Origin of the sequence: Enterobacter cloacae complex sp. IR5403 (assembly GCF_049238705.1) — a bacterium.
GTDB lineage: Bacteria > Pseudomonadota > Gammaproteobacteria > Enterobacterales > Enterobacteriaceae > Enterobacter > Enterobacter hormaechei_C.
In genome coordinates this window covers 1-55868 of the sequence record NZ_JBMKHP010000016.1, presented here as the reverse complement: position 1 = coordinate 55868, position 55868 = coordinate 1, and the positions used below count along the sequence as shown (strand labels likewise).

Genomic DNA, 55868 nt, shown 5'->3' with positions numbered 1-55868 from the left:
CGTGCGTATTCCGGTAACGGAGATGATCCAGGAGACCATCAGCCGTCTGATTTTCATGCTCGACGGCGGCGAGTTTAAGCCTCAGCAAACCTTCTCCGGCGAGCTTATCCTGCGCGACTCCGTCATTGACGGCCCGCATCGCTGACGTCGACATCTGTCATCGTCACTAATGACGATGACAGATCCACTTCTTTTTATTTCTCTTTAAAATCAATTCATTAAATATTGGCACGGTTTATGAATAGCTTCGCGCATAACAGTTATGCCGGAGAAGCAGATGAACCGTTTTATTATGGCCGATGCCAGCAAATGCATTGGTTGCCGTACCTGTGAAGTGGCGTGCGTGGTGTCCCATCAGGCAGAGCAGGATTGCGCCTCTCTCACCCCTGATATCTTCCTGCCGCGCATCCACGTCATTAAAGGCGTGAATATTTCTACCGCCGCTATCTGTCGCCAGTGCGAAGACGCGCCGTGCGCCAACGTCTGTCCGAACGGGGCGATTAAGCGCGAGAAAGGCTTCGTGCACGTGATGCAGGAGCGCTGCATCGGGTGCAAAACCTGTGTGGTGGCGTGCCCGTATGGCGCGATGGAGGTGGTGGTTCGCCCGGTGGTGCGCAACAGCGGTATCGGGCTGAGCGTACGCGCGGAGAAAGCCGAAGCCAATAAATGTGACCTCTGCTACCACCGCGACGCCGGTCCGGCGTGTATGGAAGCCTGTCCGACACATGCGCTGGTCTGCGTCGATCGCGACAAGCTCGAACAGATGAGCGCCGAAAAACGCCGCCGCGCGGCGTTCGACACCTCGTCATCGCTGCTGTTTTAAGCTGCAATGCGCGTTAACGGCGTACAGCTTCGGGTGCGCGGCAAGGTGCAGGGGGTAGGATTTCGTCCTTTCGTCTGGCAGCTTGCGCACCAGCTGGGGCTGGCAGGCGACGTCTGCAACGACGGAGAGGGTGTCCTGGTGCGTCTCGCGGGCAGTGGGGGTGACTTTACCGCGAGACTGCGCCAGGACTGCCCACCGCTGGCGCGTATCGATCGCATTGAAACACAGCCGTTCAGCTGGACGACGCTGCCGGACGAGTTTGTCATCCGCCACAGCGAGAGTGGGGCGATGGACACGCAAATCGTCCCGGATGCCGCCACCTGTCCCGCATGCCTGGCGGAGATGCGCGATCCCCGCGAACGTCGCTACCGCTACCCGTTTATCAACTGCACCCACTGTGGGCCGCGGTTTACCATTATCCGCGCCATGCCCTATGACCGCCCGGCGACGTCAATGGCGCCATTCCCGCTCTGTGTGCCCTGTGAAACGGAGTATCGCAACCCGGCTGACCGGCGTTTTCACGCCCAGCCGGTGGCCTGCCCGGACTGTGGACCGCAGCTGGAGTGGCGAGCCGGAGACACTATTGCCACCCGAGAATCGGCGTTAAGCGCGGCGGTGGCGATGCTGAAAGGCGGCGGGATTGTGGCGGTGAAAGGGCTGGGCGGTTTTCACCTGGTCTGCGACGCGCTTAACCCGCAGGCGATTCGGAAATTACGGGCACGCAAGCAGCGCCCGACCAGGCCGCTGGCGGTGATGATCCCGCATGCGGACGATCTGCCGGAGGCCATCCAGACGCTGTTACGTTCACCCGCTGCGCCGATTGTGCTGACGCCAAAAGCCTGCCTTCCTGCGTTTCCTGAGGAGATTACGCCGGGGCTGGATACGGTCGGCGTGATGCTGCCTGCGAACCCGCTCCAGCATTTGCTGATGCTGGACTGCCAGCGTCCGCTGGTGATGACCTCCGGCAACCTCAGCGGCCATCCACCCGCCATAAGTAACCAGCAGGCGCTGGAAGAACTCAGTGACATCGCTGACGGCTTCCTGCTGCACAACCGCGACATCCTGCAACGGATGGATGATTCAGTGATGGACCTGGAGGGCACGATGCTGCGTCGCGCACGTGGTTTTGTACCGGATGCCATCACATTGCCCGCCGGATTCCGCGACATCCCGCCCATGTTATGCACCGGCGCGGAGATGAAAAACACCTTCTGCCTGGTGCGTGGCAACCAGGCGGTACTGAGCCAGCATTTTGGCGATCTGAGCGACGAGGGGGTAGAGGCGCAGTGGCGCAGCGCGCTCTCGACGATGCAGGACATCTACGCCTTTCAGCCTGAGCGCGTGGTGTGCGATGCCCATCCGGGATATCACGCCCGACAGTGGGCCCGGGCGCAGGCGCTGCCCGTTGCGACCGTGCTGCATCATCATGCGCATGCGGCAGCGTGTCTGGCGGAGAATGGCTGGCCGCTCGACGGCGGGGATGTTATTGCCCTGACGCTGGACGGGATCGGCATGGGCGAGAACGGCGCGCTGTGGGGCGGCGAGTGCCTGCGGGTGAACTATCGCGACTGTGAACGGCTGGGCGGTCTGCCAGCCGTTGCGCTGCCGGGGGGCGATCTGGCGGCAAAACAGCCGTGGCGCAATTTGCTCGCCCACTGTCTGGCGTTCGTACCTGACTGGCAGCAGTACCCGGAAACGGAGGCGGTACAGCGTCAAAACTGGCCGCTGCTGGCAACGGCGGTGTCGCGCGGTATCAATGCGCCGCGGGCCTCCTCCTGTGGTCGTCTGTTCGACGCCGTGGCCTGTGCGCTGGGCATTGAAACGCAACGCTATGAGGGCGAAGCCGCGTGCCGGCTGGAGGCGCTGGCCGAACGCTGCGCAGGGGTTGATCATCCGGTGACGCTCCAGACGGATAGCCTTGCGCTGTTCTGGCAACAGTGGCTTACCTGGCGGGCGGAACCCGGCGAGCGTGCCTGGGCTTTTCACGATGCGCTGGCAAAAGGGCTGAGCGAACTGGCGGCAACGCATGCCCGCCGACGGTCGCTCTCTACGGTGTGCTTCAGCGGCGGCGTCCTTCACAACCGCCTGCTGCGCGCGCGCCTTCGTCACTACCTTTCTGATTTCACGCTTCTTTTTCCTTCGCGCCTGCCCTCAGGCGACGGAGCGATCTCCTTCGGGCAGGCGGTGGTTGCTGCCGCCCGATCATGTTCACAAGGGATTTAAAATGTTACGACTTTTACGCAATGAACCTCGTGCAGCGTGCCTGCTGCTGGCTCTCGGGATGGCTAACCTGCTGGTCTGGGGGCTGGCGTGGCACACCTTTAGCGGCAGTACGGCGCTGATGGCGGCCAGCCTGCTGGCCTGGTGTTACGGACTGCGTCATGCGGTGGATGCCGACCATATCGCCGCGATTGATACCGTGACGCGTAAAATGATGCAGCAGGGCAAGCGCCCGTCCGGCGTGGGCGCATGGTTCTCCCTCGGACACTCCACCATCGTGGTGCTGGCCTCCATTGCTATTGCCGCTACCGCCACGGCGTTTCAGAAAAACATGGCATGGTTCCACGAAACCGGCAGCCTGATTGGCACCGCCGTCTCCGCCACCTTCCTGCTGGCGATGGCGCTGGTGAATATGGTGATCCTGCGCGGCGTCTGGCGCAGTTTTCAGGCGCTGAAACATGGCAGGCCCGTGCAGGGCGACATCACGCTGCCTGCACAGGGCGGCGTCATGAACTGGCTGTTCGGCAAAACCTTCCGCCTCGTCAATAAAAGCTGGCAGATGTACCTGGTCGGTTTCCTGTTCGGCCTGGGGTTCGACACCGCCACCGAAATCGGCGTGCTGGGGATCTCCGCCGCCAGCGCCTCCAGCGGGATGTCGGTGTGGTCGATCATGATCTTCCCGGCGCTCTTCGCCAGCGGCATGGCGCTGGTGGATACGCTCGATAACCTGCTGATGGTGGGTGCCTACGGCTGGGCGTTCAACAAGCCGCAGCGCAAGCTCTACTACAACATGACCATCACCGGCACTTCGGTGGTGGTGGCGCTGTTTATCGGCGGCCTGGAAGCGCTGGGTCTGCTGATGGACAAGTTCTCCCTCAGCGGCGGCGTGTGGGATCTGATTGGCGCGGTGAACGACAACCTGGGCGATGCCGGATTTGTGGTGGTCGGGCTGTTTGTCGCCTGCTGGCTGATCTCGATGGCGAATTACCGCTGGCGCGGATATGACGCGCTGGTGGTGCGCTCCTGACGCTGAAAGTGTAGCCATAAAAAAAGCCCCGGGACATCGGGGCGGTGGACAACAGAATCCAAAGGTTAAGTAAGCGTGGCAGTACTGTAGGCCGGGTAAGCGGAGCGCCACCCGGCATGACGAGGGTTAAGCTGGTAGCGATTTCAGCAGCGCGAAGGCCTCCTTCATTCTGTCTTCGCTGACGACAAAGGCGCGCATCTGACCGTCGGTATCGGTGCCGCGCGCCACCATGCCCTGAGGCGAAAGGGCAATCTGCCAGTCCAGATCCTGACGTTGCGTTTCACCTGCGAGATGCAGCGGTAGTTCCGGCGTTTTTACCTTCACCAGCATGGCGGGTAATTTCACCGGGGCGTTGCCGCCGAGCAGGTTTTTCGCCAGGAACATGGCGCTTAACTGAATCGGTTGCAGGAACGGCAGCACCTGGCCGTTAATTTCCGCGCAGTCGCCCAGGGCATAAATGTCCGGCTGGGTGGTTTGCAGGTAGCTGTCCACCTTCACGCCGCGATTGATCTCTGCGCCTGCGCGGTGCGCCAGCGCGGTTTCCGGGCGCAACCCCGTCGCCGCAATAACCACATCCACTTCAACGCTGCGGTTGCGGTCGAGCGTCGCACAAATGCCGGTTTCGGTTTTGCTCAGGCTCTGCAACTGCGATTTCAGCAGCAGATGCACGCCCATGTCGGTCAGACGATGCTGTAAGCGACTGCTTACTTCTGCTGGCATCAGCGCTGACAGAATGCTGGCCGCGTGGTCAACCAGGGTGACGGATTTTCCCGCCCGGCAGAAGTCCATCGCCAGCTCGGTGCCAATCAGCCCGCCGCCGACAATCATCACCCGCGTGGCGTCGCGTAACAGGGTCTCGCTGGCCTGATACTCCTGCTGGCTGTTGAGCGTGACCATCAGCTCGCGGCCCTCAACCGGCGGCACAAACGCCGATGCCCCCGTCGCCAGCACCAGCTTGTCGTACTGCCAGGTTTTATCTTTCGCGTTCACCACGTGGGCGTCGGCGTCGATATCGGTGACCCAGGTGTACGGAAACAGACGCAGGTTAAACTGTTCGGCAAACTCCCCCGCCGTCTGGCGGGTGAGATCGTCGGCGCGCTGATTCTGGCTAATGACGTGGCTTAAATCAGGCTTGTTGTACTCATCCATGCTGTCGGCGGCGATCACCGTCAACGGCACGTTAGCATCCTGTTTGCGGATATTTTTCACCAGCTGGCGGGCGGCAAAGCCCGAGCCGATAATGACGATGCCGTGGCTCATTTTGCCTCCGTTGCCAGTTCATCAAAGACGTCTTTCCCGAGGGAACATTCCGGGCAGAGGAAGTTGTCCGGCACCTCGCTCCACGGCGTACCCGGCGCGACATCCTGCAACGGCTCGCCCAGCTCAGGATCGTAAATCCACTGGCAGACGCTGCACTGCATGCAAGGGCCGAGGTCGGCAGCGGCAGGAGCGGCTTCTGCTACGGCTTCCGGCGTAACCGCTGCGGCGGGTGCGGTTTCCGGCAGCGGCGCAAGCGCCCACTGGCGGGCAATGTCGCGACCGTGCTGGCGACAGATTTCCAGCGCGTCGAGATCCGGACGCCATTTCGCCTTCAGGCTCAGGGACATCTCAAAACCGGCATCCTGTAAACGGGTGGAGAGACGGTCTACCGCGCCGCCGCTCCAGCCGTGTGAACCAAAGGCGCTGGCGCGTTTGTTACGAAAGCGCAGGCCGGTCATCTCTTCCACCAGTCCGGCAATTTTCGGCATCATCACGTTATTCATGGTGGAGGTACCCACCAGCACGCCTTTGGAGCGGAAGACGTTGGTCAGTACCTCATTCTTATCGCTGCGCGCCACGTTGAAGATTTTCACCGCCACGTTCGGGTCCACTTCGTTGATGCCCTGGGCAATGGCGTCCGCCATCATGCGGGTGTTGTTGGACATGGTGTCGTAGAAGATGGTGATGCGATCTTCCTGATAGTCCGCCGCCCACTTCAGGTACAGTTCGACAATCTGGGTTGGATTTTCACGCCATACCACGCCGTGGGAGGTGGCAATCATATCCACCGGCAGGTTGAAGCCGAGGATCTCGGTGATTTTTGGCGTGACCAGACGGCTGAACGGGGTCAGGATGTTGGCGTAGTAGCGCTGGCACTGTTCGAACAGCTCGGTCTGATCCACTTCGTCGTTGAACAGACGTTCGTCGCAGTAGTGCTGGCCGAAGGCGTCGTTACTGAACAGCACCGCGTCACCGGTCATGTAGGTCATCATGCTGTCCGGCCAGTGCAGCATTGGGGTTTCCACGAAGATCAGCTGTTTGCCATTGCCGATATCCAGCGTGTCGCCGGTTTTCACGGTGTGGAAGTTCCACTCCGGATGGTGGTGGTGACCGTTGATGGAGTCAATGGCGTTGGTGGTGCAGTAGATTGGGGTATCCGGAATGTGGGACATCAGCTCGGTCAGCGCCCCGGCATGATCCTCTTCCGCGTGGTTGATGATGATGTAGTCGATCTCATTCAGATCGATTTCGCTGCGCAGGTTCTGCACGAACTCGCGGCTGAATTTGTGATCGACGGTATCGATCAGGACGTTTTTACCTTCACGAATGAGATAGCTGTTGTAGCTGCTGCCGCGCAGCGTTTTGTATTCCGTCCCGTGAAAATCACGTACTTCCCAGTCACGTTGACCCACCCAATGAATGTTATTTTTAACCAGAATAGACATAGCAACCTCAACTTAATACGGCGTTTTCAAATAAGATGACTGTCATATATCAAGTTGCGTGCCAACTTTTTAACTCATTGAAAATAATGTATTTATATTTTGATGCTCCCTAATGGGTAGTCATTTTGACTATCTTAAAAATTGTCAATATGACACTATGCATTGTCAAAATGACAGTGAGGCAGAGATGAGCTTTTCCGTAGATGTGCTGGCGAAGATCGCCATAGAACTGCAAACCGGTATTGGTCATCAGGACCGCTTTCAGCGGCTGATCTCCACGTTGCGCCACGTGCTGGATTGCGATGCCTCGGCGCTGCTGCGTTACGAAGGGCGGCAGTTTATTCCGCTGGCTATCGACGGTCTGGCGAAGGACGTACTCGGGCGGCGCTTTACCCTGGAGGGCCACCCGCGTCTGGAAACTATCGCCCGTGCGGGTGACGTGGTGCGTTTTCCGGCAGACAGCGATCTGCCCGACCCGTACGACGGCCTGATCCCCGGACAGGAGAGCCTGAAGGTGCACGCCTGTATCGGCCTGCCGCTGTTTGCCGGGCAGAACCTGATTGGCGCGTTAACCCTCGACGGCATGTCGCCTGATCAGTTCGATACCTTCAGCGACGAAGAGCTACGGCTGATTGCCGCGCTGGCGGCCGGGGCGCTGAACAACGCCCTGCTGATAGAACAGCTGGAGAGCCAGAATATTCTTCCGGGTAGCCCGACGGCGTTTGAGCAGGTGGCGCACACCGAAATGATCGGCCTTTCGCCGGGCATGGCGCAGCTCAAAAAAGAGATTGAGATTGTCGCCGCGTCTGATTTGAACGTGCTGATCTTCGGGGAGACCGGCACCGGTAAAGAGCTGGTGGCAAAAGCGATCCACGAAGCCTCGCCCCGTGCGGTGAATCCGCTGGTCTATCTCAACTGCGCGGCGTTGCCGGAAAGCGTGGCGGAAAGCGAGCTGTTCGGACACGTCAAAGGGGCCTTTACCGGGGCGATCAGCAACCGCAGCGGCAAGTTCGAAATGGCTGATAACGGCACGCTGTTCCTCGATGAAATTGGCGAACTCTCCCTTTCGCTCCAGGCCAAACTGCTGCGGGTGTTGCAGTATGGCGATATTCAACGCGTGGGTGACGATCGCAGCTTACGCGTGGATGTGCGCGTGCTGGCGGCGACGAACCGCGATCTGCGCGAAGAGGTGCTGGCGGGGAATTTCCGCGCCGATCTGTTCCACCGTCTGAGCGTGTTCCCGATTACGGTGCCGCCGCTGCGCGAGCGGGGCGAGGATGTGGTGCTGCTGGCGGGCTTTTTCTGCGAACAGTGTCGGCTCAAAATGGGGCTTTCCCGCGTGGTGCTAAGCCCCGGCGCGAGGACGCACCTGCTGAGCTACGGCTGGCCGGGTAACGTGCGTGAGCTGGAACATGCGATTCACCGCGCGGTGGTGCTGGCGCGGGCTACGCGTTCGGGGGATGAAGTGGTTATTCATGCGCGCCATTTCGCGCTGCATGAGGAAACGACGCCGTCCGTGAAGCCGGTGATACCTGAGAGCGTGAACGAAAATCTGCGCGAGGCGACGGATGCGTTCCAGCGTCAGATGATCACCCGCGCGCTGGAGCATAATAACCGCAGCTGGGCGGCATGCGCGCGGGCGCTGGAGATGGACGTCGCCAACCTTCACAGGCTGGCGAAACGTCTGGGGCTGAAGAGTTAAATAATCCCCGCCTGGTAGAAGTCTTGCAGGTTGATCGCGCCGCACAGCCTGCCGTGCTCGTCCACCACCGGCGCGGCGGTGATTTTGCGCTTCATCAGCACCTCTTTGGCTTCAATGGCGCGGCTGTCGGCATTCAGCGTCAGCCCGCCTTTGGTCATGGCTTCCGACACGTTTGTTTCCAGCCTGCCACCGCCCACCAGCCAGCGGCGCAGGTCGCCGTCGGTGAAGACGCCCTTCACCTGACGGTCGTTGTCGCATACCGCAACCAGCCCCAGCCCGGTGCGGCTCAGCTCCAGCATGGCGTCCATCACGCTGGTGTCGAGTTTAACCTGCGGAATGGCATCGTCGGTGCACATCAGGTGGTGAACCTTGTTGAGCAGGCGTGCGCCGAGCGCACCTGCCGGATGCGAACGGGCGAAATCCTCTTCGTTAAAACCGCGCGCCTGCATCACCGCCATCGCCAGGGCGTCGCCCATCATCAGGGTGTTGACGGTGCTGGAGGTCGGTGCCAGGTGCATCGGGCAGGCTTCGCGCTCAACGGAAATATCCAGCGTTGCTTTCGCGGCCAGCGCCAGCGGCGAACGGGATTTGCCGGTCATCGCTAACAGGGCCACCGATTTTTCTTGCAGGCGAGGGATGATGAGATCCAGCTCTTTGGCTGAACCGGAGTAGGAGATAAACAGCATCACGTCGCGGCTTTCGATCATCCCCAGATCGCCGTGCAGCGCTTCGGCAGGATGCACGAAGAACGACGGGGTGCCGGTGCTGGCAAGCGTCGCGGCAATCTTCTTGCCGATATGACCGGATTTACCGATACCCGCCACGATCACTTTGCCCTCGCAGTGGATAATGGTGTTGGCTGCACGAACAAAATCTTCACCCAGACGCTCCGGCAGGCGGCTGGCTTCCTGTAGCTCCAGCAGCAGGGTCTGACGGCCTGCGTTTAACAGAAAATCACTCATTTTTCTCTCCGGTTACGATCACGTCGATGCCCTTCGCTTCCAGCGCTTTTTTAAATGCCGGATCGATACCTGCGTCGGTAATCAGCTTATCGACGCTTTCAAGGCTACAGACAATGTTGGGGCTTTTACGGCCAAACTTCGACGAGTCCGCCATCAAAATTACTTCCCGCGCGGCGTTGCACATCGCTTTGCTGACGCTGAACACCTCGTTGAAGGTGGTCACGCCCGCGTTGAGGTCGATGCCGTCGGTGCCCATAAACAGCTTATCGAAGCTGAAGTGGTCGAAGGCATTCTCCGCCAGTTGCCCGTGAAACGACGCCGATTTTTTACGGAAGGTGCCACCGGGCATCAGGATGGTCTGCTCGCTGTCGAACTCTGACAGGGCATTGACGATGTGCAGGCTGTTGGTCATCACGGTGATGTTATTAAAGCGGCTGAGCAGCGGGATCATCTGTAGGACGGTACTGCCTGCGTCGAGGATAATGGAATCGCCGTCCTGGATAAATTTGACGGCGGCTTCGGCAATCAGCGCTTTCTGGTGGGTATTGATCAGCGTTTTGTGGTCGATAGGCGGGTCGGCTTCGTCTTTATTGAGCACCACGCCGCCGTAGGTACGAATGACGGCGCCGGAGTTTTCGAGCAACACCAGGTCCTTGCGTATTGTCGTGCCGGTGGTGTCAAAGTAGTGGGCCAGATCCTCTACCGAGCACTTTCCCTGCTTTTGCAGATGCTCAAGTATGGCCGCCTGCCGCTGACGTGGTTTCATAGGCGCTTCGTTCCTTACGTTGCGAAATGATAATTCCGCAAGTTTATAACTTTCACAACGAAATTATCCATGTTTCAGATTAAGCGCTAATGATAGTGCATTCTGACAGAGTGAATCATGGGGGAAGATCACATCAGGTTGTAATTCATGCAGCGAAATGCCGTTGATCGCCTGGATTTTGGTCGGACGGGCAAACACCGTTACGCCGCGCATGATGAGGGAATCGCAGACCTTATTGTTTTCATCCAGCGCAACAGCGACGACAACTCGCGGTTTGAAGCGTCCGCCGGAACGCCCGACGCCCACGCGTCCCTTCTGACACAGGGCATCAAAGGCGCGGTTAAACTGACGGATTTGCCAGCCGCCAAACGCCATCTGGCAAAGCCAGGCGAGGGCGGCGACGGTGATGAGTGCAGTGACCATATCGGCTCCTTGTTTTGTTCCCTCTCCCCGTGGGAGAGGGTTAGGGTGAGGGCATCAGGCCGCTCGATCAGAACATCACCTGCCCACCGGTAACGTTAATCGACTGCCCGGTGCAGTACGAGGCTTTCGGGCTGGCGTAAAACAGCAGCATGTTCAGCACGTCCTGATAATCGCACCCGCGCTTCAGCGGCACTTTGTCGATGTAGTACTGTTCGACGTCCTCCGCTTTGATGCCAAGTTTGGCGGCATACTGCGGCAGCAGGGACTGGAACATCGGGGATTTCAGGAGGTTACCCAGCATCAGCGCGTGCACGGTAATCCCGTATTCGGCCAGATCCAGCGCCAGAGACTGCGTCAGCCCGACGCCGCCAAACTTCGCCGCGCTGTAGCCGGAGTTGTGCTTGCTGCCCACTTTCCCCGATTTTGAGTTGATCTGAATGATGCGACCCTGAATACCGTCGCGGATCATCAGACGGGAAAATTCGCGGGCGCAGAGGAAATAGCCCACCAGATTCACCTGCAACGAGCGATCAAAATCCCCCAGTTCGAAATCGCTGATAAAGGCCGCCTTCGCGATCCCCGCGCTGTAGACCAGCAGATCGGTGCGACCAAAAATCTCATCCACGCCGCGGGCCAGCGCCATCACGCTCTGCTCGCTGGTGGCGTCGGCGCCAAATCCATACGCCATCCCTTCGCCAAACTCAGTGTTGATGGCGTCCGCTACGCGGGCGGCTTTCTCACTCTGAATATCCACGACCGCCACGCGGTAGCCCTCTGCGGCAAGCCCATGGCAGAGGAACTCGCCTAAGGTTTGTCCCCCACCAATGACAACGGCAACCTGACTCATGTGTCTCTCCTTTATTACGAAATAAATTTTAACGTGCAGCCTGGGGTGACAGCCTGCGGAACCGGCCCCTCAACGTGAACCGTGCCGGGATACTCCGCCCGCGGCTGGCCGTCGAAACGCAAGGTGATGTGCCCCAGCTCGCGCAGGTTTTGCTCGGCGACCTCACCGACGGCGGTTACGGCATAGCGCGCCTTGCCCAGCTCCAGCTGGCCACCGGCCTTCAGCTCGCCGTTCAGCTCGCCGTGGCAGTGGATGAAGCAAAACTCTTCGATATCCGCAGGCGCCCCTTCGCGGAAGGTGATCAGCATCTGGTCGCTCAGCGCATCGGCCGCGCTCTGGCCGATGCGGGTAATGGTGGTCTGGTAAATCACGGTCATGGCAGGAACCTCTTATTGATAAATAAAGCCGGAGACAAACCAGGCAATTAGCACCGTTGGCGCGCCCGTCAGGAAGCGGCTCACCAGCACGGAGGGGACGCCCACGCGCACGGTCTCCTGGCGCGCTTCCGCCAGCGACAGCCCGACGGGGATGAAGTCGCACGCCGCCTGAGCGTTAATGGCAAACAGGGCGGGCAGGGCGAGGTGCGGGGGAATATTCCCCAGACCAATCTGCACGCCAATCAGCACGCCGATGACCTGGGCAATCACCGCGCCCGGGCCAAGAAACGGCGACAGCAGCGGGAAGGAGCAGATCAGCGCCAGCGTCACCAGGCCGAGCGGGTGGCTGGCGAGCGGGGCGAGGCCGTGGGCAATCCAGTCGCCGAGGCCGGAGGCCATGATGATGCCGATCAGCGCCGAGACGAACGCCATAAACGGCAGAATGGTTTTCAGCACCGTGTCGATGGTGTCGCGCCCGGACTGGAACAGCACCGCCACGGCGGACCCCATCCCCATCCCGACCTTCGCCAGCAGGCCGTCGCTCTGCTCGGTGATCTTCTTGCTGGTGTCGTAGTCGCGCGGGGCCGCTTTTTGCGGCGCGGATGTGCCATTCACCAGCGTGATGTTGTCCTCCTTCACCCCAGAGACATAAATATCCTCAAGGATGTACTGCGCCAGCGGGCCTGACTTGCCCGTGGAGTGAATATTCACCGTCGGAATGCGGCGCTTCGGATAGATGCCGCAGCGCAGGGTGCCGCCGCAGTCGATGACCGCCACGCCGATTTCCGCTTCCGGCGGCTCGCCCTCTTTGAAGCCGTCGACCGCTTCCCAGCCGGTCAGCTCGCGCAGCGTGTCGACGATCGCCGGGCGCGTGCCTGCGGTGATGTAGACGATCTTTTTGCCTTCGGTGGCGTCGAACTCCAGAGGGCCGCCCCAGCCGCCCGTGCCTTTCTCTATGCGGATCCGGTTCATACTGTGGCTCCCGAAAGCTGAACTTTCTCATCAAGCTGAATGCCCATTTTTTTCTCAAAAATGGCGGTAGTGAGGTCCGTTACCCAGCCGCGGAAGAAGTTGGTCACCAGGCCGACCAGCAGATAGCTCACTGCCAGCGGGCCGAGCGGCAGTCCCAGCGTAGTGAGACCGCTGGCAATCCCGAGGTAAACAAACAGCTCGCCGGGGTTAATGTGCGGGAACAGGCCGTTCATTGAATGGCAGCTGTAGGAGGCGGCGGCGTAATAACTCGGCTTGTACTTCTCTGGCATAAAGCGGCCGAGGCTTAAGGTCATCGGGTTGCAGAACACAAAGGTGCCGATGAAGGGCAGGATCAGGTAGCGGGACAGCGGATTGCCGGCACAGCGCTGGGCGAAGCGTTCAATACGCTGCTGGCCGATAAAGTTAATCAGCGCGTTCATGATCACCAGCAGGCTGATCAGCAGGGGCAGGATCCCGGTCACCATGCCGGTGAAGACCTCGCCGCCTTTCTGAAACAGCCCGATGAACCACTCGGCGCCGTGGGTGATGGTTTCTATCATTCTTCTCTCCTGTAGGGCGTTTGTTTTTGTCTATCTGCGGCTAATAATAATCACTTTGAAAGGTTTTAAAGTGTTAATCAGGTCTCACAATGAAAGAAAAATGTATTATTTTGAAAGTTTATTGGTGAGGTGAATAATTTTTGGTGGAAAAAAGCGCGGATTTGCGCTGAGGAGGTGCGTACCGCTTCCTTGAGGAGTTGGGGATGCTTTACCATACTGGGTTCTTACCGAACTCGTTAAATGGATGCCACATGTTCAAGCGTCGTTATGCAGCGCTGTTGCCTGCGCTTATTCTCCTGTCCGCCTGTAGTAGCAAACCCAAGACCGAAGCCGCTCAGCCAACGGCGGGCGCGCCTTCCGGAGGATTCCTGCTGGAGCCGCAGCACAATATGATGCAGATGGGCGGCGACTTCGCGAATAACCCTGCGGCCGAACAGTTCATCGATAAAATGGTGAGCAAGCACGGTTTTGACCGCCAGCAGCTGCATGCCATTTTGTCTCAGGCGAAGCGTCTGGACTACGTGCTGCGCCTGATGGACAGGCAGGCGCCGACGGCCCAGGTGCCGACCGGGCCAAACGGCGCGTGGCTGCGCTATCGCAAACAGTTTATTACCCCGGACAACGTGCAGAATGGCGTGGTGTTCTGGAATCAGTATGAAGACGCCCTGAACCGCGCGTGGCAGGTCTATGGCGTGCCGCCGGAGATCATCGTCGGTATTATTGGGGTCGAGACCCGCTGGGGACGCATTATGGGTAAAACCCGCATCCTCGATGCGCTGGCGACGCTCTCCTTCAACTACCCGCGCCGCGCCGAGTATTTCTCTTCCGAGCTGGAAACCTTCCTGCTGATGGCGCGAGACGAACAGGACGATCCGCTCGATCTGAAAGGGTCGTTCGCCGGTGCAATGGGCTACGGCCAGTTTATGCCGTCATCCTATAAGCAGTACGCGGTAGATTTTAACGGGGATGGTCACATCAACCTGTGGGATCCCGAAGATGCCATTGGCAGCGTGGCTAACTACTTCAAAGCGCACGGCTGGACGCCGGGCGGCCAGGTGGCGGTGCAGGCGAACGGCGAGGCGTTTGGTCTGGAAAACGGATTTAAAACCAAATACAGCGTGGCGCAGCTGGCAGCGGCAGGCTTAACGCCGTCGCAGCCGCTGGGCAATGTTGACCAGGTGAGCCTGCTGCGCCTGGATGTCGGAACCGGCTATCAGTACTGGTTCGGGCTGCCGAACTTCTACACCATTACCCGCTACAACCACAGCACGCACTATGCGATGGCGGTATGGCAGCTGGGGCTGGCGGTGTCTCAGGCGCGTGTGCCCGCAGCGTCACCGTTTAGCCAGTAAGCTACCCCGACGGGTAGGCCGGGTAAGGCAACGCCGCCACCCGGCATGGCTGCCCGTATCCTGACCCTCTCCCACGGGAGAGGGAAGTTTGCAGAAACATTTCGCCACACTCCCATTTCACTCCCGCCGTTTACATCTTAATCGTCTTTCATTATTGTTATGTTATAACATTCTTTTGAATTGAGATATCCATGTCCCTGTTTTCGCTCTCATCCCCGGTTCGGCTGCTGCTGGCGCTGGTGCTCATTCTGTTTCTCGGCCTGGCCGTGCGCTGGGCGGTGGCGTTGCCATGATCGTGATGAACGACCTGGTGGCGGGTTACGATCGTCAGCCCGTTACGCGCGCGCTGTCCGGCGTGATTGAACGCGGGAGCATGACCGCCATCGTCGGGGCCAACGGCTGCGGCAAATCCACGCTGCTGAAAACGCTCGCTGGCTTTATTCCGCCCGTCAGCGGTACGTTTCGCTGGCAGGGGAGACGTCCGGTGGTGGGCTGGCTGGCGCAGCGTCACGCGCTGGAGGCGCAATTTCCTCTGACCGTGCAGGACGTGGTGAGTATGGGCTGCTGGCCAGCAATATCACTGTTTGCCGGTTTTCGTCGGGATACCCGCATGCGCATTGCCGGCGCGCTGGAGCGCGTGGGGCTGGAGTCCATGGCGCTCTCCACCATTGATGAACTTTCCGGCGGCCAGTTTCAGCGCATGCTGTTTGCCCGCGTTTTGGTGCAGCAGGCGCCGCTGGTGATGCTGGATGAGCCTTTCACCGGCGTCGATGAAGCGACCTGCAACGTGCTGATGGATCTGATGCTGGAGATGTATATGCAGGGGCAGACTCTGCTGGCGGTACTGCACGACAGCGAACGCGTCTCGCGCCACTTCCCACAAACGCTGCGGCTGGATGCTGATACGCCGCACTGGAAAACCGGGCGGGTGAGGGTGGCATGATCTGGCATCTCTTCTTCCAGCCGTTTATTGAGTACGGCTTTATGCGGCGCGCGCTGGTGGTTTGCCTGGCGCTCTCCGTCAGCACCACTGCGCTGGGCGTATTTCTTCAACTGCGTCGGATGAGCCTGATGGGGGACGCCCTTTCTCACGCCATTTTGCCGGGTGTCGCGGTGGGCTATCTGCTCAGCGGGATGTCGCTGCTGGCAATGACTGTCGGCGGGTTTATTGCCGGGATCGCCGTTGCGCTGGTGGCCGGGCTGGTCAGCCGCCGCACGCCGCTTAAAGAGGATGCCAGCTTCGCAGGGTTTTACCTGGGCTCGCTGGCGCTGGGCGTCACGCTGGTGTCGCTGCGCGGTTCAAATGTCGATCTGCTTCATCTTCTGTTTGGCTCCATTCTCGCCGTGGATAGCGCGTCAGCCCTGTTCGTGACGGGCGTTTGCATGTTCACGCTCCTCACGCTGGCGATTTTTTATCGGGGGCTGGTCAGCGAAGCGTTTGATACCGCGTGGTTGCAGGTGAACGCGCGCTGGCTGCCCGGGATGTTACACGGTCTGTTTCTGGCGCTGCTGGTGCTCAACCTGGTAGCCGGTTTTCAGGTGCTCGGCACGCTGATGGCCGTCGGGCTGATGATGTTACCCGCCGTGGCGGCACGCTGCTGGGTGCGCACACTGCCAGGGTTACTTTTGATGGCGGGTATCAGCGGTATTTTTTGCGCGTGGCTGGGCTTAAGCCTTTCCTGGGCAGTGAGTCTGCCCGCCGGGCCCTCCATTGTGCTGACCGCCAGCGCATTGTTCTTTATTTCAGTTTTATTTGGCACGCGCAGCAGGCTGGCGGATAGCCTGCGGGCGCTTTTTTAACGCAAGGGGAAACGATGAAACGTACAGGATTAGCCGTGGCGCTCGCGCTCGGCATGATGACGCACGGCGTAATGGCGAAAACGCTTAATGTGGTGACCAGCTTTTCCATCCTGGGAGACATTACGCAGCAGGTTGGCGGCGATCGTGTGAAGGTGACGACGCTGGTGGGGCCGGACGGTGATCCCCATACTTTCGAACCTTCGCCCAAAGACAGCGCGGCGCTGAGTAAAGCTGACGTGGTGGTGGTCAATGGGCTGGGGCTGGAGGGCTGGCTCGACCGTCTGGTGAAAGCCTCCGGATTCAAAGGCCAGCTGGTGGTTGCTTCGGACGGCGTGAAAACGCACACGCTGGAAGAGGACGGTAAAACCGTGACCGATCCGCACGCGTGGAACAGCGCGGCGAACGGCGCGCTGTATGCGCAAAATATTCTCTCAGGGCTGGTGAAGGCCGATCCTGAAGATACGGCGGCGCTTGAAGCTACCGGTAAACCCTATATTGCGCAGCTCTCTCAGCTGGACGGTTGGGCTAAAAAGCGTTTCAGCGACATCCCACAGGCGAAGCGCAAAGTGCTGACCAGCCACGACGCCTTCGGCTATTTCAGCCGCGCCTACGGCGTGACGTTTATGGCGCCGCAGGGGCTGTCGTCTGAGAGTGAAGCCAGCGCGGCGCAGGTAGCAGAGATCATCAATCAGATTAAAGCTGACGGCGTGAAAACCTGGTTTATGGAAACCCAGCTTGACCCACGCCTGGTGAAGCAGATTGCGACCGCCACGGGCGCCCGGCCGGGTGGTGAACTTTACCCGGAAGCGCTGTCCGCGAAGGGCGGCGTGGCGGACACCTACGTCAAGGCGTTTCGCCACAATGTGGACACCCTCGCTAACAGCATGAAATAAGCGTCTCTCTGGCCGGTGCGCCCGCATCGGCTTTTTTCTGAAGCCCCCTCGTAAAACCCGACGCCCATCCCCATATTTGATGAGAAAGTGCTATCTTGTGCTGCATGTTTTTCTAAGGCCTGGAGCGAGAATGACTGACCATGAATTGATGCAGCTAAGCGAAGTGGTGGGGCTGGCGCTGAAACAACGCGGCGCGACTCTCACGACCGCAGAATCCTGCACCGGCGGCTGGGTGGCGAAAGCGATTACCGATATTGCTGGCAGTTCCGCCTGGTTTGAACGCGGCTTTGTGACCTACAGTAACGAGGCGAAAGCACAGATGATTGGCGTGCGTGAAGCCACGCTTGAGCAGCATGGCGCGGTCAGCGAGCCGGTGGTAATCGAGATGGCGATTGGCGCGCTAAAAGAGGCGCGCGCAGATTACGCTATCTCCATCAGCGGTATCGCGGGGCCGGACGGCGGCAGCGACGTGAAGCCTGTCGGCACCGTCTGGTTTGGCTTTGCCACCTCAAAAGGTGAAGGGATCACCCGCCGGGAATGCTTCAGCGGCGATCGCGAAAGCGTGCGTCGTCAGGCAACGGAATACGCGTTAAAAACGCTCTGGCAACAATTTCTACAAAATACTTGATACTGTATGACTATACAGTATAATTGCCTCAACAGAACAGAAGTCCATGGTGAAGCGCAGTTGCTTCTCCCGGCATGACAGGAGTAATAATGGCTATCGACGAAAACAAACAGAAAGCGTTGGCGGCAGCACTGGGCCAGATCGAAAAGCAATTCGGTAAAGGCTCCATCATGCGCCTGGGTGAAGACCGTTCCATGGATGTGGAAACTATCTCCACTGGTTCGCTTTCTCTTGATATCGCACTGGGCGCTGGCGGTTTGCCGATGGGCCGTATCGTAGAAATCTACGGTCCGGAATCGTCGGGTAAAACTACCCTGACGTTGCAGGTTGTTGCGGCGGCACAGCGCGAAGGTAAAACCTGTGCGTTTATCGATGCCGAGCACGCGCTGGACCCGGTCTATGCCCGTAAACTGGGCGTTGATATCGACAACCTGCTGTGCTCCCAGCCGGACACCGGCGAGCAGGCACTGGAAATCTGTGACGCGCTGGCGCGCTCAGGTGCGGTTGACGTGATCATCGTCGACTCCGTTGCGGCGCTGACACCAAAAGCGGAAATTGAAGGTGAAATCGGTGACTCTCACATGGGCCTCGCGGCACGTATGATGAGCCAGGCGATGCGTAAGCTGGCGGGTAACCTGAAGCAGTCCAATACGCTGCTGATCTTCATCAACCAGATCCGTATGAAAATTGGTGTAATGTTCGGTAACCCGGAAACCACCACCGGCGGTAACGCTCTGAAATTCTACGCTTCTGTCCGTCTGGATATCCGCCGTATCGGCGCGGTGAAAGAGGGGGATAACGTAGTCGGTAGCGAAACCCGCGTGAAGGTTGTGAAGAACAAAATCGCAGCACCGTTCAAACAGGCTGAGTTCCAGATCCTCTACGGCGAAGGTATCAACTTCCTCGGCGAGCTGGTTGACCTGGGCGTGAAAGAGAAGCTGATTGAAAAAGCGGGCGCATGGTACAGCTACAACGGTGACAAGATTGGTCAGGGTAAAGCGAATGCTATCTCCTGGCTGAAAGAGAACCCGGCGGCGGCGAAAGAGATTGAGAAGAAGGTGCGTGAACTCCTGCTGAACAACCAGGACTCTAAACCTGATTTCGTGGTCGACGGCGCGGATGCTGAAGAAACCAACGAAGACTTTTAATCCTCTCGGATAAAAATGAAGGGCTGCTGATGCGGCCCTTTTTGCATTTCTGAATCGACAGGTTTTTTATGAGTGAACCGACATCACGCCGACCAGCCTACTCACGCTTGCTGGATCGGGCCGTGCGTATTCTTGCCGTGCGTGACCATAGCGAACAGGAGCTGCGGCGGAAACTGTCAGCGCCCGTCATGAGCAAAAACGGTCCGGAAGACATTGATGCCACCGCGGAAGATTATGACCGCGTGGTTGCCTGGTGCTACGAGCATCACTATCTGGATGACGGCCGTTTTGCCGCTCGCTTTCTTGCCAGCCGTGGTCGTAAAGGCTATGGGCCAGCGCGTATCCGCCAGGAGCTGAACCAGAAAGGCGTCGCCCGTGAATCGATTGAAAAAGCCCTGCGCGAAAGTGAAATTGACTGGTGCGAACTGGCGCGTGAGCACGCGGTACGAAAGTACGGTGAGCCGCTGCCGCGTGAATTTTCAGAAAAAGTTAAAATCCAGCGCTTTTTGCTCTACCGCGGCTTCCTGATGGAAGATATTCAGGATATCTGGCGTAATTTTACCGATTGAACGCATGCGGGATTTTACTTCCCACTAAAGAAAACTTATCTTATTCCCACTTTTTCCAGTAGCTGGTCCGTCCAACTGTTTACAGATACAGATCTGCTGCGACATTTCGTTAGCTTGATTTCAGGATAATTATGAGCAAGAGCACCGCTGAGATCCGTCAGGCGTTTCTCGATTTTTTCCATAGTAAGGGACACCAGGTTGTTGCCAGCAGCTCCCTGGTACCGAACAATGACCCGACTCTGCTGTTTACCAACGCCGGGATGAACCAGTTCAAGGATGTGTTCCTTGGTCTCGACAAGCGTAATTATTCCCGCGCCACAACCTCACAGCGTTGCGTGCGTGCGGGCGGTAAACACAACGATCTGGAAAACGTCGGTTACACCGCGCGCCACCACACCTTCTTCGAAATGCTGGGTAACTTCAGCTTCGGCGACTATTTCAAACACGACGCCATTCAATACGCGTGGGAACTGCTGACCGGTGAAAACTGGTTCAATCTGCCGAAAGAGCGTCTGTGGGTGACCGTGTATGAGTCCGATGACGAAGCGTTCGACATCTGGGAAAAAGAAGTGGGTATCCCTCGCGAACGTATCATCCGTATCGGTGACAACAAAGGCGCGCCTTACGCGTCTGATAACTTCTGGCAGATGGGCGACACCGGCCCTTGCGGTCCGTGCACCGAGATCTTCTACGATCATGGCGACCACATCTGGGGCGGCCCTCCGGGAAGCGCGGAAGAAGATGGCGATCGCTACATTGAGATCTGGAACATTGTCTTCATGCAGTTCAACCGTCAGGCCGACGGCACCATGGAGCCGCTGCCAAAACCGTCCGTAGATACCGGTATGGGCCTTGAGCGTATCGCGGCCGTTCTGCAACACGTTAACTCCAACTATGAGATTGACCTGTTCAGCACCCTGATCAAAGCCGTTGCTGAGGTAACGGGCGCAACCGATCTGAGCAACAAATCACTGCGCGTTATCGCAGACCATATTCGTTCCTGTGCGTTCCTGATCGCTGACGGCGTTATCCCGTCGAATGAAAACCGTGGCTATGTGCTGCGTCGTATCATTCGTCGTGCGATCCGCCATGGCAACATGTTGGGCGCGAAGGACACCTTCTTCTATAAACTCGTTGGGCCACTGATTGGCGTGATGGGCTCTGCTGGTGATGAGCTGAAACGCCAGCAGGCGCAGGTTGAACAGGTTCTGAAAACCGAAGAAGAGCAGTTTGCCCGTACGCTGGAACGCGGTCTGGCGCTGCTGGACGACGAGCTGGCGAAACTCAAGGGCGACACGCTGGATGGCGAAACCGCTTTCCGCCTGTACGACACCTACGGCTTCCCGGTTGATCTGACCGCGGACGTTTGCCGCGAGCGCAACATCAAAGTTGACGAAGCAGGCTTTGAAGCCGCAATGGAAGAGCAGCGTCGTCGCGCGCGTGAATCCAGCGGTTTTGGCGCGGACTACAACGCGATGATCCGCGTTGATAGCGCGTCTGAATTTAAAGGCTACGAAGAGCTGGCCCTGACCAGCAACGTGACCGCGCTGTTTGTTGACGGTAAAGCCGTAGACAGCATTAGCGCGGGTCAGGACGCGGTTGTTATCCTGGATAAAACGCCTTTCTATGCGGAATCGGGCGGCCAGGTTGGCGATAAAGGCGAACTGAAAGGCAATGGCTTCAGCTTCAGCGTAAGTGATACCCAGAAATACGGTCAGGCAATTGGTCACCAGGGCAAACTGGTTTCCGGCTCTCTGAAAGTGGGCGAGGGCGTTCAGGCCAACGTTGACGAAGCTCGCCGCGCGCGCATTCGTCTGAACCACTCGGCAACCCACCTGATGCACGCAGCCCTGCGCGAAGTGCTGGGTACGCACGTTGCACAGAAAGGTTCTCTGGTTAATGACAAAGTGCTGCGTTTCGACTTCTCGCATTTTGAAGCGATGAAGCCGTCTGAAATTCGTGCGGTGGAAGACCTGGTGAATGCCCAGATCCGCCGCAACCTGCCAATCGAAACCCACATCATGGATCTCGAGGCAGCGAAGAAGAAAGGTGCGATGGCGCTGTTTGGCGAGAAATATGACGACCGCGTTCGCGTGCTGAGCATGGGCGATTTCTCTACCGAACTGTGTGGCGGTACTCACGCATCCCGCACCGGTGACATCGGCTTGTTCCGCATCGTTTCCGAGTCGGGGACGGCGGCAGGCGTGCGCCGTATTGAGGCGGTGACCGGGGAAGGCGCGATTGCCAGCCTGCATGCGCAGAGCGACCAACTGCACGAGATCGCGCAGCTGCTGAAAGGCGATAGTCAGAACCTGGGCGAAAAAGTGCGTGTCGCGCTGGATCGTACCCGTCAGCTGGAAAAAGAACTCCAGCAGCTGAAAGAACAGGCTGCGGCGCAGGAGAGCGCAAACCTCTCCAGCAAAGCGGTAGACATTAAGGGCGTCAAACTGCTGGTCAGCGATCTGGCGGGCGTTGAGCCTAAGATGCTGCGTACCATGGTCGACGATCTGAAGAACCAGCTTGGTTCGACGGTTATCGTGCTGGCAACGGTCGCAGAGGGTAAGGTTTCTCTGATTGCGGGCGTCTCTAAGGATGTGACGGATCGTGTTAAAGCAGGGGAACTGATTGGCATGGTCGCCCAGCAGGTGGGTGGCAAAGGTGGCGGTCGTCCGGACATGGCGCAAGCCGGTGGTACGGATGCGGCGGCACTTCCCGCGGCATTAGCCAGCGTTGAAAGCTGGGTAAGCGCGAAACTGTAATAACTACAAAGCACAAGCAGACGCCATAGCGGTAACGTTATGGCGTCTTGCTCACTGCGCTATCGATAACGATAAAGTCAGGTTGAGTTTGTGTATATCGGCTAAACTTACGTTTAACAGAATGTGATGCCGTGACTGCTTACACTTTACGTGTTTGTCATCGCTTACTTTTTGGCGTTATATGATGGATAATGCCGGGATACAAGAGACCCGACTCTTTTAATCTTTCAAGGAGCAAAGAATGCTGATTCTGACTCGTCGAGTTGGTGAGACCCTCATGATTGGGGATGAGGTCACCGTGACAGTTTTAGGGGTAAAGGGTAACCAGGTACGTATTGGTGTTAACGCTCCTAAAGAAGTATCTGTCCACCGTGAAGAGATCTACCAGCGTATCCAGGCTGAAAAATCCCAGCAGTCCAGTTACTGATATTGTCGCGTCTCGCTGTCGGGCGAGACGCAACCCTCCTGCTATTTTTCCTGCATAAAGTTACCGTTCTATTTCAAACGCTTCGTTTTTGACCACTCTTATAATCTTATCTCACCTAAAAGACGCGCTTCTCTCAACACAATTCTGTGAAGATGCCTGCAAAATCCGCTTATAAAACACTCTCTTTGCGGCTTTTACATGCGAATTGCGTGCGAATTGTGCAAACGAAAAAAGCATGTGGAAAATTGTTTGACTTATAAGTCTCAGAAAGTAATATATGCGCCACGCAGCGACGAGAAGCTCTTAACGAGTTGCTCGAAGCACTCGAAAGAGGCGTTGTGTGGTGAGGTGGCCGAGAGGCTGAAGGCGCTCCCCTGCTAAGGGAGTATGCGGTCAAAAGCTGCATCCGGGGTTCGAATCCCCGCCTCACCGCCATTTTGCATCCGTAGCTCAGCTGGATAGAGTACTCGGCTACGAACCGAGCGGTCGGAGGTTCGAATCCTCCCGGATGCACCATCTATTACTTCATATTGCTTTCGAAGTGATATGAATATCGAGCAGTACAGTAGTAAATCCCGATGCATCCGTAGCTCAGCTGGATAGAGTACTCGGCTACGAACCGAGCGGTCGGAGGTTCGAATCCTCCCGGATGCACCATTTACTATTTCTGAAAGCAGTTCCCTGATGCATCCGTAGCTCAGCTGGATAGAGTACTCGGCTACGAACCGAGCGGTCGGAGGTTCGAATCCTCCCGGATGCACCATATTCTCCGAGATAACAGCGATACTGTTGTTTCAAGGTCTGCGAGTTAATCGCAAGCACCAGGGAGGATAACGTTGCTTTAGCAACGGCCCGAAGGGCGAGGCGCAGCCGAGTAATCCTCCCGGATGCACCATTTACTGTTTCTAAAAGCATTTCCCCGATGCATCCGTAGCTCAGCTGGATAGAGTACTCGGCTACGAACCGAGCGGTCGGAGGTTCGAATCCTCCCGGATGCACCATATTCTCCCCCTTTGTTTATTCCTTCGACGTTTCGTCAGCAATCACTCTCTCTGTCAGCGACAAAAATCCCCTTTTACGATAAAGTAATGCTTTGTTAATCGTTTAGCGAGAGCACGATGTACGCACAGTATGACGGTTTGATCTTCGACATGGACGGCACCCTCCTGGATACCGAACCCACACATCGTCAGGCCTGGACCGAAGTCCTGGGCCGTTACGGTATGCGTTTCGATTTACAGGCGATGATTGCCCTCAACGGATCGCCCACCTGGCGTATCGCACAGGCCGTGATTGAGCTGAATCAGGCCGATCTCGACCCGCATCAGCTCGCGCGTGAAAAAACCGACGCGGTAAAAGCCATACTGTTAGACACCGTGCAGCCTTTACCACTCATTGACGTCGTCAAGGAGTGGCATGGGCGTCGTCCTATGTCTGTCGGTACGGGCAGCGAGAGCGCGATTGCTGAAGCGCTCCTCAACCACCTTGGCCTGCGCCACTATTTTTCTGCCGTCGTTGCTGCCGATCATGTTAAACATCACAAACCCGCACCGGATACCTTCCTGCTCTGTGCAGAATTAATGGGTGTTCCACCTGCAAAATGCGTGGTGTTTGAAGATGCTGATTTTGGCATTCAGGCCGCGCGTGATGCCGGAATGGCGGCGGTGGACGTTCGCTTACTGTGAGTGACGCGCTGTCACTCGCTTCATTATTCGCCAGCAGTTTTTTAAGCTCCACCCTCTTACCGGGGAATTCGGAAGTGGTGCTGGTGGCGATGCTGTTGTCCGGCGTAAGTCAGCCCTGGTTGCTGGTCTTAATAGCAACAATGGGTAATAGCCTTGGAGGGCTGACTAACGTTATTCTTGGACGTTTCTTTCCGCTACGCGAAAAATCTCGCTGGCAGGAAAAGGCAGTGGGCTGGCTAAAACGCTATGGCGCTGCCACGCTGTTATTAAGCTGGATGCCTGTAATAGGCGATTTACTGTGTCTGCTGGCGGGATGGATGCGCATCTCCTGGGGACCGGTGCTCTTTTTTTTGTGCCTTGGCAAGGCGTTACGCTATGTTTTACTGGCATGGGTAACACTACAGGGTATGACGTGGTGGCACTAATTGGTGGAATGAATTCGCGACCTTCAATCGTCAACCATTACAATTATGCTGAGTGACAATTTTTTGACAGGCGGGAGGTCAAATTGATCCCGGACGTATCACAGGCGCTGGCCTGGCTGGAAAATCACCCTCAGGCACTGAAGGGGATTCAGCGTGGGCTTGAGCGCGAAACGCTGCGCGTAAATGCGGATGGTAGCTTAGCGACTACGGGACACCCGAAGGTGTTAGGCTCGGCGCTGACACATAAATGGATCACAACCGATTTCGCCGAAGCGCTGCTGGAGTTCATCACGCCAGTAGACGGTGATATTGATCATATGCTGACGATCATGCGCGACGTGCATCGCTTCACCGCCCGCAATCTTGGCGACGAGCGTATGTGGCCGCTCAGCATGCCGTGCTATATCGAGCAGGGGCAGGATATCGAGCTGGCGCAGTACGGCACCTCGAATATTGGTCGGCTGAAAACGCTGTATCGCGAAGGACTGAAAAATCGCTACGGCGCACTGATGCAGACGATCTCTGGCGTGCACTACAATTTCTCTCTGCCGATGGCGTTCTGGCAGGCGAAATGCGGTGAAACGGATAAAGAAGCGATCTCCGCGGGCTACTTCCGCCTGATCCGCAACTACTACCGTTTTGGCTGGGTTATTCCGTATCTGTTCGGCGCGTCCCCGGCCATCTGTTCATCGTTCCTGCAAGGGAAACCGACCACGCTGCCGTTCGAGAAGACCGAATGTGGCATGTATTACCTGCCGTACGCGACTTCCCTGCGCCTGAGCGACCTTGGCTATACCAATAAATCGCAAAGCAATCTCGGAATTACGTTTAACGATCTGCACGAATATGTGGCAGGCTTGAAGCGGGCGATAAAAACCCCGTCGGAAGAGTACGAAAAAATCGGCCTCGAAAAAGACGGTAAACGCCTGCAAATTAACACCAACGTGTTGCAGATTGAAAATGAACTGTATGCGCCGATTCGTCCGAAGCGCGTGACGCGCAGCGGTGAAACGCCGTCGGATGCGCTACAGCGCGGCGGGATTGAATACATTGAAGTGCGCTCGCTGGATATCAACCCGTTCTCACCGATTGGCGTTGACGAGCAGCAGGTTCGCTTCCTTGACCTGTTTATGGTCTGGTGCGTCCTGGCGGATGCGCCGGAAATGAGTTCCGACGAACTGCTTTGTACCCGTGCCAACTGGAATCGCGTGATTCTGGAAGGGCGCAAGCCGGGTCTGACGTTAGGTATTGGCTGTGAAACGGCTCAGTTCCCACTGTCTAAGGTAGGGAAGGATCTGTTCCATGACCTGAAGCGCGTAGCCCAGACGCTGGACAGCGTGTACGGCGGCGAAGCTTACCAGAAGGTCTGCGACGAACTGGTTGAAAGCTTTGATAACCCGGAACTGACATTCTCAGCACGTATTCTGCGTTCTATGATTGAGCAGGGAATTGGTGGCACAGGGCGTTCACTCTCAGCGGAGTACCGTGAGATGCTGATGCAGGAGCCGTTAGAGATCCTGAGCGAAGCGGATTTTGTGGCAGAGCGCGATGCGTCCGTTGTGCGTCAGAAAGAGGTCGAAGCGGCGGATACGGAGTCGTTTGAGGCGTTTCTGGCGAAGCAGGCCTGAACCAAAAGAAAAAGGCCACATCGCTGTGGCCAAAATATACATCTCTGAATTCAGGGATGATGATAACAAATGCGCGTCTTTCATATACTCAGACGCGCATTCTGTAGAAGAGTTCAGTTTATTTTAAAAAAAATCACTATCGGAGGTGACGTATGCCGTTATTAGATAGCTTTACTGTCGACCATACCCGTATGGAAGCACCCGCAGTCCGCGTGGCGAAGACCATGAACACCCCGCACGGCGACACGATCACCGTTTTCGACCTGCGCTTCTGCGTGCCGAATAAAGAAGTGATGCCAGAGAAAGGCATTCACACGCTGGAACACCTGTTCGCCGGATTCATGCGCGACCACCTGAACGGCAACGGCGTGGAGATCATCGATATCTCTCCGATGGGCTGCCGCACCGGTTTCTACATGAGCCTGATTGGTCAGCCTGATGAGAAACGCATCGCGGATGCGTGGAAAGCAGCGATGGAAGACGTGCTGAAGGTGAAAGAGCAGAACCAGATCCCTGAGCTGAACGTTTACCAGTGCGGCACTTACCAGATGCACTCTCTGGAAGAAGCTCAGGAGATTGCCCGTCATATCATCGAACGTGATGTTCGTGTAAACAGCAATGACGAGCTGGCCCTGCCAAAAGAAAAACTTCAGGAACTGCACATTTAGTATCGTGCCTGTGGATGCCCGGTGGCGCTTCGCTGACCGGGCCTACAATCCTGATGACGACAACCACCACCTTCTCCTTTACCCATCGCCCGCTTGTGCCGTTTTCGCATGATTATGCTCATGGCGACAGCGAGCCGTGGCATCAGCACGACTGCGCGCAGCTCCTGCACAGCCTCACCGGCGTCGTGCGGGTGGATACCGCATCCGGCTGCTGGGTGGTGCCGCCCGGTCGCGGCGTCTGGCTACCTGCGGGTACGCAGCACGCCCTGCGCATCACCGGCAACGTTGCCGCCCGCACGCTGTTTATCGACCCGCTGGCGCGCGCCGATCTCCCGGCGACCTGCCAGATCGTGCAGATCTCGCCCCTGCTGCGCGAGCTGATCCTGACCTCCCTTACGCTTCCTGAATCTTACGCACCCGGAAGCCGCGATGAACGTGTTTATGAGCTGATCCTCGATGAAATTCGCCTCATGCCGGTACTGCCGTTTCACCTGCCCGAGCCGGAAAGCGAAGCGCTGCGCCACCTCTGCCAGCAGATTCGAATGGCCCCGGGAGAAAGCTGGAGCAGCGCCCAGGCCGCAGGTATTGTGGGGATGAGCGAACGCACGCTGAACCGTCATTTTCAGCAGCAGACAGGCCTGAGCTACGGCGAGTGGGTGAGAAGGGCGCGACTGCTGGAAGCCTTAGTGCGGCTGGCGCAGGGCCAGCCGGTATTACGCGTGGCGCTGGATCTGGGGTATGGCAGCCACAGCGCCTTTACGGCAATGTTTCGTCGGGTGATGGGTCTCTCACCCAGCGATTACTTCAGGAATGACTGACCGCGTTAAAAAGCGCCTGAATCGACGCGCGCGCCACGTCGCTGTCGATGCCCACGCCCCAGCGGCTGGTCCCGTCCTGGAACAGGCAGCGGATATAGGCCACCGAGCGGCTGTCGCTACGTTCGCCTAACGTATGTTCGTGATAATCCTTAATCACAAACGGCGCGTTGATCCAGCGGCTTAAGCCGTGAGCGGCGGCGGAGAGCAAACCGTTCCCCTGACCTTCCAGCTGGCGGGTGCCCCCTTGCGTGGCGACGCTTGCCGTCAGCCGCAGCTGGCCGTCCTGCTGGCTGTCGCTGCGGTACGATTGCAGCGCTAATGGCGGGCTCGCCACCAGGCCGTAGCGGGCGCGGAACAGCTGCCAGAGCGCATTCTGCGTCATCTCTTTTCCATGGTTATCCGTTTCCTGCTGCACGTGCTGGCTAAAATCCTGTTGCAGGGCGCGAGGCAATTTCAGACCATGGTTTTGCTCAATAAGCCAGGCGCTTCCGCTTTTTCCTGACTGGCTGTTCACGCGGATCACCGCTTCATAGGTACAGCCAATATCCTGCGGGTCGACGGGCAGATAGGGCATCTCCCAGCGTTCGCCAGGCTTACGGGCATCGAAACCTTTCTTGATGGCATCCTGGTGCGAGCCGGAGAAGGCGGTGTAAGCCAGACGACCGGCCCACGGATGGCGCGGATGGACGGGCAGCTGGTTGCAGGTTTCTACCGTTTCAACCACCCGATTCATATCGCTGAAATCCAGATTCGGGCTAATGCCCTGGCTGTAGAGGTTCATCGCCAGCGTCACCAGGCAGACGTTGCCCGTGCGCTCACCGTTACCAAACAGGCAGCCCTCCACGCGGTCAGCCCCGGCCATGACGGCCAGCTCCGCGCTGGCGACGCCCGTTCCGCGATCGTTATGCGGATGTACGCTGATACAGACGTCACTGCGGCGGCTGAAGTGGCGGCAGAAATACTCGATCTGGTCGGCATAGACGTTCGGCGTGCTCACTTCGACGGTCGCGGGCAGGTTGACGATCATCGGACGCGCCGCGCACGGCTGCCAGATCTCCGCCACGGCTTCACAAATCTCCAGCGCAAACTCCGGTTCGGTAAAGCAGAAGGTTTCCGGGGAGTACTCGTACTGCCAGCGGGTGTCAGGGTTCTCTTCACACAGCTGACGAATCAGGCGCGTCGCGCGCGTCGCCAGCTCGACGATTTGCGCTTTCTCCATGCCGAATACCAGACGGCGGAACAGCGGGGCGGTGGCGTTATACAGGTGAACGGTGGCCTGCTTCGCGCCGCGCAGGGAGTCGAAAGTGCGACGGATAAGATCGTCCCGCGCCTGCGTTAACACCTGAATGGTGACGTCATCCGGGATGCGGTTCTCCTCAATCAGCTGGCGCACAAAATTGAAGTCCGTCTGCGAGGCGGACGGGAAGGCGACTTCTATTTCTTTAAACCCGCAGCTCAGCAGCAGATCCCAGAATTGCAGCTTGCGCGCGCTGTCCATCGGCTCGGCCAGCGCCTGGTTACCGTCGCGTAAGTCGGTCGAGAGCCAGCGCGGGGCGCGGGTGATAATCTGCTCCGGCCAGCGGCGGTCGGGCAACGAAAGGGTGGGGTAAGGCTGGTATTTGTCGGCGGGTGTGTTCAGCATGGTGCGCTCCTGTTGTCTTTTCACTATCGTGAATCGATTTCAGGCGCGCTGCTTTATCGGAACTGACAATCGCTGTCGCGTTTTGGACAAGGGGGGCGATTGTTGCCCGGTGGCGGCTACGCCTTACCGGGCCTACGGATGTGCCGGTTATCGTAGGCCGGGTAAGGCGTAGCCGCCACCCGGCAACCCGAGCACAGAGCTAGTGCGCCCCACCGCCCCCGCTACCGGCCCCAAACGGTGGTTTGGCAAACCACACCAGCCCCAGCAGGACGATGAAGATCCCCGCCGATATCCAGAAAATCTCGTTTGCCGAGATAATCAGCCCCTGGTTGGTGATCTGCTGGGCAAGCCAGCCGGACGCCTGCTGCTCCGTCATCCCCATCCCCTCAAGCTGGCTATACATCTGCTGAGCGTTAGGGTTGAACGGGTTCACCGCTTCGGTGAGTTGAGCATGGTGCATCGATTCCCGGTTGGTCCACAGCGTGGTGGTGATCGATGTCCCGATGGAGCCCGCCAGCGTACGGGTGAAGTTCGACAGGCTCGATGCCGCCGCCATCCGCTCAGGGGGCAAGCCGGAGAGCGTAATGGTGGTCAGCGGCATAAAGAAGCATGCTACGGCGAAGCCCTGAATAAACTGCGGCCACGCGGAGGCGCCAAAGTCCATTCCCGGTTCAAACGTATACGCGCGCCAGTAGAAGCACACGGCGTACATGATGAAGCTGAACGTCACCAGCCTGCGCATGTCGAGCTTATGGGCGAAACGGCCAATAATCGGCGACAGCAGAACCGGAATTAACCCCACCGGCGCGGAGGCCAGCCCCGCCCAGGTTGCGGTATAGCCGTACACCTCCTGCAACAGCTGCGGCAGCAGAACAATCGCGCCGAAGTAGAGCATATAGGCGAGGCTGATACAGAGGCAGCCGATGGTGAAGTTTCGCGATTTAAACAGCGAGAGGTCGACTATCGGATTATCGTCCGTCAGCTCCCAGACAATCAGGAAGCTGATGGCCACCACGGCGACCACCGTCAGCACAATGATTTCCGTAGAGGCAAACCAGTCCAGCTCTTTGCCGCGGTCGAGCATGATTTGCAGGCTGCCGATGCCGACAACCAGCAGAGCCAGCCCGATGCCGTCGATCCGCCGCTGTTCGGTCCGCGTTTCGCGACCACGCAGAGACTGTAGCGTCATCAGCACCACCAGCGCACCGATGGGCACGTTGATGAAGAAGATCCAGCCCCAGTGATAGTTATCGCTGATATAGCCGCCGAGGATTGGCCCGCATATCGGGGCGACGATCACCGTCATCGACCACAGCGCGAGCGCGATGGAGCGCTTGGCGGGCGGATAGTTGTTCAGCAGCAAACTCTGCGACAGCGGAATCAACGGCCCGGCGACAATCCCCTGGATGACGCGGAAGAAAATCAGCATCGTCAGGCTGCTGGACATGCCGCAGGCCCAGGAGGCCAGCACGAACAGGATCGTCGACCAGAGGAACAGCTTCACTTCACCGACGCGCTTCGCCAGCCAGCCGGTGATGGGAATGGAGATGGCGTTCGCCACCCCGAACGAGGTAATGACCCAGGTCCCCTGGCTCAGCGATGAGCCAAGGTTCCCGGCGATCGTAGGGATCGCCACGTTTGCGATGGTGGAGTCCAGCACCTGCATGAATGTCGCCAGCGACAGCGCAATGGTCATAATGACCAGCTGCGCCCCCTCCAGCGGTTTTTGCGGCTTTTGCTGTTGCATAACGCTCACCTTCGGCTTAACCGGCGTTTGCCTTCACGATGTCATCGATCAGCTTATTGACCGGATCGAGGCTAATTTCACGGGCGTTACTTTCATAAGCTGGCGTACTGCGCACCTGGCTTGCGAGGATCTGACCGTCGCGGTTGGCGGTATCGACCGTCACCAGCGTGGAAAGGCCAATTCGCAGCGGATGGTCTGCCAGCTGCTTAGGATCCAGCTCGATACGCACAGGCAAGCGCTGAACCACTTTGATCCAGTTGCCGGTGGCGTTCTGTGCAGGCAGCAGGCTGAACGCGCTGCCGGTCCCCATGTCCAGACCGACCACTTTTCCGGTGTACTTAACGTCATCGCCGTAAATATCGCTGACCACGGTCGCGGTCTGGCCGATACGCATATGCGCCAGCTGGGTCTCTTTGAAGTTCGCATCGACCCACAGATTGTTCGCCGGAACGACCGCCATTAGCGGCGTGGTGGTGCTAATCTGCGCCCCTGGCTGTACGGAACGACGGGAAACGTAGCCGGTCATCGGGCTGACGATTTTGGTACGTTGCAGGGCAAGCCATGCGTTACGCACTTCGGTCGCCGCCTGTTTCACCGCTGGCTGGTTTTCCAGAGAAGTACCCAGCACCATCGCCTGATTAGCGTTGTACTGTTGGATCGCCACGTCCAGTTGCGCCTGTGCGCTGGCCACCGCGTCGCGGGCGTGCTGCAACTCTTCACGGCCAATCAGGTTGGCGGTGCCGAGAGGAACACGACGATTGAGGTCGCTCTGCGCCTGAGCCAGGGCCGTTTTCTGCACGTCGATATTGGCCTGAAGCTGCTTGCTGTTGATCATCAGCTGGCGGGTCTGGCGAACGCTGGAGGCCAGCGCCGTCTGTGCTTTTTCAAACGCCTGTTGGGCGTCGGTCGGGTCGAGCGTGACCAGCACATCGCCTTTTTTCACAAAGTCGGTGTTATCAGCCCAGACTTTCGTCACGCTGCCTGACACCTGCGCCATGATTTGAACCTGATTCCCTGCCACGTATGCATCGTCTGTCTCTTCAACATGACGCAAGACTAAAAACCAATAGATCCCATATGCCACGGCAATAATAATAAAGAGCAAGGTCAGCAGAATAAGGGCGCTCTTACGTTTGCCCTTTTTGTTGGCCGGTTGCTGCGGGAGGGTGTTCTCCGCATTTGCGCTCATTGTTGTTCTCCACGATCTTTTTATTTTCACATCGGCTGAGCCGACCTGTTGTCAGAAAGGCCAGCAGTTTCACGTGCTGGCCTGTCAGTTTTTCTTTTTAGCAATCTGGAATGTTGAGCGGATCGTCGCGTTAGCGCAGCGCCTCAAGGATGACGCCGTCTTCATCCATCTGGTCCAGACGGGTGAGCAGCTTGCGAGTAATGTGCTCAAGCTGGTCGCGCTCGGCGGTGCTGAGGGCAGACCAGAGCTGGTGCAGGCAGTTGTGCTGCGGTGGCAGCACTTCGCGCAAGAATTCGTGACCTTTCTCGGTCAGTTGCAGATGCAGGCAGCGGCGATCGTTATCGCTTTCACGGCGTTCAATCCAGCCGCGCTTTTCCAGTTCATCCGCGATACGGGTCGCATTGGTACGGGATGACCCCAGCGCACAGCTCAGTTCCGACGGCTGAATGCTGTGATTTTCCTGAGACTCCAGCGTAATCAACGCCATAAACAACGTCTCGTTAATCCCTTGCGCTTTCAGCATCTTGTTACGATTTTCCAGCAGCTTACCCTGCATGTGCATGCACAGGCGGGTCAGCAGGATTTCCTGATACGGGAAGTCCTCATGACGACTGGCGCGGAACTTAAGCATTTGTTCAATGGGCGTAAACGAACTATCCATTTTGGGCATAACCTCATTAATTACAGCCGATATAGTAACGACAGTGACAAATAATGTAAATGAATTATTTGTGCGGTTATATCCGCCAAACGTATGTCACCATCAGAAAGCGCCGGGTAAATCCGTGACCCGGTGAGCACAGAGAGCGTGGGGTGTGTACCCGCGAAAGAGGGGATGTGAGGACAGGGGTCTGAACTATTCATGCCGGTAGTAAATATGTCACCCACAGTAAAATTTCTGGGATAAATGATTACCGTTACCTTAACAGATGCAGGCCCCCTTTACACCCCAGGGGGCCCAAAGCAATGTAAAACTTAGTGAATTGCTTCCTGACGGTGATAGCCGCGCCACCATACCAGCAGATTTATCGCCGCGACGATGGCGCCGATGGCGCACACGCCCGTCCAGCCCGCATGCTGCCAGGCGGAGGCTGAGATGAGCGAGCCCGCCGCGCCGCCGATAAAGTAGCTGGTCATGTACCCGGCCGTCAGACGGTTACGGGCGTCCGGCTTCACCCGGTAAATCACGGTCTGGTTGGTGATGTGTACGCCCTGCACGGTGAGGTCGAGCACCAGAATACCGACAATCAGCGCCAGCACGGAGACGTGTCCGTACCAGATGGCCGCCCAGGAGAGCAGGAGTAAAACCAGCCCTGCGGAGGTGGTCATATGAGATTTACCTTTATCAGCCAGCCCACCCGCCGGGCGCGCGCCCAGTGCGCCAGCCGCGCCTGCCAGCCCGAACAGGCCAATCACGCCTTCTGAGTAGTTAAACGGCGGCGCGGCGAGCAGAAATGCCATCGACGTCCATAAGATGCTGAAGTTAGCGAAGGTAAGACACCCCAGAACGGCGCGCGTGCGCAGGAGTTTATCCCGGGTGAAGAGGCTGAAAACGGAGGCGAGGAGCTGCGGATAGTTCAGGTGATTTTCCTGCTTCACCTTTGGCAGGCCGCGCCACAGGGCCAGCGCCATGATAACCATCAGCACGCTCGCCACCCAGTAAACGGTGCGCCAGCCGCCGAGGCTCGCCAGCAGCCCGGCAACGGTTCGCGCCAGCAGGATGCCCAGCAGCAGGCCGCTCATGATAGTGCCGACCACTTTGCCGCGTTTTTCCGGGGAAGCCAGCGTCGCGGCGAGGGGAACCAGAATTTGCGCCACCACCGAGAACAGCCCCGTCAGCGCGGTGCCGATAATCATCATCGTTAACGACTGGCTGCTGGCGGTGATCAACATCCCGCCCGCCGCCAGCAGCGTCATGGAGACGATAAGCATCCGGCGCTCAAACATATCGCCTAATGGCACCAGGAAGAGCAGCCCGGCCGCATAGCCGAGCTGTGCGGCGGTGACAATAAACCCGGCGGAGCTGGCTGAAAGATCGAAGGCGCGTGCGATGGTGTCGAGCAGTGGTTGTGCGTAATAGTTGCTGGCGACGGCCAGACCCGTTGCCACGGACATTAAAAGGATGAGTGCGGGGCTAAGCCCTTGAGTTGTTTTTGTCATTAGTTTCAGGAATCGTGAGTTAAGTGATTATTTTTCCGGAAACATAATAACCAATGATGGTGAATGTTGGGGAATAGTTACGTGGTGGATTGTGCGGTTAAGCCCCTCACCCCGGCCCTCTCCCAAAGGGAGAGGGTGGTCATCGTCCCCTCTCCCCCTGGGAGAGGGTTAGGGTGAGGGAAAATGTTTTACTTCTGCGCCTCAAGCGCCTCTTTCACCCAGCCATCGAACTGCTGCTGGTGGGCTTTGATCCAGCCATCCACGTGGCCTTTGATATCAGCTTCGGATGATTTACCCGCGTGCATCATCGCGTTCTGGGCGTTAATGTCTGCCAGCGGCAGTTTCATCACCGAGAACAGCTTCGCCGCCGCCGGGTTTTTCTCGGCCCAGGCTTTGTTCGCCACAATATGCATGGTGTTCACCGGGAAGCCATAGTTCATGCCGTTTGGCAGTTTGGTGTCGATATCTTTCTGCTCGCCTGGCAGGGAGGAGAAGGGCACCTGCAACCACACCACGTCTTTGCCCGGCTTCAGCACGTCGCTCACCCAGTACGGCGTCCAGGTGTAGTAGATCACCGGCTTGCCTTCTTTAAAGCGGGCGATGGTGTCGGCCATCATCGCAGAGTAATTGCCGTGGCTCACGTCGACGGTCTTCGCCAGATCGAAGGCTTTGTTCTGGTGGTTAATCACCGCTTCACAGCCCCAGCCCGGCGAACAGCCCATCATGTCGGCTTTACCGTCACCGTTGGTATCAAACAGTTTTGCGATCTTCGGATCTTTCAGCTGTTCAATATTGGTGATGTGATATTTATCGGCGGTTTTCTTGTCGATCAGATATCCCTGCGCAGCGCCGGTCACAAAGGTGCCTTCGCGGTAGAATTTCTTGTCACCGCCTGCGGCGGCATACATGTCGTCGTGCAGCGGCTGCCAGTTCACGGCGGTAAAGGTGGCATCACCGGAGGCAATGGAGGTATAGCCCACGTTGTAATCCACTTCGCTGGCGGTATTCACCGTATAGCCCAGTTTCTCCAGCGCACGGCTGACAATCTGGGTCTGGAAGGACTCTTCCGAAATGGTGCTCTGCACCGGCTGCACGGTAATGCCTTTGCCCGGCAGGTCAGCGGCAACGGCGCTGGTGGAGACAAGGGTCGCAAACGCTGTGGCAAAAAGTACGTTATGTCGCATCGTTGTTCCTTATTTTGTAAATGGGCGGGTGAGTAACCCGACAGGGCCGGTGGTGTACCAGCGACGGTTGCCGCGACTACGTGAATCACGACCGACAGCCTGGGTCAGGCGGTCAAGAATGATGGCGAGGATCACAATCCCGACGCCGCCGACGGTCGCCAGCCCCATATCGAGACGGCCAATGCCGCGCAGTACCATCTGACCTAACCCGCCAACGGCAATCATCGAGGCGATCACCACCATCGACAGCGCCAGCATCAGCGTCTGGTTAACACCTGCCATAATGGTCGGCATCGCCAGCGGAAGCTGAACCTTAAACAGCATCTGACGCGGGCTGGCGCCGAACGAGCGCGATGCCTCTATCAGATCCGCAGGCACCTGGTTAATGCCCAGAATGGTCAGGCGAATAATCGGTGGCAGGGCGAAGATAATGGTCACGACCACCCCCGGTACGTTACCGATGCCGAACAGCATCACGATAGGCACCAGGTAAACGAACGCTGGCGTGGTCTGCATCGCATCCAGCAGCGGGCGGATAATCTTCGCGGCCCTGGGGCTGCGCGCCAGCCAGATCCCCATCGGCAGGCCGATCACCACGCAGAACAGCAGGGCGGTCAGCACCAGCGCCAGGGTGATCATCGCCTGAGACCACGCGCCAATCGCGCCGATGGCAATCAGGGAGATGAGCGTGGCGATCCCCATACCCGCGCTGCCGAACTGCCATGCGATCAGCGAGAACAGGATAATCGCCACCGGCGCGGGCATGCCCAGCATCAGCTGCTGGAAGCCGTTCAGGATGTAATCCACCGGGATGCGGATCCCCTGGAACACCGGACGGAAGTGGGTAACGACCCAGTCGATCCCCTCCGTTACCCAGCTATCCAGCGGGATCAGCGTCTTGTGGAACGGATCCATAATATTGAAATGCTCTGGGGCAGGCGCTGGTGCGCTGTTGAGCCAGTCTGCCGCGCCGCCGCCATCGGCAGGCGCAGGCGTCGACCCCCACGCATCGGCAGATTGCGCCGCGCTGTCCGCTGCTTCAGTGGTGCCCCATGGGTTTGATTGATCAGCCATTGTTTGTCCCCTCGCGATCTAAAGCCTGTAGCAGCATCCGTTTTGAGATGATGCCAACGTACTGTTGTTCTTCACCGACGACCGGCACGGCGCACGGCGCCTGACCCACGTGAGAGAGCAACTCGCTGAGCGGCGTTTCGGCGTCCACGGCAAGCGGAGCGTCAATCAACGCCGCATCGATTCCCTGGTTTTCGCTCAGGGCGGTTTTCAGAGAGTCAATGGAGACCACGCCGACAAATTTATTGCCGCGTTCAACCAGATAACCGTATTCACGGTCTTCGTCCTGCAACAGCTTCAGCGCGGAGCGCGGGCCAAAACCTGGCGTTTTACGAATAATGCCGTTTGGTGTTCGACGGGCAATATCTTTCGCACTGAATACGTGGCTAATATCCACGCCGCGGAAGAAGGTGCGCACATAATCATTCGCCGGATTATTGAGAATTTCATCCGGCGTACCGACCTGCACCACTTCACCATTTTGCATAATGGCGATACGGTCGCCAATACGCATGGCTTCATCCAGATCGTGAGAAATAAAAACAATGGTGCGCTGATGTTTGGCCTGTAATTTTACCAGTTCATCCTGCATCTCGGTGCGAATTAAGGGATCGAGCGCCGAGAAGGCTTCGTCCATTAATAAAATGTCCGGATTAATCGCTAATGCGCGCGCTAATCCCACACGCTGACGCATACCGCCGGAGAGTTCATCCGGATACGCATGAGCATAATTTTCCAGCCCGACCTGACGCAGTGCATCAAGGGCTTTTTCCTGACGTTCCTGAGCGGGCGTACCGGCTAACTCCATGCCAAAGGCGGTATTATCGAGTACCGTCATGTGCGGCATCAGTGCAAATGACTGAAATACCATCGCAATTTTCTTTCTGCGCACCTCGCGGAGTTCGGCGTCTGATATTCTGGCGATATCCACGCCGTCTATCAGCACCTGTCCGCGGGTGGGTTCAATCAGGCGATTGAGAAGGCGAACCATAGTGGATTTACCCGAACCGGATAATCCCATGATGACAAAAATCTCGCCTTCTTCAATGGCCAGACTGGCGTCTTTAACGCCAAGCGATAGCCCGGTTTTTTCCAGAATTTGCTCTTTCGAAAGGCCTTTCTCAATATATTTGAAAGCACGCTGCGGGTGCTCGCCAAATACTTTATAAAGATTTTTCACTTCTAATTTAATTGCCATGCAATAGAGAGTGTCCTGTTATTTGTTTATGTCGATATGATTACCATGGTAAATAGTTAACTGGCATTACCCTAACATACTCAGAATCTGAGACAACCCTGGTCCAGCCTGAGGGCGGAATTTTGCCGCAAGCGAAACGGCTGAATTTCCCATGAATAAAGGGCTGAGGGCGGTTTGAATTTTTCTCAATTTTTTGCTGTTGCATGGGGAAATTTCGCCTGAATCGGTGTGATTCAGGCGAATATGACGGGGAAATTACAGTGTAGTACGTCGTGGAATATTCGGCTGGAAATAATGAAATGCAGAGTTAATTAATGAACGTTAATTCATTCATTAAAAATCCCAGTCCTCGTCTTGCGTCTCCACCGCTTTACCCATCACGTACGACGAGCCGGACCCGGAAAAGAAGTCGTGGTTTTCATCAGCGTTGGGCGACAGCGCCGCGAGGATCGCCGGGTTCACCTCCGCCATGTCTGGTGGGAATAACGCTTCGTAGCCCAGGTTCATCAGCGCTTTGTTGGCGTTGTAGCAGAGGAAAGCTTTTACGTCCTCTTCCCAGCCCGTTCCGGCGTACAGCTCTTCGGTATAGCTCAGCTCGTTGTCATACAGATCCATCAGTAAATCGAGGGCAAAACCTTTGAGTTCCTCGCGTTTTTCCGCGCTGACTTTCTCCAGCCCTTTCTGATACTTATAGCCGATGTAATACCCGTGTACCGCTTCATCGCGGATGATGAGGCGAATCAAATCGGCGGTGTTGGTGAGCTTGCCCCGGCTCGACCAGTACATGGGCAGCCAGAAGCCGGAATAGAAGAGGAAAGATTCCAGGAACACGCTGGCGATCTTTTTCTTCAGCGGCTCGTCGGCCCGGTAATATCCCAGCACCAGATCTGCCTTGCGCTGCAATGACGCGCTCTCTTCACTCCAGGCGTAGGCGGCGTCCACGTCTCTGGTCTGGCACAGGGTGGAGAAAATCGAGCTGTAGGAGCGGGCATGCACCGCCTCCATAAAGCTGATATTCGACATTACCGCCTCTTCGTGCGGGGTTAGCGCATCACTCATCAGCGCGGGCGCACCCACGGTATTCTGAATGGTGTCCAGCAGCGTCAGGCCGGTAAAGACGCGGATTGTCAGCTGCTGCTCGGCATGGTTCAGGGTTTGCCAGGCCGGAATATCGTTGGAGAGCGGGACTTTTTCCGGCAGCCAGAAGTTGCTGGTCAGGCGGTTCCAGACCTCCAGGTCTTTATCATCCTGAATTTTGTTCCAGTTAACGGCGCTTACGCGTGACAGTTTCATCCTTTCTCCTTACAGCGCGCAGGACACGCAGCCTTCAATTTCGGTGCCTTCCAGCGCGAGCTGGCGCAGGCGAATGTAGTACAGCGTTTTGATGCCTTTCTTCCAGGCGTAGATCTGCGCTTTGTTGATATCCCGCGTGGTGGCGGTGTCCGGGAAGAAGAGCGTCAGCGACAGCCCCTGGTCCACATGTTTAGTCGCCTCGGCGTAGGTATCAATGATCTTTTCCGGGCCGATCTCATAGGCGTCCTGGTACAGCGCCAGATTCTCGTTGGTCATAAACGGGGCAGGGTAGTAGACGCGCCCGGTTTTGCCTTCTTTACGGATTTCAATCTTCGACACGATGGGGTGGATGCTCGACGTGGCGTGATTGATATAGGAAATGGAGCCGGTTGGCGGCACCGCCTGAAGGTTCTGGTTATAAATGCCGTAGCGCATCACCTCTTCACGCAGCTGTTGCCACATCTCACGCGTCGGCAGGGTGATGCCAGCGCGGTCGAACAGCGCGCGTACTTTTTCAGTTTTCGGCTGCCAGTCGCCTTCCAGATACTGGCTGAAATACTCTCCGCTGGCGTAGCGCGACTGCTCAAAGCCTGCGAACCGCTGGTGGCGTTCGCGCGCCAGCATCATCGAGGTATGCAGCGCATGCCAGGTGATGGTGTAGAAATAAAGGTTGGTGAAATCCAGCCCTTCCGGGCTGCCGTAGGCGATGCCCTCCCGCGCCAGATAGCCGTGCAGGTTCATCTGCCCAAGGCCGATGGCATGCGACGCGGCATTGCCCGCCTCAATGGACGGTACGCTGCGGATGTGGCTCATGTCCGATACCGCCGTCAGCCCGCGAATGGCGGTCTCTACCGTGCGGCCAAAATCGGGTGAATCCATGGTGTGGGCAATATTCAGCGACCCGAGGTTACAGGAGATATCCTTGCCCACGTCCGCGTAGTCGAGGTTTTCGTCGTAGCTGGACGCGCTGTTGACCTGCAAAATCTCCGAGCACAGATTGCTCATGTTGATGCGCCCGGCAATCGGGTTAGCGCGGTTCACCGTGTCCTCGTACATGATGTACGGATAGCCGGACTCAAACTGAATTTCAGCCAGCGTCTGGAAGAAATCGCGGGCGTTGATGGTTTTTTTGCGAATGCGATCGTCGGCCACCAGCTCGTCGTACAGCTCGCTTATCGCCACGTCGCCAAAGGCTTTGCCGTAAATCCGCTCAACGTCATACGGTGAGAAGAGCGCCATGTCGGCATTCTCTTTAGCCAGCTTAAACGTGATATCCGGGATCACCACGCCAAGCGACAGGGTTTTGATGCGGATCTTTTCGTCGGCATTTTCACGTTTGGTATCCAGAAAACGCAGAATGTCCGGGTGGTGCGCGTGCAGATAAACCGCGCCCGCGCCCTGACGTGCGCCAAGCTGGTTGGCGTATGAGAAGGCATCTTCCAGCATCTTCATCACCGGGATGACGCCGGAGGACTGGTTTTCGATGCGCTTAATCGGCGCGCCCGCCTCCCGCAGGTTCGAAAGCAGAAACGCCACGCCGCCGCCGCGTTTCGACAGCTGTAGCGCCGAATTCACCGCACGGCCAATCGACTCCATATTGTCTTCAATACGCAGCAGGAAGCAGGAGACCAGCTCACCGCGCTGGGCTTTCCCGCAGTTAAGGAACGTTGGCGTGGCGGGCTGGAAGCGGCCGGAGAGGATCTCCTCCATGAGTCTTTCGGCCAGCGCTTCATCGCCCTGCGCCAGCGTCAGCGCCACCATCACCACGCGATCTTCAAAGCTTTCTAAATAGCGTTTGCCGTCAAAGGTTTTCAGGGTGTAGCTGGTGTAATACTTCCACGCGCCGAGAAACGTCTGGAAGCGAAAACCGCTGGCGTGCGCCCGTTCAAACAATGCCACCACGAAGGCGCGGTCGTAGCGGGTCAGGACACGCTCTTCGTAATAACCCTCTTTTACCAGCCAGTCGAGACGTTCCTGCTGGCTGCCAAAGGCGACGCTGTTCGGGCGTACATGAGCGGCAAAAAAGGCGTCCACCGCCTCACGATCTTTGCCAAACTGAATGCGCCCCTCGCGGTCATAGAGGTTTAGCATGGCGTTTAATGCGTGGTAATCCGGCGTCGCCTGAATCACGCGTTCTGCGGTTGTCGTTGCCAAAATTCGTTCACTCCTTTACGCACGTTCTCTACGTCCTGCTGTGTCCCCATCAGTTCAAAACGATAGAGATACGGCACGCCGCATTTTTGAGAGATGACATCCCCGGCGCGGGCAAAGGCCTCGCCGAAGTTGCGATTGCCTGCCGCGATCACGCCGCGAATCAGCTGCCGGTTATGGGGATCGTTCAGAAAGCGGATCACCTGACGAGGCACCGCCCCCGCGGTGCCGCCACCGCCATAGCTGGGCACCACCAGAATATAGGGTTCGTCTACCTGAATACGCTCCCGCTCGTTCAGCGGAATGCGTATCGCGGGCAGCCCGAGACGCTCCATAAACCGAAGCGTGTTTTCCGAGCTGCTGGAAAAGTAGACCAGCGTGCTCATGCACTGACGCCCTGAGCGGCAAGGCGGTTGATCATGTCCGGACGAAAGCCAGACCAGCTGGTGTCGCCGGCAACCACAACCGGAAGCTGACGAAACCCCTGCGCCCGCAGGGTGTCTGCCGCGTCGGGCACCTGATCAATATTGACCATCTCAAATGCCACGCCGCGGCTCTCCATTGCCCGTTTCGTGGCGTGGCACTGAACACAATCATTACGAGTGTAAATAATAATGCTCATGATTCGTATTTCCATTTAGAATGAGAGGACGGCGCGAGTTAACGCGTCATGTTGTGTGTATCTTGCTAAAGGGAATACTAGATGTAGTTGCGATAAGTTTCAACCACACAAGATATGGGAAATACAGATTAATATGGCCCCAATGATGAGCCTGTCGGGGCAGGGCGGGCTGTGCGGGTTTTTCAGGCTTTCAGGCAAAGAAAAGCCCCGGCGCCTGAAGCTACCGGGGCTAAGAACGCGCGCTTACTTACGCAGGCTAAGCAGGGCGCCGACAAAAATCCCGACCGCCGCGACCGTTCCCAGCGTACAAAGCGGTTTTTCACGTACGAAGGTGGTGGCGCAGCTGGCCATGTCGCAGGCCGCCTGAGTGGTACGTGAGCGGCCATTCATCCTTGCCCGCGTTTCACGCAGCAGAGACTGAGCCTTACGTTTCGCGGCATCCGCTTCGTCCTTCGCGTCAGAGCCCCAGGATTTCAATACGGCTTCCAGCGTGTCCGCTAATTGGCTGACATCGTTACGAATATCCTGTGTGTCGTCATTAATATCGTTTCGGTTCGGTCTGTTAAACATACGATCCTCCATAATTTGTGTTCCCGTTTAGTTTAGTCCAGAAATGTAATATCTGAAGCGAGTCACGGCTTATCGGGCAGTTTATGGAATATTCTGAAAGCCCTGCTAATGCTGAATACTGTAAGGTTGCCGGGCAGGAATGATAATGAGGAAAAGATATGTATTTACGACCCGATGAGGTGGCGCGCGTTCTTGAAAAAGAAGGGTTCACCATGGATGAGGTAACATCAAAAGCGTACGGATATCGCCGTGGTGAGAATTATGTTTACGTCAACCGTGAAGCAAGAATGGGGCGTACTGCTCTCATTATTCACCCGACACTTAAAGACAGAAGCCTGTCATTTGCTGAGCCCGCCTCGGATATTAAAACCTGCGATCATTATCAGCAATTTCCGCTCTATTTAGGCGGCGAGACGCATGAACATTATGGTATTCCGCACGGTTTCAGCTCGCGTATGGCGCTGGAGCGGTTCCTGAAAGGACTGTTTGGCGACGTACAATAACTCTGCGACTGGCCTGAGCCAGTCGCCTTACCTTACGCTTTTGCCTGGCTATAAGGGCTGACTTTAAACAGGCGGCGGCAGTAGTCAAGAAAGTAACCGTACACCGCACCCATCAGCATGGATACCACGATATTTGAACTTACCGCAGCGGCGATTTGATGCCAGTCTGCGCCCACCGTCAGCAAAATAACCACATACACCGGGGACTGGAACGTTACGTAAGCCAGCACGTCCGCCAGGTTTTTTACCCAACCCGCCGGGCTAATACGCCGGGCTAAACGCATCACTGCATCGCGATACAGGCCGTACGGCCAGGCAATCATGATATTCACCGGAATGGCCACCAGGCGCGACGAGAGGGATTGCTCAAAGGACATTCCCGACAGGAAAATTTCAATCAGCATATTCACGACGGAACAGTAAACGACCATCGCGAACGTATCCGCTACCGCATGGCGCAGGCGAGACTGCGGTGAGAACATGTCTGAACTCCTCGAACAGGACAAAAAAGTGGCGTTTTACCTGCTGCCTTTAGTGCTTTAGGTTGGTTTGTTTTGAGTGTATAGCGTATCTCTCTGGCTTTTAACTAACAAGTAGTGATTAATTTTTATTTACAGGCGCTTTAGCCATAAAATTCTCTAAAATTGTGCGTTTTTTGCGCGCTTCGTTATTTTCTCTCCTCGAGCATATTTTAGTGAAATATATCAATGGATTAGTTTGTCTGTGTGCGTGTGAAACCTCTGTTGTGTGGGCGAGTGGAGGCGGTTTTTTGAACTGTTTTAAACAGGAGCTTGTGGTCAGGGGAAGGGCGGTATATTACACATTAAAACAGACATATATTTCGGGGTTATATTAACGGGATATTCTAAAACATTTACAATAATGTCAAAACGTCAGGGTGGGTAGATATCAGAACCAAAATCAATTATTCTGTTGCCTGATTTATGTTATACACACGAAGAAAGGTTTTTCATTATTATGGCTTTAACGTTACAGAATCTTAATAATATTCGTACCCTCCGGGCGCTGGCACGTGAATTATCCATGGATGTTCTGGAAGAAGTGCTGGAAAAATTCCGGATTGTCACTGAAGAAAAACGCAGCGAGCAGGCTGAATTAGAGCGTCAACGCGCTGAACAGCAGGATAAAATTAATGCTCTGCTGGAACTGATGAAAGCTGACGGTATTTCTCCGAGCGATCTGTTAGGCAGTGACCTGGCGCAGGCGGGTCAGCCGACGAAAAAACGTAAAGCGCGTGCGGCGAAATATCGTTTTATTGACGCGAACGGTGAAGAAAAAACCTGGACCGGCCAGGGGCGTACGCCAAAGCCAATTGCAACCGCACTGGCAAACGGTAAATCGCTGGACGATTTCCTGATCTGATGATTATTCGGGCGGTGTATTCCGCCCGATTATTGACTTAGCAGACGCCAAAGTCACCGTCTTCGGAGTACAGAACCACGTCCGCCGCTTTCAGGTGATATTTCTCGCCCTGCTCATTGCTGGCCTGCACAGCCACAATGTTTTCACCATTCACTTCGAGCACTTTCAGTTTCGGACCGCCCTGACGCGGTTGGACATAATCACCGACAGAAAACATAGCACCTCCTCATCATTGTCATGATCTTCACCATAGCCCACGTCCGGGGGCGGGGTACAGCCTAATCTTTCAGATACTCCTTATCAGGTACGTCGGTTCCACGGCATCACTTTCAGCAGTCGCGCCATACCGCAAAAACCTGTCACACCGGCGAACAACAGCCCGGCGCCCACAAAACCGCTCAGCAGGAAAAAGCCGCTGGAGACGCTGTAACCCAGCACTACGCCGCAGAGGATCAGCAGCCCGGCGGCGATCTGCACCTGACGCATCAGCGGAAGCGGCTGCGATCGATCTTCAACAGTCAGCAGCCCGGCCTGCTTCCAGCCCTGAATGCCTCCCTCAACCACAAAGGCGTTCGCAGGGGACGCTGCCTGCGCCAGACGAGCAGCATTGTTTGAGGTTCGTGCGCCGGACTGACAGTGGAAAATCACCGTTTCTCCCGGCGCTGCGTTAAGCCCGCCGGGTAACGAATCCAGCGGAATGGAGTGCGCCGCCGGAATATGCTCGCGGGCATACTCGTCGGGGTCGCGAATATCGATAAGTCTGGCGCCTTCAGCAATCAGCGCGTTTGCCTGCTGCGGCGAAATTAGAGGAAGAGACATTGTGTTTCCTTACGGTCAATTTCGGCACAGTAGAGCATTTAAGGCGGGGTTTAAGCCAGTGTAAAGAGGGTAAAGGCAGGTAAAAGCGCGAGAGACGCATGGCAGTTACCCGTAAACTGGCTACGCTTAGAGAAGTGTCTTTTATAATTTTCAATTGGTTAGCTTGCACGGAGTGTTTTATGGGTTTTTGGCGCGTTGTTTTTACGATTATTCTCCCGCCGCTGGGCGTGCTGCTTGGCAAGGGGCTGGGCTGGGCGTTTATTCTGAATATCCTTCTGACCATCCTGGGCTACTTCCCCGGTCTTATCCACGCATTTTGGGTTCAGACGAAGAGCTAGGTACGCCACAGTAAGTCACTGTAGATCCGGGTCAGCACGCCTTCCGGGCCAAACTGCTGTTTGATCCAGCGCGTGACCTGACCGGTCGCCGCATGCTGCGTGGCAAGCAGCATGCGCGAATCCTGACGTGGATTATTGATCCGCCGCGTTACCAGCAGCCCGTCCTCCACCGCCTCCCGCGTCATATATTCCGGCAAAAAGCCAATACCTTCCCCCAGGATCTGACACTGGCATTTCGTGTTGAAGTCCGGCACCAGAATCGCCTCCTGGCCGTGAAGCAGCCAGCCCACCTTCTTGTTGATGGTATGCGCGGTGTCTTCGACCATGATATTGGGATACAGACGCAGCTGACTTTCGGAAATGGGCTCCGGGGCGAACGCCAGCGGATGGGTGGGCGCGATGGCAAATACCCAGCGGATCGCGCCTATCTCGGTGTAATCAATGCCGCCGCCGTCCAGCAGCGTATCCGGCGCGCCAATGGCGATGTTGGCCTGATTATTAATGATGGAATCCCAGACGCCGTTATACACCTCGGTCGTCACTGTGATCTGGCAGGTGGGAAACTGTTTTTTCAGTACCTGGAGCAGACGCGCGGTATGGCGTGGCGTATACAAAAGCTGATTTATGCAGATGCGCACCCGCGTCTCAATGCCCTGAGAAATGGTATCAATCCCGCGCTTGATGGCATGAAAGTCATTCAGCAGGTCGGTCGCTTTACGATAAAAGTAAAAACCGGATTCTGTCAGCTCAATGCTGCGCGTGTTGCGTACAAACAGCACTACGTCCAGTCCGGTCTCCATGCGTTTGATGGTGTAACTGATGGCGGAGGTGGTCACGCCCAGCTCGGCAGCCGCTTTGCTGAAACTGCCAAAACGTGCCGCGGTGGTGAAGGCCAGCAAATTCTCTTCGGTAAAGATGGAATTCATATTATGGCTCCTGGTGACCATCAGTTTTGAACATATTTTAACAGCGGCGTTACATCATAGTTGATGTCGGTCACAGTTCTGGCTTTTTACGTAGGGCCGCGCTGTGTAAGGCTTTTTCAGCCATAAGGATAATGCAGCCTGAAGCGCGTAAACGCGGTAAAACATAAGAAAAAGGTTGCACAGACGCACGTTTCTGCCGGACCGTTGAATTTAACTCAACAATGAATTGCGTGTCGATGAATCATTTTTAAGCGGATTCTTTTATGACCAGGCTGTTGCTATTCTCAGGTCATCAGAAGTGAAACATAGGGAGTCTGAATATGTCTGCAACTGCACGGGTTACAGAATTTCTGCTGGCGGCAGAAGAGGGCAATATCGACGCGCTAAAAGCCTGCCTGGAGAAAGGCGTGGATATTAACGCAACCAACCGCCAGAAAAGAACCGCCATTATTATTGCCAGCCTGAAAAAGCATTACGCCTGTGTGGAGTTTTTAATTGCCGCCGGGGCGGATATTGATAAACAGGACCAGACCTGTTTTAACCCCTTCCTGATCGGCTGCCTGACCAATGATTTAACCCTGCTGCGTATTGTCCTTCCGGCGAATCCGGATCTCGACCGTCTGACGCGCTTTGGCGGCGTGGGCATTACCCCTGCCAGTGAAAAAGGGCACGTTGAAATCGTGCGTGAACTGCTGGAAAAAACCGACATCAACGTCAACCACACCAATTTTGTCGGCTGGACGCCGCTGCTGGAGGCCATCGTATTAAATGACGGCGGCGCAAAGCAGCAGGAAATTGTGAAGCTGCTGCTGGATCACGGCGCGAACCCGCACATGACCGATAAATACGGCAAAACCCCGCTCGAACTGGCGCGGGAAAAAGGCTTCAACGCGATCGCAGACCTGCTGCTGGCGGCAGGCGCATAGCGCATTCGGTCAGCCTTCCCCTGGCTGGCCGTTAATCAATAAACGCATTGTTACCGACGTGCATTTAGCACGACGGCGGCCCCCTTTTATCTTAAACAGGTGAAAATAATGCCAACCAAAATCGTCATAAAAAAGAATACGTATTTCGATTCGGTTTCCTTAATGTCGGTTTCCACCAAAGCCAATAAATTGCCGGGCGTCGAGCAGGCGTTTGTGGCGATGGCGACGGAAATGAACAAAGGCGTATTAAAAAACCTCGGGCTATTAACGCCGGAATTAGCGGACGCGAAAAACGGCGACCTGATGATCGTTATTAAAGGCGATGCGGCGAATGAGGAAACCCTCGGCGCCATTGAAGCGTTATTCACGCGTAAAGAGCGCACGGGCTCCCATGAAGCACGCTACGCGACGATTGCCAGCGCCAAAACCCATCGTCCGGACAGCAACCTTGCGGTGATTTCCGTCAACGGCACCTTCGCCGCACGGGAAGCGCGCCAGGCGCTGGAAAACGATCTTAACGTGATGCTGTTCTCCGATAACGTCTCGCTCGACGACGAGCTGGCGCTGAAGCAGCTGGCGCATGAAAAGGGTCTGCTGATGATGGGGCCAGACTGCGGCACCGCCATTATCAACGGTGCGGGGCTGTGCTTCGCCAACGCGGTGCGTCGCGGGCCGATTGGCATCGTTGGCGCCTCCGGCACCGGCAGCCAGGAGCTGAGCGTGCGCATTCATGAGTTCGGCGGCGGCGTGTCGCAGCTGATCGGCACCGGCGGACGCGATCTCAGCGAGAAGATCGGCGGCCTGATGATGCTCGATGCCATCGACATGCTGGAGGCGGACGACGCGACCCGGGTGATAGCGCTCATCTCCAAACCGCCTGCACCCGCGGTGGCAGAGAACGTGCTGGCCCGGGCACGCGCCTGCCGCAAGCCTGTGGTTGTGTGCTTTCTGGGCCGTAACGAACCGCCTGCCGATGAAGACGGTTTGCAGTTTGCTCGTGGCACCAAAGAGGCGGCCCTGAAAGCGGTGCTGCTTACCGGCATTAAAAAAGACACCCTGGATTTACATCCGCTCAACTGGCCGCTGATCGAAGAGGTACGCGCCCGCCTGACGCCGCAGCAGAAGTACATTCGCGGCCTGTTCTGCGGCGGCACCCTGTGCGACGAAGCGATGTTTGCCGCGCTGGAGAAGTTTGACGATGTTTACAGCAACATCCAGCCGGACCCGGCCAGGCGTCTGAAAGATATCAACGTCAGTCAGGCCCACACCTTCCTTGATTTCGGTGACGATGACTTCACCAACGGCAAACCACACCCGATGATCGACCCAACCAACCGCATCAGCCGCCTGCTACAGGAGGCGCGGGACCCGCAGGTGGGGGTAATCGTGATGGATTTCGTGCTCGGCTTTGGCGCGCACGACGATCCGGTGGGGGTGATGATCGAGGCGATCAAAGAGGCACAGGCGATCGCGAAAGCCGACAACCGTCCGCTGGAAATTCTCGGCTACGTGCTCGGCACCGATCAGGATCCGCAGTCGCTGGCGCAGCAGTGCCAGCTGCTGACTGACGCAGGCGTCATCTGGTCCAGCAGCAGCACCAATACCGGATTACTGGCACGCGAATTCATCTGCAAAGGGGAGAGAGCATAATGGCGACCTTATTCAACCAGCCGCTGAACGTGATTAACGTCGGGATTGCGATGTTCAGCGACGACCTCAAAAAACAGCACGTTCCCGTGACCCAGCTCGACTGGACGCCGCCGGGGCAGGGCAATATGCAGGTAGTGGACGCGCTCGACCAGCTGGCGGAAAAACCGCTGGCGGAGAAAATCGCCGCCGCGAACAAAATTGCCCTGGAGCGGATTATTCAGTCCCATCCGGTGCTGGTGGGCTATGACCAGGCGATCAACGTGGTGCCGGGCATGACCCGCACGACCATTCTGCACGCCGGTCCGCCTGTTACCTGGGAAAACATGTGCGGGGCGATGAAAGGCGCGGTTACCGGCGCGCTGGTGTTTGAAGGGCTGGCGACGGATCTGGAGGACGCGGCAAGGCTGGCGGCATCAGGCGACATCACCTTCTCGCCGTGCCACGAGCACGACTGCGTGGGCTCCATGGCGGGCGTTACCTCCGCGTCGATGTTTATGCACATCGTTGAGAACAAAACTTACGGCAACCGCGCCTTCACCAACCTCAGCGAGCAGATGGCGAAGATCCTGCGCATGGGGGCCAACGACCAGAGCGTCATCGAGCGCCTGAACTGGATGCGCGACGTGCTCGGCCCGATGCTGCGCGAGGCGATGAAGATTATCGGCGAAATCGACCTGCGCCTGATGCTGGCCCAGGCGCTGCACATGGGCGACGAGTGCCACAACCGCAACAACGCGGGCACTACGCTGCTTATTCAGGCGCTGACGCCGGGGCTGATCCAGGCGGGCTATCCGGTGGCGCAGCAGCGTGAGGTGTTCGAGTTTGTCGCCAGCAGCGACTACTTCTCCGGCCCGACGTGGATGGCAATGTGTAAAGCCGCGCTGGATGCCGCCCACGGCATTGAGTACAGCACCGTCGTCACCACCATGGCGCGCAACGGCTACGAGTTCGGCCTGCGCGTTTCCGGCCTGCCGGGGCAGTGGTTCACCGGCCCGGCGCAGCAGGTGATCGGCCCGATGTTCGCGGGCTATAAGCCGGAAGACTCCGGGCTGGATATCGGCGACAGCGCGATTACCGAAACCTACGGCATCGGCGGCTTTGCGATGGCGACGGCCCCGGCCATCGTGGCGCTGGTGGGCGGCACGGTGGAGGAAGCCATCGATTTCTCCCGCCAGATGCGCGAAATCACCCTCGGCGAAAACCCGAACGTCACCATTCCACTGCTCTCGTTTATGGGCATCCCGACCGCCATCGACATCACGAAGGTCGCGGGCAGCGGCATTCTGCCGGTCATTAATACCGCCATTGCCCACAAGGACGCCGGGATCGGCATGATTGGGGCGGGCATCGTTCACCCGCCGTTTAGCTGTTTTGAAAAGGCGCTGTTAACCTTCCGCGATCGCTACGTTCTATAAGGTATGCATCCATGAAAAACATGAAACTGGAGTGGAAAAGAGGTGACTGGGCAGCTTATTTCGGGTTGATGACCAACAACCTGACCAATTTGCTGACCATGATGGGGTTGCTCATTTTTGTCGTCGGCATCCCGAAGGAGATTGTTTATGGACGCATCGCGCCAGCCTTCGGGCTGGCGGTGCTGGTGGCGAGTCTTTGCTATACGTGGTTTGGCCTGCAAATGGCGCGCGCCACCGGACGAACGGACGTCACCGCGCTGCCGTCCGGCCCGAGCGCGCCGTCGATTTTTACCGTGACCTTCCTGGTCTTAATGCCGGTTTACCAGCAAACCGGCGATGCGGATTTCGCGATTCAGATTGGCCTGGTGTGGTGCTTTGTGGAAGCGATGATCCTCGCGGGCGGCTCGTTCCTGGGTGAGACCATCCGCAAGATGATCCCGCGTACCGTGCTGCTGTCGTGCCTGTCCGGTCTTGGCCTGCTGCTGCTGGCGATGAACCCGATGTTGCAGGCGTTCGAAGCGCCGACCGTGTCGTTTATCGTCCTGCTGCTGATCTTCATTAACTGGTTCGGTAAAAAGCCGATTTTCGCCCGTATCCCGACCGGCCTGCTGCTGTTAATTGCCGGTACTCTGCTTGCGTGGATCTCCGGCCTGCAAAGCCCGGATGCCATTAAAGCGTCCATGTCATCCTTCGGCTTTAACCCGCCGGAGGTGCACGTGGACAGCTTCATGCAGGGGCTGCCGCACGCGCTGCCGTATCTGGCGTCCGCCGTACCGCTGGGGCTGGCGAACTACATCTTTGACCTGGAGAACATCGAAAGCGCCCACGCGGCGGGGGATGAATACCCGACCCGCAAGGTAATGCTGGCGAACGGTCTGGCCTCGATGCTCGGCTGCCTGATGGGCAATCCGTTCCCGGTCACGGTCTACGTCGGCCATCCTGGCTGGAAAGCGATGGGCGCCAGCATCGGCTACACCCTGGCGTCCGGCGTGACCATGTTCATCGTGCCGCTGTTCGGGCTGGGAGCCTTTATGCTCGCCATCATACCAATGACCGCCATCGTGCCGATTCTGGTCTTTATCGGCGTCGTCACCGCCAACCAGGTGGTGAGGGAAACGCCGAAAGTGGAGGTGCCCGTCATCTTTATCTGCCTGTTCCCGTGGATCGCTAACTGGGCGCTGACCATGATGAACAGCGTGATGAGCGCGGCGGGAACCAGCGCGGCGAAAATTGGCACCGACGTGCTGCACAGCAAAGGGATCTACTATGAGGGGCTGATGCACCTCGGCAACGGTGCGCCGCTCGCCAGCATGCTCTGGGGCTGTATCGCTATCTTCGCCATCATTAACAAACCGCTGCGCGGGGCCGTCGCCACCGTAGGAGGCGCGCTGCTGGCGCTGTTTGGCGTGATCCACGCGCCGGTGGTGGGCTTTGCCGAGGGCAGTTCCCTGTTGTTCGTTACGGCCTACCTGATGATGGGCGGGATGTTTGTGGTGAAGCATGTGCTGGATACCTCTGTTAATCCCCCTCTCCCTGTGGCAGAGGGCCGGGGTGAGGGCACCAGAACGCACCTTCTAAAGGAAACAAAATGAAAGAGCTTATGGTCGTCGCCATCGGCGGCAACAGCATTATCAAAGACAACGCCAGCCAGTCGATTGAGCATCAGGCGCAGGCGGTCAAAGCGGTGGCTGAGTCGGTGCTCGAAATGCTGGCCTCGGACTATGACATCGTGCTCACCCACGGCAACGGCCCGCAGGTGGGGCTGGATCTGCGCCGCGCCGAAATCGCCCACGAGCGGGAAGGGCTGCCGCTGACCCCGCTGGCAAACTGCGTGGCGGATACCCAGGGCGGGATCGGCTACCTGATCCAGCAGGCGCTCAACAACCGCCTGGCGGCGCGCGGGGAACAAAAAGCGGTCACGGTCGTCACCCAGGTGGAGGTGGATAAAAACGATCCTGGCTTTACGCACCCGACGAAGCCCATCGGCGCGTTCTTCAGTGAGGCGCAGCGCGACGAACTGCAACTCGCGCACCCGGACTGGCATTTTGTTGAGGATTCAGGCCGGGGCTATCGCCGCGTGGTGGCTTCACCGCAGCCGCGGCGCATCGTTGAGGCGGATGCCATCAAGGCGCTGACGCAGAAAGGATTTGTGGTGATCGGCGCGGGCGGCGGAGGCATTCCTGTGGTGCGCAGTGAACAGGGCGATTACCAGAGCGTGGACGCGGTGATAGATAAAGATCTCTCCACCGCGCTGCTGGCGCGCGAGATCCGCGCCGACGTGCTGGTGATCACCACCGGCGTGGAGAAAGTGTGCGTTAACTTCGGCAAGCCAAACCAGCAGGCGCTGGACACCGTCAACGTGGCGCAGATGACGCGCTACATGGATGAAGGCCACTTCCCGGCGGGCAGCATGTTGCCCAAAATCGTCGCCTCGCTGGAATTTTTACGCCATGGCGGCAGGCGCGTGATCATTACCTCGCCGGACTGCCTGCCCGCGGCGCTGCGCGGGGAAACGGGTACCCACATTATTAACGAAGGAAGATAAGATGAGTGAAAATAAAAGCCGCCGCGAGTTTATCAGCCAGAGCGGCAAAATGGTTACCGCCTGTGCGCTGTTTGGCGCCACGGGTTCCGTCGCGTATGCTGCCGATTCTGCAAAGGCAACCTGCGAGACGGGTAAACCGATGAACATCACCGCAAAACATTACTATCTCGACAACGTGCTGCTGGAAGCCGGGTTTAACTTCGACGGCAGCGTGGCGACAAGCACCCGCACCGAGCTGAAAACGCTGGAAATCAAAGACGGGAAAATCGTCGCCCTGCGCGACAACAACAGCCACGCGGACGCGACCCTGCCGCACTTCGACGCGGGCAAAAAGCTGATGCTCCCGGCGATGCGCGACATGCACATCCATCTGGACAAAACCTTCTACGGCGGCCCGTGGCGCTCCCTGAACCGTCCGGCGGGCACTACCATACAGGACATGATCCGCCTGGAGCAGAAGCTGCTGCCGGAGTTACAGCCCTACACGCAAGAACGCGCCGAAAAGCTGATCGACCTGCTCCAGTCCAAAGGGTCCACCATCGCCCGCAGCCACTGCAACATAGAGCCGGTTTCCGGCCTGAAAAACCTGGAAAATTTGCAGGCGGTACTGGCGCGCCGAAGCCCAGGTTTTGACTGTGAAATCGTTGCCTTCCCGCAGCACGGCCTGCTGCTGTCTCATTCTGAAAAGCTGATGCGCGAGGCGATGCAGGCGGGGGCGCACTACGTGGGCGGGCTGGACCCGACCAACGTCGACGGCGCGATGGAGAAATCCCTCAACACCATGTTCCAGATTGCGCTGGATTATGACAAAGGGGTGGATATCCATCTGCATGAAACCAGCCCGGCGGGCGTGGCGGCGGTGAACTACATGGTAGAAACCGTGGAGAAAACGCCTGCGCTGAAGGGGAAGCTGACCATCAGCCACGCCTTCGCCCTGGCGACGCTTAACGAGCAAGAGGTGGATGAGATCGCCACCCGCATGGCGGCGCAGCAGGTGACCATCGCCTCCACCGTGCCGATTGGCACTCTGCACATGCCGCTGAAGCAGTTGCGTGATAAAGGCGTGTTTGTCATGACCGGTACCGACAGCGTGATCGACCACTGGTCACCGTACGGTCTGGGGGACATGCTGGAGAAAGCTAATCTGTACGCCCAGCTCTATATTCGCCCGAACGAGCAGACGCTCTCGCGCGCGCTGGGCATCGCCACCGGCGACGTGCTGCCGCTGAACGATAAAGGTGAACGCGTGTGGCCGAAAGCGCAGGACGACGCCAGCTTTGTGCTGGTAGACGCCTCCTGTTCCGCCGAGGCCGTGGCGCGTATTTCACCGCGCACTGCGACGTTCCATAAGGGCAACCTCGTCTGGGGCACGGTCGCCTGACGCCACGCTGGGGTATCGCTACAGGTGATACCCCGACAATCGCAACTCCCGGTCGATCCACTCGACGAACTGCTGGATCTTCCACGCGCGTTCGTTCATGTGCGGCATTACCAGATGGTGCGCGTTGATGGCGATACCCATTTCATCCGGCAGTACCTGCACCAGCGAACCATCCTTCAGGTGATCGGTCGCCATCATTTTGCTCTCAAGAATAAAGCCCAGCCCCATACGCGCTGCTTCAAAGCTCATGTAGGAGCGATCGAAACTGAGGCTGAAGTTGAGCCACGGCCTGTCGATATTGTGCCAGGCGAACCATTTTTCCCAGTTCACCAGGGTGCTGGTTGAGGAGATGAGCGACTGTTGCAGCAGATCGGCTGGCGTGCTGATCGGATGTTTTTCCACATAAGTGGGCGAGGCCAATACGACCAGCGTGTCATTTTTAATGGTCATCACACGGTATGCATCCCAGTCCGGTATGCCGTGGCGGATATCAATATCAATATTGTCTCTGGCGAATTGCAGGTTTTCATAGGAGCAGGTGAGATTGATGGTGATATCGGGATATTCGTCGCGGAACTTGCCCAGACGGCGCAACAGCCATGACAAGCCAAAGGTGGGCGAGGAGTGCACGCGAAGTACGGCAGTATCTTTCTCTTTGACAATCTGATCGGTGGCACGCCCAATGGCGCTCATTGCCGCTGAAACTTCTCGCAGATACTTTTCTCCCGTCGGGGTTAACTGAACCCCTTTACCGCTGCGGATAAATAATTTTTTGCCCATCCACGATTCCAGGGACGCGATCTGATGACTCACCGCGGAGGGGGTGACGTTGAGTTGTTCGGCCGCCTGATGGATGCTCAGGGCGTTAGGGAAGGTGCGAATAAGCGGGGAAATTCTTCTCGGCTGACTCAGTCATTTCATTTCTTCATGTTTGAGCCGATTTTTTCTCCCGTAAATGCCTTGAATCAGCC

At 57.3% G+C, this 55868-nt stretch carries 55 protein-coding genes and 5 tRNA genes (1 of these 60 running past the window's edge); 33 read left to right on the top strand and 27 right to left on the bottom strand.

All coding sequences use genetic code 11. The features are described 5' to 3' along the window. The 4 genes from ACOTW6_RS18380 to ACOTW6_RS18365 form a co-directional block, all read left to right on the top strand. Positions 1 to 145: the end of a LacI family DNA-binding transcriptional regulator gene (locus tag ACOTW6_RS18380; RefSeq protein ID WP_213789216.1), read on the top strand. Its footprint begins 869 nt before the window's first position; only the last 145 of its 1014 coding nucleotides appear in the window; its start codon lies beyond the left edge, outside the window; its stop codon occupies positions 143 to 145. A gap of 132 nt (positions 146 to 277) precedes the next feature. Then, a complete protein-coding gene (gene hydN, locus ACOTW6_RS18375; RefSeq protein WP_213789215.1) occupies positions 278 to 823 on the top strand; it encodes an electron transport protein HydN in 546 nt (181 codons plus the stop codon). A gap of 6 nt (positions 824 to 829) precedes the next feature. Beyond that, positions 830 to 3046 carry a carbamoyltransferase HypF gene (gene hypF / locus ACOTW6_RS18370; RefSeq protein ID WP_213789214.1) on the top strand — a complete coding sequence of 739 codons (2217 nt, stop codon included), beginning with the start codon at positions 830 to 832 and terminating at the stop codon, positions 3044 to 3046. Position 3047: 1 nt separating this feature from the next. Then, positions 3048 to 4070 (top strand): HoxN/HupN/NixA family nickel/cobalt transporter, encoded by a 1023-nt coding sequence (locus ACOTW6_RS18365; protein WP_213789213.1) that lies wholly within the window; start codon positions 3048 to 3050, stop codon positions 4068 to 4070. 126 nt (positions 4071 to 4196) lie between these two features. On the opposite strand, the gene norW is transcribed toward ACOTW6_RS18365, so the two are convergent. Both norW and norV read right to left on the bottom strand, forming a co-directional pair. Then, positions 4197 to 5330 carry an NADH:flavorubredoxin reductase NorW gene (gene norW, locus ACOTW6_RS18360; protein ID WP_063132954.1) on the bottom strand — a complete coding sequence of 378 codons (1134 nt, stop codon included), beginning with the start codon at positions 5328 to 5330 and terminating at the stop codon, positions 4197 to 4199. Next, complete coding sequence (norV, locus tag ACOTW6_RS18355) at positions 5327 to 6775, bottom strand: anaerobic nitric oxide reductase flavorubredoxin (RefSeq protein ID WP_040118028.1); 1449 nt, start codon at positions 6773 to 6775, stop codon at positions 5327 to 5329. The genes norW and norV overlap by 4 nt, the downstream gene beginning before the upstream one ends. Positions 6776 to 6962: 187 nt before the next feature. Between norV and norR the strand changes: the two genes are divergently transcribed. Next, positions 6963 to 8477, top strand: coding sequence for a nitric oxide reductase transcriptional regulator NorR (gene norR, locus ACOTW6_RS18350; protein WP_062933545.1), 1515 nt, complete (start codon positions 6963 to 6965; stop codon positions 8475 to 8477). Here the strand turns inward: norR and gutQ are convergent. The 7 genes from gutQ to srlA form a co-directional block, all read right to left on the bottom strand. After that, on the bottom strand, positions 8474 to 9439 hold the full coding sequence (gene gutQ / locus ACOTW6_RS18345; protein ID WP_121478651.1) for an arabinose-5-phosphate isomerase GutQ: 966 nt from the start codon (positions 9437 to 9439) through the stop codon (positions 8474 to 8476). The genes norR and gutQ overlap by 4 nt on opposite strands. Next, entirely contained in the window at positions 9432 to 10205 is a 774-nt protein-coding gene (srlR, locus tag ACOTW6_RS18340; protein WP_015571676.1) for a glucitol operon DNA-binding transcriptional repressor SrlR, read from the bottom strand. The genes gutQ and srlR overlap by 8 nt, the downstream gene beginning before the upstream one ends. Positions 10206 to 10268: 63 nt before the next feature. Further along, entirely contained in the window at positions 10269 to 10628 is a 360-nt protein-coding gene (gene gutM / locus ACOTW6_RS18335; RefSeq protein WP_047052125.1) for a transcriptional regulator GutM, read from the bottom strand. A gap of 67 nt (positions 10629 to 10695) precedes the next feature. Continuing rightward, complete coding sequence (srlD, locus tag ACOTW6_RS18330) at positions 10696 to 11475, bottom strand: sorbitol-6-phosphate dehydrogenase (RefSeq protein WP_017382786.1); 780 nt, start codon at positions 11473 to 11475, stop codon at positions 10696 to 10698. 14 nt (positions 11476 to 11489) lie between these two features. Next, on the bottom strand, positions 11490 to 11852 hold the full coding sequence (srlB, locus tag ACOTW6_RS18325) for a PTS glucitol/sorbitol transporter subunit IIA (RefSeq protein WP_017382785.1): 363 nt from the start codon (positions 11850 to 11852) through the stop codon (positions 11490 to 11492). Between the two features lie 12 nt (positions 11853 to 11864). Then, entirely contained in the window at positions 11865 to 12824 is a 960-nt protein-coding gene (gene srlE, locus ACOTW6_RS18320; RefSeq protein WP_047052123.1) for a PTS glucitol/sorbitol transporter subunit IIB, read from the bottom strand. After that, positions 12821 to 13384 carry a PTS glucitol/sorbitol transporter subunit IIC gene (gene srlA, locus ACOTW6_RS18315; protein WP_015571673.1) on the bottom strand — a complete coding sequence of 188 codons (564 nt, stop codon included), beginning with the start codon at positions 13382 to 13384 and terminating at the stop codon, positions 12821 to 12823. Before srlA ends, srlE begins: the two co-directional genes overlap by 4 nt. A 251-nt stretch (positions 13385 to 13635) precedes the next feature. Here srlA and mltB point away from each other — a divergent pair, with 251 nt between their 5' ends. The 19 genes from mltB to ACOTW6_RS18220 all read left to right on the top strand — a co-directional run bounded on the left by mltB (position 13636) and on the right by ACOTW6_RS18220 (position 28184). After that, positions 13636 to 14736, top strand: coding sequence for a lytic murein transglycosylase B (mltB, locus tag ACOTW6_RS18310; protein WP_015571672.1), 1101 nt, complete (start codon positions 13636 to 13638; stop codon positions 14734 to 14736). Between the two features lie 289 nt (positions 14737 to 15025). After that, positions 15026 to 15679 (top strand): metal ABC transporter ATP-binding protein, encoded by a 654-nt coding sequence (locus ACOTW6_RS18305; RefSeq protein WP_121478652.1) that lies wholly within the window; start codon positions 15026 to 15028, stop codon positions 15677 to 15679. Then, positions 15676 to 16536: a metal ABC transporter permease gene (locus tag ACOTW6_RS18300; RefSeq protein WP_015571669.1), complete on the top strand. Its 861-nt coding sequence runs from the start codon at positions 15676 to 15678 to the stop codon at positions 16534 to 16536. Before ACOTW6_RS18305 ends, ACOTW6_RS18300 begins: the two co-directional genes overlap by 4 nt. A 14-nt stretch (positions 16537 to 16550) precedes the next feature. Further along, a complete protein-coding gene (locus tag ACOTW6_RS18295; RefSeq protein ID WP_121478654.1) occupies positions 16551 to 17429 on the top strand; it encodes a metal ABC transporter substrate-binding protein in 879 nt (292 codons plus the stop codon). A 130-nt stretch (positions 17430 to 17559) separates the two neighbouring features. After that, positions 17560 to 18057 carry a nicotinamide-nucleotide amidase gene (pncC, locus tag ACOTW6_RS18290; RefSeq protein ID WP_003862172.1) on the top strand — a complete coding sequence of 166 codons (498 nt, stop codon included), beginning with the start codon at positions 17560 to 17562 and terminating at the stop codon, positions 18055 to 18057. An 89-nt stretch (positions 18058 to 18146) separates the two neighbouring features. Then, the gene (gene recA, locus ACOTW6_RS18285) at positions 18147 to 19205 is read left to right on the top strand and encodes a recombinase RecA (RefSeq protein ID WP_015571667.1); all 1059 of its coding nucleotides are present in this window, start codon (positions 18147 to 18149) and stop codon (positions 19203 to 19205) included. Between the two features lie 68 nt (positions 19206 to 19273). Beyond that, positions 19274 to 19774 carry a recombination regulator RecX gene (recX, locus tag ACOTW6_RS18280; protein ID WP_121478656.1) on the top strand — a complete coding sequence of 167 codons (501 nt, stop codon included), beginning with the start codon at positions 19274 to 19276 and terminating at the stop codon, positions 19772 to 19774. A 131-nt stretch (positions 19775 to 19905) separates the two neighbouring features. Beyond that, the gene (gene alaS, locus ACOTW6_RS18275) at positions 19906 to 22533 is read left to right on the top strand and encodes an alanine--tRNA ligase (protein ID WP_421766273.1); all 2628 of its coding nucleotides are present in this window, start codon (positions 19906 to 19908) and stop codon (positions 22531 to 22533) included. Positions 22534 to 22774: 241 nt separating this feature from the next. Next, complete coding sequence (csrA, locus tag ACOTW6_RS18270) at positions 22775 to 22960, top strand: carbon storage regulator CsrA (RefSeq protein WP_000906486.1); 186 nt, start codon at positions 22775 to 22777, stop codon at positions 22958 to 22960. Positions 22961 to 23302: 342 nt separating this feature from the next. Next, positions 23303 to 23395 (top strand) — tRNA-Ser (locus ACOTW6_RS18265). Between the two features lie 4 nt (positions 23396 to 23399). Next, positions 23400 to 23476: transfer RNA gene (locus ACOTW6_RS18260), tRNA-Arg, on the top strand. Positions 23477 to 23540: 64 nt separating this feature from the next. Next, positions 23541 to 23617: transfer RNA gene (locus ACOTW6_RS18255), tRNA-Arg, on the top strand. A 29-nt stretch (positions 23618 to 23646) separates the two neighbouring features. Next, a tRNA-Arg gene (locus ACOTW6_RS18250) sits at positions 23647 to 23723 on the top strand. A 161-nt stretch (positions 23724 to 23884) separates the two neighbouring features. Then, positions 23885 to 23961 (top strand) — tRNA-Arg (locus ACOTW6_RS18245). A 117-nt stretch (positions 23962 to 24078) separates the two neighbouring features. Continuing rightward, a complete protein-coding gene (gene yqaB / locus ACOTW6_RS18240; protein ID WP_015571665.1) occupies positions 24079 to 24645 on the top strand; it encodes a fructose-1-phosphate/6-phosphogluconate phosphatase in 567 nt (188 codons plus the stop codon). Next, entirely contained in the window at positions 24642 to 25070 is a 429-nt protein-coding gene (locus tag ACOTW6_RS18235; RefSeq protein WP_017692791.1) for a YqaA family protein, read from the top strand. Before yqaB ends, ACOTW6_RS18235 begins: the two co-directional genes overlap by 4 nt. 83 nt (positions 25071 to 25153) lie before the next feature. Then, entirely contained in the window at positions 25154 to 26698 is a 1545-nt protein-coding gene (gene gshA / locus ACOTW6_RS18230) for a glutamate--cysteine ligase (protein ID WP_062933550.1), read from the top strand. A gap of 152 nt (positions 26699 to 26850) precedes the next feature. Further along, entirely contained in the window at positions 26851 to 27366 is a 516-nt protein-coding gene (luxS, locus tag ACOTW6_RS18225; RefSeq protein ID WP_062933551.1) for an S-ribosylhomocysteine lyase, read from the top strand. 53 nt (positions 27367 to 27419) lie between these two features. Beyond that, positions 27420 to 28184 (top strand): AraC family transcriptional regulator, encoded by a 765-nt coding sequence (locus tag ACOTW6_RS18220; protein ID WP_003862181.1) that lies wholly within the window; start codon positions 27420 to 27422, stop codon positions 28182 to 28184. Here the strand turns inward: ACOTW6_RS18220 and leuA are convergent. The 13 genes from leuA to ACOTW6_RS18155 form a co-directional block, all read right to left on the bottom strand. Further along, positions 28171 to 29826, bottom strand: coding sequence for a 2-isopropylmalate synthase (leuA, locus tag ACOTW6_RS18215; RefSeq protein WP_062933552.1), 1656 nt, complete (start codon positions 29824 to 29826; stop codon positions 28171 to 28173). The two genes, ACOTW6_RS18220 and leuA, sit on opposite strands and share 14 nt — an antisense overlap. Before the next feature lie 199 nt (positions 29827 to 30025). Further along, the gene (gene emrB, locus ACOTW6_RS18210; RefSeq protein WP_006811709.1) at positions 30026 to 31573 is read right to left on the bottom strand and encodes a multidrug efflux MFS transporter permease subunit EmrB; all 1548 of its coding nucleotides are present in this window, start codon (positions 31571 to 31573) and stop codon (positions 30026 to 30028) included. A 16-nt stretch (positions 31574 to 31589) separates the two neighbouring features. Continuing rightward, the gene (gene emrA, locus ACOTW6_RS18205; RefSeq protein ID WP_017382776.1) at positions 31590 to 32762 is read right to left on the bottom strand and encodes a multidrug efflux MFS transporter periplasmic adaptor subunit EmrA; all 1173 of its coding nucleotides are present in this window, start codon (positions 32760 to 32762) and stop codon (positions 31590 to 31592) included. Between the two features lie 130 nt (positions 32763 to 32892). After that, positions 32893 to 33423: a multidrug efflux transporter EmrAB transcriptional repressor EmrR gene (gene emrR / locus ACOTW6_RS18200; RefSeq protein WP_017694792.1), complete on the bottom strand. Its 531-nt coding sequence runs from the start codon at positions 33421 to 33423 to the stop codon at positions 32893 to 32895. 314 nt (positions 33424 to 33737) lie between these two features. Continuing rightward, positions 33738 to 34922 (bottom strand): MFS transporter, encoded by a 1185-nt coding sequence (locus ACOTW6_RS18195; RefSeq protein ID WP_017692795.1) that lies wholly within the window; start codon positions 34920 to 34922, stop codon positions 33738 to 33740. 188 nt (positions 34923 to 35110) lie between these two features. Next, positions 35111 to 36106 (bottom strand): glycine betaine/L-proline ABC transporter substrate-binding protein ProX, encoded by a 996-nt coding sequence (gene proX, locus ACOTW6_RS18190; protein WP_017382774.1) that lies wholly within the window; start codon positions 36104 to 36106, stop codon positions 35111 to 35113. Positions 36107 to 36115: 9 nt separating this feature from the next. Next, positions 36116 to 37180: a glycine betaine/L-proline ABC transporter permease ProW gene (proW, locus tag ACOTW6_RS18185; RefSeq protein WP_015571659.1), complete on the bottom strand. Its 1065-nt coding sequence runs from the start codon at positions 37178 to 37180 to the stop codon at positions 36116 to 36118. After that, positions 37173 to 38375 carry a glycine betaine/L-proline ABC transporter ATP-binding protein ProV gene (gene proV, locus ACOTW6_RS18180; RefSeq protein WP_022649131.1) on the bottom strand — a complete coding sequence of 401 codons (1203 nt, stop codon included), beginning with the start codon at positions 38373 to 38375 and terminating at the stop codon, positions 37173 to 37175. Before proV ends, proW begins: the two co-directional genes overlap by 8 nt. Positions 38376 to 38708: 333 nt before the next feature. Continuing rightward, positions 38709 to 39668 carry a class 1b ribonucleoside-diphosphate reductase subunit beta gene (nrdF, locus tag ACOTW6_RS18175; RefSeq protein ID WP_062933554.1) on the bottom strand — a complete coding sequence of 320 codons (960 nt, stop codon included), beginning with the start codon at positions 39666 to 39668 and terminating at the stop codon, positions 38709 to 38711. Positions 39669 to 39677: 9 nt separating this feature from the next. Further along, positions 39678 to 41822, bottom strand: a complete 2145-nt coding sequence (nrdE, locus tag ACOTW6_RS18170) for a class 1b ribonucleoside-diphosphate reductase subunit alpha (protein ID WP_062933555.1) — start codon at positions 41820 to 41822, stop codon at positions 39678 to 39680. Continuing rightward, positions 41795 to 42205, bottom strand: a complete 411-nt coding sequence (gene nrdI / locus ACOTW6_RS18165; protein ID WP_015571656.1) for a class Ib ribonucleoside-diphosphate reductase assembly flavoprotein NrdI — start codon at positions 42203 to 42205, stop codon at positions 41795 to 41797. The genes nrdE and nrdI overlap by 28 nt, the downstream gene beginning before the upstream one ends. Then, positions 42202 to 42441 carry a glutaredoxin-like protein NrdH gene (gene nrdH, locus ACOTW6_RS18160; protein ID WP_017382770.1) on the bottom strand — a complete coding sequence of 80 codons (240 nt, stop codon included), beginning with the start codon at positions 42439 to 42441 and terminating at the stop codon, positions 42202 to 42204. Before nrdH ends, nrdI begins: the two co-directional genes overlap by 4 nt. Positions 42442 to 42684: 243 nt before the next feature. Continuing rightward, on the bottom strand, positions 42685 to 43011 hold the full coding sequence (locus ACOTW6_RS18155) for a DUF883 domain-containing protein (RefSeq protein ID WP_017382769.1): 327 nt from the start codon (positions 43009 to 43011) through the stop codon (positions 42685 to 42687). Positions 43012 to 43169: 158 nt separating this feature from the next. Here ACOTW6_RS18155 and ACOTW6_RS18150 point away from each other — a divergent pair, with 158 nt between their 5' ends. Next, positions 43170 to 43514, top strand: coding sequence for a DUF2002 family protein (locus tag ACOTW6_RS18150; protein WP_006811693.1), 345 nt, complete (start codon positions 43170 to 43172; stop codon positions 43512 to 43514). 32 nt (positions 43515 to 43546) lie between these two features. On the opposite strand, the gene alaE is transcribed toward ACOTW6_RS18150, so the two are convergent. Continuing rightward, positions 43547 to 43996: an L-alanine exporter AlaE gene (gene alaE, locus ACOTW6_RS18145; protein WP_015571653.1), complete on the bottom strand. Its 450-nt coding sequence runs from the start codon at positions 43994 to 43996 to the stop codon at positions 43547 to 43549. A 496-nt stretch (positions 43997 to 44492) separates the two neighbouring features. Between alaE and stpA the strand changes: the two genes are divergently transcribed. Next, positions 44493 to 44897 (top strand): DNA-binding protein StpA, encoded by a 405-nt coding sequence (gene stpA, locus ACOTW6_RS18140; RefSeq protein ID WP_022651717.1) that lies wholly within the window; start codon positions 44493 to 44495, stop codon positions 44895 to 44897. Positions 44898 to 44934: 37 nt separating this feature from the next. On the opposite strand, the gene ACOTW6_RS18135 is transcribed toward stpA, so the two are convergent. Next, positions 44935 to 45114 carry a hypothetical protein gene (locus ACOTW6_RS18135; RefSeq protein ID WP_015571651.1) on the bottom strand — a complete coding sequence of 60 codons (180 nt, stop codon included), beginning with the start codon at positions 45112 to 45114 and terminating at the stop codon, positions 44935 to 44937. Positions 45115 to 45197: 83 nt separating this feature from the next. Further along, the gene (locus ACOTW6_RS18130) at positions 45198 to 45716 is read right to left on the bottom strand and encodes a rhodanese family protein (RefSeq protein WP_062933556.1); all 519 of its coding nucleotides are present in this window, start codon (positions 45714 to 45716) and stop codon (positions 45198 to 45200) included. 179 nt (positions 45717 to 45895) lie between these two features. Here ACOTW6_RS18130 and ACOTW6_RS18125 point away from each other — a divergent pair, with 179 nt between their 5' ends. Continuing rightward, positions 45896 to 46054 carry a YqaE/Pmp3 family membrane protein gene (locus ACOTW6_RS18125; RefSeq protein WP_003862203.1) on the top strand — a complete coding sequence of 53 codons (159 nt, stop codon included), beginning with the start codon at positions 45896 to 45898 and terminating at the stop codon, positions 46052 to 46054. Here ACOTW6_RS18125 and ACOTW6_RS18120 read toward each other — a convergent pair. Continuing rightward, positions 46051 to 46980 (bottom strand): LysR substrate-binding domain-containing protein, encoded by a 930-nt coding sequence (locus tag ACOTW6_RS18120; RefSeq protein ID WP_015571650.1) that lies wholly within the window; start codon positions 46978 to 46980, stop codon positions 46051 to 46053. The two genes, ACOTW6_RS18125 and ACOTW6_RS18120, sit on opposite strands and share 4 nt — an antisense overlap. 320 nt (positions 46981 to 47300) lie before the next feature. Here ACOTW6_RS18120 and ACOTW6_RS18115 point away from each other — a divergent pair, with 320 nt between their 5' ends. The 6 genes from ACOTW6_RS18115 (at position 47301) to ACOTW6_RS18090 (ending at position 54897) form a co-directional block, all read left to right on the top strand. Then, positions 47301 to 47906 (top strand): ankyrin repeat domain-containing protein, encoded by a 606-nt coding sequence (locus ACOTW6_RS18115; RefSeq protein WP_045911570.1) that lies wholly within the window; start codon positions 47301 to 47303, stop codon positions 47904 to 47906. Positions 47907 to 48014: 108 nt separating this feature from the next. After that, positions 48015 to 49556, top strand: a complete 1542-nt coding sequence (gene fdrA / locus ACOTW6_RS18110; protein WP_213789211.1) for an acyl-CoA synthetase FdrA — start codon at positions 48015 to 48017, stop codon at positions 49554 to 49556. Further along, on the top strand, positions 49556 to 50971 hold the full coding sequence (locus ACOTW6_RS18105) for a DUF1116 domain-containing protein (protein ID WP_062933558.1): 1416 nt from the start codon (positions 49556 to 49558) through the stop codon (positions 50969 to 50971). Before fdrA ends, ACOTW6_RS18105 begins: the two co-directional genes overlap by 1 nt. Positions 50972 to 50982: 11 nt before the next feature. Continuing rightward, positions 50983 to 52563 (top strand): hypothetical protein, encoded by a 1581-nt coding sequence (locus ACOTW6_RS18100; protein WP_062933559.1) that lies wholly within the window; start codon positions 50983 to 50985, stop codon positions 52561 to 52563. Next, positions 52560 to 53516 (top strand): carbamate kinase family protein, encoded by a 957-nt coding sequence (locus ACOTW6_RS18095; RefSeq protein ID WP_022651711.1) that lies wholly within the window; start codon positions 52560 to 52562, stop codon positions 53514 to 53516. The genes ACOTW6_RS18100 and ACOTW6_RS18095 overlap by 4 nt, the downstream gene beginning before the upstream one ends. Before the next feature lies 1 nt (position 53517). Further along, entirely contained in the window at positions 53518 to 54897 is a 1380-nt protein-coding gene (locus ACOTW6_RS18090) for an amidohydrolase family protein (RefSeq protein ID WP_213789210.1), read from the top strand. 18 nt (positions 54898 to 54915) lie between these two features. On the opposite strand, the gene ACOTW6_RS18085 is transcribed toward ACOTW6_RS18090, so the two are convergent. Further along, the gene (locus ACOTW6_RS18085; RefSeq protein WP_421766275.1) at positions 54916 to 55809 is read right to left on the bottom strand and encodes a LysR substrate-binding domain-containing protein; all 894 of its coding nucleotides are present in this window, start codon (positions 55807 to 55809) and stop codon (positions 54916 to 54918) included. Positions 55810 to 55868: the final 59 nt, after the last annotated feature.

What these genes read in the sequence shown, in the direction of transcription:
- ACOTW6_RS18135 (WP_015571651.1), bottom strand. Translation starts at nt 45,114, where the DNA reads ATGTTTTCTGTCGGTGATTATGTCCAACCGCGTCAGGGCGGTCCGAAA.
- norW (WP_063132954.1), bottom strand. Translation starts at nt 5,330, where the DNA reads ATGAGCCACGGCATCGTCATTATCGGCTCGGGCTTTGCCGCCCGCCAG.
- proX (WP_017382774.1), bottom strand. Translation starts at nt 36,106, where the DNA reads ATGCGACATAACGTACTTTTTGCCACAGCGTTTGCGACCCTTGTCTCC.
- ACOTW6_RS18150 (WP_006811693.1), top strand. Translation starts at nt 43,170, where the DNA reads ATGTATTTACGACCCGATGAGGTGGCGCGCGTTCTTGAAAAAGAAGGG.
- alaE (WP_015571653.1), bottom strand. Translation starts at nt 43,996, where the DNA reads ATGTTCTCACCGCAGTCTCGCCTGCGCCATGCGGTAGCGGATACGTTC.
- mltB (WP_015571672.1), top strand. Translation starts at nt 13,636, where the DNA reads ATGTTCAAGCGTCGTTATGCAGCGCTGTTGCCTGCGCTTATTCTCCTG.
- ACOTW6_RS18130 (WP_062933556.1), bottom strand. Translation starts at nt 45,716, where the DNA reads ATGTCTCTTCCTCTAATTTCGCCGCAGCAGGCAAACGCGCTGATTGCT.
- leuA (WP_062933552.1), bottom strand. Translation starts at nt 29,826, where the DNA reads ATGCTGAACACACCCGCCGACAAATACCAGCCTTACCCCACCCTTTCG.
- norV (WP_040118028.1), bottom strand. Translation starts at nt 6,775, where the DNA reads ATGTCTATTCTGGTTAAAAATAACATTCATTGGGTGGGTCAACGTGAC.
- proV (WP_022649131.1), bottom strand. Translation starts at nt 38,375, where the DNA reads ATGGCAATTAAATTAGAAGTGAAAAATCTTTATAAAGTATTTGGCGAG.
- norR (WP_062933545.1), top strand. Translation starts at nt 6,963, where the DNA reads ATGAGCTTTTCCGTAGATGTGCTGGCGAAGATCGCCATAGAACTGCAA.
- csrA (WP_000906486.1), top strand. Translation starts at nt 22,775, where the DNA reads ATGCTGATTCTGACTCGTCGAGTTGGTGAGACCCTCATGATTGGGGAT.
- ACOTW6_RS18095 (WP_022651711.1), top strand. Translation starts at nt 52,560, where the DNA reads ATGAAAGAGCTTATGGTCGTCGCCATCGGCGGCAACAGCATTATCAAA.
- proW (WP_015571659.1), bottom strand. Translation starts at nt 37,180, where the DNA reads ATGGCTGATCAATCAAACCCATGGGGCACCACTGAAGCAGCGGACAGC.
- recX (WP_121478656.1), top strand. Translation starts at nt 19,274, where the DNA reads ATGAGTGAACCGACATCACGCCGACCAGCCTACTCACGCTTGCTGGAT.
- ACOTW6_RS18195 (WP_017692795.1), bottom strand. Translation starts at nt 34,922, where the DNA reads ATGACAAAAACAACTCAAGGGCTTAGCCCCGCACTCATCCTTTTAATG.
- gutM (WP_047052125.1), bottom strand. Translation starts at nt 10,628, where the DNA reads ATGGTCACTGCACTCATCACCGTCGCCGCCCTCGCCTGGCTTTGCCAG.
- emrA (WP_017382776.1), bottom strand. Translation starts at nt 32,762, where the DNA reads ATGAGCGCAAATGCGGAGAACACCCTCCCGCAGCAACCGGCCAACAAA.
- nrdI (WP_015571656.1), bottom strand. Translation starts at nt 42,205, where the DNA reads ATGAGCACGCTGGTCTACTTTTCCAGCAGCTCGGAAAACACGCTTCGG.
- hypF (WP_213789214.1), top strand. Translation starts at nt 830, where the DNA reads ATGCGCGTTAACGGCGTACAGCTTCGGGTGCGCGGCAAGGTGCAGGGG.
- srlB (WP_017382785.1), bottom strand. Translation starts at nt 11,852, where the DNA reads ATGACCGTGATTTACCAGACCACCATTACCCGCATCGGCCAGAGCGCG.
- ACOTW6_RS18155 (WP_017382769.1), bottom strand. Translation starts at nt 43,011, where the DNA reads ATGTTTAACAGACCGAACCGAAACGATATTAATGACGACACACAGGAT.
- nrdH (WP_017382770.1), bottom strand. Translation starts at nt 42,441, where the DNA reads ATGAGCATTATTATTTACACTCGTAATGATTGTGTTCAGTGCCACGCC.
- ACOTW6_RS18100 (WP_062933559.1), top strand. Translation starts at nt 50,983, where the DNA reads ATGAAAAACATGAAACTGGAGTGGAAAAGAGGTGACTGGGCAGCTTAT.
- emrR (WP_017694792.1), bottom strand. Translation starts at nt 33,423, where the DNA reads ATGGATAGTTCGTTTACGCCCATTGAACAAATGCTTAAGTTCCGCGCC.
- ACOTW6_RS18220 (WP_003862181.1), top strand. Translation starts at nt 27,420, where the DNA reads ATGACGACAACCACCACCTTCTCCTTTACCCATCGCCCGCTTGTGCCG.
- hydN (WP_213789215.1), top strand. Translation starts at nt 278, where the DNA reads ATGAACCGTTTTATTATGGCCGATGCCAGCAAATGCATTGGTTGCCGT.
- srlR (WP_015571676.1), bottom strand. Translation starts at nt 10,205, where the DNA reads ATGAAACCACGTCAGCGGCAGGCGGCCATACTTGAGCATCTGCAAAAG.
- yqaB (WP_015571665.1), top strand. Translation starts at nt 24,079, where the DNA reads ATGTACGCACAGTATGACGGTTTGATCTTCGACATGGACGGCACCCTC.
- pncC (WP_003862172.1), top strand. Translation starts at nt 17,560, where the DNA reads ATGACTGACCATGAATTGATGCAGCTAAGCGAAGTGGTGGGGCTGGCG.
- ACOTW6_RS18090 (WP_213789210.1), top strand. Translation starts at nt 53,518, where the DNA reads ATGAGTGAAAATAAAAGCCGCCGCGAGTTTATCAGCCAGAGCGGCAAA.
- gutQ (WP_121478651.1), bottom strand. Translation starts at nt 9,439, where the DNA reads ATGAGTGATTTTCTGTTAAACGCAGGCCGTCAGACCCTGCTGCTGGAG.
- ACOTW6_RS18120 (WP_015571650.1), bottom strand. Translation starts at nt 46,980, where the DNA reads ATGAATTCCATCTTTACCGAAGAGAATTTGCTGGCCTTCACCACCGCG.
- srlE (WP_047052123.1), bottom strand. Translation starts at nt 12,824, where the DNA reads ATGAACCGGATCCGCATAGAGAAAGGCACGGGCGGCTGGGGCGGCCCT.
- ACOTW6_RS18105 (WP_062933558.1), top strand. Translation starts at nt 49,556, where the DNA reads ATGGCGACCTTATTCAACCAGCCGCTGAACGTGATTAACGTCGGGATT.
- emrB (WP_006811709.1), bottom strand. Translation starts at nt 31,573, where the DNA reads ATGCAACAGCAAAAGCCGCAAAAACCGCTGGAGGGGGCGCAGCTGGTC.
- srlD (WP_017382786.1), bottom strand. Translation starts at nt 11,475, where the DNA reads ATGAGTCAGGTTGCCGTTGTCATTGGTGGGGGACAAACCTTAGGCGAG.
- ACOTW6_RS18115 (WP_045911570.1), top strand. Translation starts at nt 47,301, where the DNA reads ATGTCTGCAACTGCACGGGTTACAGAATTTCTGCTGGCGGCAGAAGAG.
- ACOTW6_RS18295 (WP_121478654.1), top strand. Translation starts at nt 16,551, where the DNA reads ATGAAACGTACAGGATTAGCCGTGGCGCTCGCGCTCGGCATGATGACG.
- srlA (WP_015571673.1), bottom strand. Translation starts at nt 13,384, where the DNA reads ATGATAGAAACCATCACCCACGGCGCCGAGTGGTTCATCGGGCTGTTT.
- ACOTW6_RS18365 (WP_213789213.1), top strand. Translation starts at nt 3,048, where the DNA reads ATGTTACGACTTTTACGCAATGAACCTCGTGCAGCGTGCCTGCTGCTG.
- ACOTW6_RS18305 (WP_121478652.1), top strand. Translation starts at nt 15,026, where the DNA reads ATGATCGTGATGAACGACCTGGTGGCGGGTTACGATCGTCAGCCCGTT.
- fdrA (WP_213789211.1), top strand. Translation starts at nt 48,015, where the DNA reads ATGCCAACCAAAATCGTCATAAAAAAGAATACGTATTTCGATTCGGTT.
- recA (WP_015571667.1), top strand. Translation starts at nt 18,147, where the DNA reads ATGGCTATCGACGAAAACAAACAGAAAGCGTTGGCGGCAGCACTGGGC.
- luxS (WP_062933551.1), top strand. Translation starts at nt 26,851, where the DNA reads ATGCCGTTATTAGATAGCTTTACTGTCGACCATACCCGTATGGAAGCA.
- ACOTW6_RS18300 (WP_015571669.1), top strand. Translation starts at nt 15,676, where the DNA reads ATGATCTGGCATCTCTTCTTCCAGCCGTTTATTGAGTACGGCTTTATG.
- stpA (WP_022651717.1), top strand. Translation starts at nt 44,493, where the DNA reads ATGGCTTTAACGTTACAGAATCTTAATAATATTCGTACCCTCCGGGCG.
- ACOTW6_RS18125 (WP_003862203.1), top strand. Translation starts at nt 45,896, where the DNA reads ATGGGTTTTTGGCGCGTTGTTTTTACGATTATTCTCCCGCCGCTGGGC.
- nrdF (WP_062933554.1), bottom strand. Translation starts at nt 39,668, where the DNA reads ATGAAACTGTCACGCGTAAGCGCCGTTAACTGGAACAAAATTCAGGAT.
- alaS (WP_421766273.1), top strand. Translation starts at nt 19,906, where the DNA reads ATGAGCAAGAGCACCGCTGAGATCCGTCAGGCGTTTCTCGATTTTTTC.